The organism is Gordonia sp. Z-3 (assembly GCF_036233855.1).
In the GTDB taxonomy this organism is placed as follows: domain Bacteria; phylum Actinomycetota; class Actinomycetes; order Mycobacteriales; family Mycobacteriaceae; genus Gordonia; species Gordonia tangerina.
Genome location: NZ_JAZARS010000003.1, coordinates 294628 through 336204, shown reverse-complemented (window position 1 = coordinate 336204; position 41577 = coordinate 294628). Strand labels below are relative to the sequence as shown.

Sequence of the window (41577 nt, the reverse complement as noted above, 5' to 3'; positions counted from 1 at the left end):
GCGCCTCGCTTCGTTGGCGTCGTCGCAGGTACATCCAGTACCTGCTCCTCCGCCGCCTCGCGATGCATCCACCTGGACCGCCGAACTCATGTAACGAATTTCTGGCGCGGGACACTAGTCGATCCGGGCGGCTCATCATGACCCGTCGGGGCATCGGACGCGGGTGCGTGCTCACATCGGGTCGCGTTGGATGCGTTCGCGCGTTCGCTCGGCGGTGGCAGTCGCCCACCTCGTGGTCGACACGAACCCGACGGCCACCAGCGCCGCACCACAGAGCGCCATCAACACCCAAGCCGGATGCGCGGCGTCGGCCAGATCATCGACCACCGATCCGGTGACACCGGAGAACGCGACGGCGCCGAACACCGCAACGCCGAGCGAGATACCGACCTGCCGACTCGTCGAGGCGATGGCCGAGGCGACCCCGGCCTGCGCGCGGGGCATACCCGAGACCGCTGCGTTGGTGATCGGGGCGTTGACCAGCCCCATCCCGACGCCCAATGCGAGGTAGGCGCAACCGAGGTACCACATGCTCGTCTCGGTGCCGGCGCGCGTCAACATCACGCCGCTCACCAGCACCATGAGGCCGGCGCCGACCATCGGGAGGCGCGCGCCACGGTCGCCCACCAGCCGCCCCGACAGCGGTGAGAACACCGCGTTGGCCACCGCCATGGGCAAGGTCATCAAACCCGCCTGCAGGGGAGTCAGGCCGCGGACCTGCTGGAGATAGAGCGTGTTCAGGAACAGGAAGCCACCCATCGCACTGAAGGCCACGATCGCGCCGATGACAGAACTGCTGAATGGGACGCTGCGGAAGAATCGCAGGTCCAGCAGTGGTTCGCGCCGTCGCGATTCGACGACGATCAGACCCGCCAGGCCAGTCGCCGCCAGCACGAACGCAGCCGACACCGGCACCGACGACCACCCGAGTGTTCGGCCCTCGATGATGCCGTAGGTCAGCGCAGCCAGAAACACCAGGATGAGGATCTGGCCTGCCGGATCGGGGCGCCGGATGTGCGGCGCCCTGGACTCGGGGACGAGAACGGCGGTCAGGGTGATCGCGACGACACACACCGGCACGTTGAGCCAGAAGATCGCCTCCCAGCCGATCCCGTCGACGAGAATGCCGCCGACCAACGGACCGAGGGCCATGCTCACGCCGATGGCCGCACCCCACAGTCCGATGGCTCGCGCCCGCTCGCGGGGCTCGGTGAAGATGTTGGTGATGATCGACATCGCGACAGGGTTCATCATCGCGCCCCCGATCGCCTGCAGCATCCGGGCGCCGATGAGCATTTCGGGTGTCGCGGCCAGCGAGCACAGCACGGATCCGATGCCGAAAACGCTGAGGCCGACCTGGAACACTCGTTTGCGACCGAGCCGGTCACCCAGGGAGCCGCCGAGCATCAGCAGACTGGCGAGTACCAACGTGTAGGAGTCGATGACCCACTGCAGCTGCGACGACGATGCGCCGAGAGCCGCACCGATGGCCGGAAGCGCGACGTTGACGCCAGAGGTGTCGATCCCGACGATGAACAGACTCAGACAACAGGTGGCGAGGACCGCCAACTGTCGCCGCCGACTCAATTCGCCGGCCTCTGATGCGCCGCGGGTGACGGTTGCCCCGCTCATGCGTCGGCCCGGGCGCGCAGCAGACCGAGCAGGCCGGCGAGTTCGCGACGTTGAGCCTCGTCGAGGGCGTCGAACATGTCCGGGGCGATCGCCGGGTCGCTCACCAAGGAATCCACCACGGCTCGCCCCGCATCGGTGATCGCGACGACTTTGAACCGGCGATCGTCGGCGCGTGGTTCTCGGGACACCAGACCGCGATCGACGAGGTCGTTGACGATCACGCTCGTCGCGGGTGCGTCGATGCCCAGACGCCGGGCCAGCTCGGATTGCGTGAGTTCACGTGTCGCCACCCGGCGCAATGCGCGAAACCTGCTGAACGGCATGTCGATACGGGCATCAATCCGACTTCGCGACTCTGCGGCGTGGTCGCGCACCAGACTGTTCATGGTGAACCACAACTCGGTGGCCGATGGTGCGGTCTCCGGCGCCTCGGCTTCCGCACCGCCGACACCCCGCTCAGTTGTATTCATACAACTATTGTAGATGCACAACTGAGTCGCGCACACCTACCGTCGAGATCGAGCGCAGCTTCCCTCACCCCGCCGGCACCTCGATGACGGCGGAGTGCGGTGAATGTTGCGGATACCGGCACGTTGACCGCACTGCGCGGCGTCACGTACCTCAGGTGTTGAAGTACTTGGCCTCCGGGTGATGCAGCACGAAGGCGTCGGTCGACTGTTCGGGATGCAGTTGCAGTTCCTCGGACAGTTCCACACCGATGCGGCCCGGTTCGAGCAGGTCGATCATCTTGGCCCGATCCTCGAGATCCGGGCACGCACCGTAGCCGAACGAGAAACGCGCACCGCGGTACTCGAGATCGAAGAAGCCCTGCGCGTTCTCCGGGTCCTCGCCCGCGAAGGAGGCTCCCTCGACGGTCAGTTCACCACGTACTCGCTGATGCCAGTACTCGGCGAACGCTTCGGTCAGCTGCACACCGATGCCGTGCACCTCGAGGTAATCGCGGTAGGCGTCGTCAGCGAACAGCTTGTTCGCGAAGTCGGCAATCGGCTGACCCATCGTCACCAGCTGGAACGGCAGCACATCCACCTGCCCGACCCTCTCGCAGTCCTCCCGTGACCGGATGAAGTCGGCCACGCACAGGAATCGGGGACGTTGCTGGCGCGGGAAGGTGAAGCTGTGCCGCACTGGTGCATCGGGGCGTGGCTCGGTGAGCACATGAACCGTGTCGCCGTCGCTGACGGCCGGGAAGTAGCCGTAGACGACAGCGGCGTGCTGCAGGATATTCTCGGTCGACAACCGGTCGATCCAGTACCGCAGTCGCGGCCGTCCCTCGGTGTCGACGAGCTCCTCGTATGACGGGCCCTCACCCCCGCGGACGCCGCGTAACCCCCACTGCCCTAAGAACAGAGCACGTTCGTCGAGCAGTTGCAGGTATTCGGCGACCGGTACCCCCTTGACGATCCGGGTGCCCCAGAAGGGTGGTGTCGGGATCGCGTTGTCGGCGGCCACATCCGAGCGTGCCGGGACCTCGACCGGTGTCTCGGCGGCCTTGCGCTTCTCCGCAATCCGCTTGGAACGCTCATGCCGCGCTTTGCGTTCCTGCGCCTTCTTCTGCGCGGCGAGCGCCTCCGGGCTGTCGGGGTCGGGCCCCTCCCCCCGCTTGGTCGCCATGATCTCGTCCATCAGACGCAGACCCTCGAAGGCGTCCCGCGCATAGTGGACATCACCCTCGTAGATCTCGGCGAGATCGTTTTCGACATAGGTGCGGGTGAGGGCGGCGCCGCCGAGCAGCACCGGATAGCTGTCGGCCACCCCGCGGCCATTGATCTCCTCCAGGTTCTCCTTCATCACCACGGTCGACTTCACCAACAGCCCGGACATCCCGATCACGTCGGCGCGCTTGTCGGCAGCCGCCTCCAGAATCGTGTTGATCGGCTGCTTGATGCCAAGGTTGACCACCTCGTAGCCGTTGTTGGAGAGGATGATGTCGACGAGGTTCTTGCCGATGTCGTGCACATCGCCCTTGACGGTCGCGAGCACGATGCGGCCCTTGCCGTCCTCGCCTGTGGACTCCATATGCGGTTCCAGGTGCGCAACAGCGGTTTTCATGACCTCTGCGGATTGCAACACGAAGGGCAGCTGCATCTGACCGGAACCGAACAGCTCGCCGACGGTCTTCATACCCGACAGCAATGTCTCGTTGATGATCACCAGCGGCGGCTTCTCGGTCATCGCCTCGTCGAGGTCGTCGGTGAGACCATTGCGTTCGCCGTCGACGATGCGGCGCTCGAGCCGCTCGAACAGAGGCAGTTTGGCGAGCTCGGCAGCCCGCGACTCGCGCGCCGATGCCGCCGACACACCCTCGAACAACTCCATGAGCTTCTGCAGCGGGTCGTAACCGTCGCGTCTGCGGTCGTACACCAGATCCAGCGCAACCTCACGCTGCTCCTCCGGGATCCGCGCCATCGGCAGGATCTTCGACGCATGCACGATCGCGGTGTCGAGGCCGGCCTGCACGCACTCGTGCAAGAACACCGAGTTCAACACCTGCCGGGCGGCCGGGTTCAGGCCGAACGAGATGTTCGAGATGCCCAGGGTGAAGTGCACCTCCGGATGGGCCTCGTGCAGACGCCGGATCGCCTCGATGGTCTCGATACCGTCGCGGCGGACTTCTTCCTGTCCGGTGGAGATCGGGAAGGTGAGGGCATCGATGATGATGTCCTCTTCGGCGAGTCCCCAGTTGCTGGTGATGTCGGCGATGAGCCGCTCGGCGACGCGCACCTTCCAGTCGGCGGTGCGGGCCTGACCTTCCTCGTCGATGGTGAGCGCGACGACGGCCGCGCCGTGCTCCACCACCAACTCCATGATGCGGGTGAAACGCGACTCGGGACCGTCGCCGTCCTCGTAGTTCACCGAGTTGACCGCACAACGGCCGCCGAGTGATTCCAGACCCGCCCGGATCACCTCGGGCTCGGTCGAGTCCAGCATGATCGGCAGCGTCGACGAGGTTGCGAACCGACCGGCCAGCGCGGTCATGTCCGCCGCGCCATCGCGACCGACGTAGTCGACGTTCAGGTCGAGCATGTGTGCGCCGTCGCGCGTCTGGTCCTTCGCGATGTCGAGGCACTTCTGATAGTCCTCGGCGATCATCGCCTCACGGAAAGCCTTGGACCCGTTGGTGTTCGTCCGTTCGCCGATCACCAGGAAGCTGGCGTCCTGGTCGAACGGCACCGCGCTGTAGAGCGACGACGTCTCCGAGACGTGATCGGGCGTGCGCTCGGCGGGTGTCACCTCCGCGACCCGCTCGGCGACCTGTCGGATGTGTTCGGGGGTCGTGCCGCAGCATCCGCCGACGAAGGACAACCCGAAATCGCTCACGAAATCGCCGAGGGCGGTGGCCAGCTCATCGGGCTGCAACGGATACTCGGCCCCGTTGGCGCCCAGCACCGGCAGACCTGCGTTGGGCATCACCGACACCGGGATGCGGGCGTGCTTGGACAGATAGCGCAGATGTTCACTCATCTCGGCAGGCCCGGTCGCGCAGTTGAGGCCGATGATGTCCACGCCGAGCGGCTCGATGGCCGCGAGTGCCGCACCGATCTCCGATCCGAGCAGCATCGTCCCGGTGGTCTCCACGGTCACGTGGCTGATGATCGGGATGTGACGGCCCATGTCGCTCATCGCGCGCCGGGCGGCGACAACCGCGGCCTTGACCTGCAGCAGGTCCTGCGAGGTCTCCACCAGGACGGCGTCGGCGCCACCCTCCAGCATGCCGGTGACGCACTCGTAATAGGCATCGCGGATCACGTCGAAAGTGGTGTGTCCGAGGCTGGGCAACTTCGTACCCGGTCCGATCGATCCGAGCACGAACCGCGCAGTGCCGTCGGCCGACGGACCGATCTCATCGGCCACTCCGCGAGCGATGCCGGTGCCCTTGTAGGCGAGCTCCCGGATGCGGTCGGCGATGTCGTAGTCGCCGAGGTTGGACAGGTTGCAGCCGAAGGTGTTGGTCTCGACGGCGTCAGCCCCGGCCTCGAAATAGGCACGATGGATGTCGGCGAGGACGTCGGGGCGGGTGTCGTTGAGAATCTCGTTGCAGCCCTCGAGGCCGTTGAAGTCGTCGAGGGTGAGATCGGCGGCCTGCAACATCGTGCCCATGGCACCGTCGCCGATCAGCACGCGACGCGACATGGCGGTGAGCAACGTCGTGTCGTAATCGGACGGGCGCGGCGAGCGAGCCCGATTGTCCGGGTCGGTGGTGCGGGTCGACATGGATGACAGCGTAGTTCGCCCTCTCTCGGGGTTCGGTCGTAGGCTGGTTCAGTGAACGCTGAGCAGAGGTCGAACCTTCCCCAGCTGCGCAGGCCTGTGTTGTTGGCCGCGTTCGAGGGGTGGAACGACGCCGGGGACGCGGCGAGCAGCGCCATCGAGCATCTGGCGCTGACCTGGGATGCCGTCTCGTTGGCCGACATCGATTCCGACGACTACTACGACTTCCAGGTCAACCGGCCGATCGTCAAGCAGATCGATGGGGTGACCCGCCGGATCGATTGGCCCACCACGTCCGTCTCGTATTGCACCCCCCAGGGTGCGGACCGTGACATCGTACTCGTTCGCGGGATCGAACCGAACATGCGTTGGCGCGGCTTCTGCGCGGAGATCGTCGACCTCGCCCGCGACCTCGAGGTGGAGACGACGGTGATGCTCGGCGCGCTGCTTGCCGACACCCCTCATACGCGTCCGGTACCGGTCACCGGCGCCGCCTACAGCAGTGAATCCGCGGCACGGTTCAACCTCGCCGAAAGCCGCTACGAGGGTCCCACCGGGATCACCGGGGTGCTGCAGGACCTGTTCGTGCAGGCGGGGCTGCCGGCGGTGTCCTTCTGGGCCGCCGTCCCGCACTACGTGTCGACGCCACCCAACCCCAAGGCGACTGTGGCCTTGCTCAACCGTGTCGAGGAGGTCCTCGACATCGAGGTACCGCTGGGTACGCTGCCCGAGCAGGCCGAGGAGTGGGAACAGGCGGTCACCGAGATGACCGAGGACGACGAGGACATCGCCGACTACGTCCGGGGACTCGAGGAGCGCGGGGACGCGGAGATGGACGCCGACGAGGTGATGGCGAAGATCGACGGCGATGCGCTCGCCGCCGAGTTCGAGCGTTACCTCAAGCGCCGTGGCCCGGGCCCGGGTTCGGGGCCTGGCTCGTTCCGGTGATCGGTGCGGGGGCTCGGTGCGGGGGTCTCGATACGCTGCTCGGCTAGCGCCTCGCAGCTACTCGACCAGCAGAAAGAGGGTCCTCAACCAGCAGAAAGAGGGTCCTCAACCTGCAGAAAGAGGGTCCTCGGCCATCAGAAGGAGCCGAGCACGAACCGGCAGAATCCCGTTCAGCCGATGCGCTCGATGGACACCACCGGCGTGGTGATGCGCCAGGTCCGCACGTCCGGATCGTCGGCGGCGCGCACCCAGAATTGGGCGGACTCGCCGATCCGGCACGATTTCACACCCAGCAGCGGGATGTCCTCGGAGTCTCGCCGCAGTCGGCTGACGGCCCATTCCTCGCTGTCAGTGCCGCCGACGCCGGGGGCTCGGAGAAGGGTCATCTCCTCGAAATCCAGCAGATAGGTCGAGGTACGGGTCACCACCGTCCAAACGCCCGTGGTGGTCTCGGGTGCGATCTCCTGCGTGCGTGCCACGGGAGAACCTTACAAGGCAATGCCGGGCAATTCGCCGGGGGTGTTTGCCCAGGCGGGGAGAAAGTGCCGTGAATCCGAGTCGCCTTTCGACCCGAATCCGCGGCACAATGCGCGGCCGGTCGCCTACGTCAGGTCGACGCCGAGGAGTGCGTCGACGGCCCGCGCCATGTCCGCCGGCGCCTGGGCCGAGCTGCCGAGACCGAGGTCGACATCGCTGCACCAGGCATCGATCGCGGCCAGCGCTTTCGGGGTGTCAAGGTCGTCGGCCAGATGCTGACGCACGCGGGCGATGGTCGACGCGGCATCGGGACCGTTCGGAGCGGTCACCGCCGCCCGCCAGCGACGCAGGCGCTCGCGGGCCCCATCCAGAACGCCGTCGGTCCACATCCGATCGCCACGATAGTGCTCCGACAACAACGCCAGCCGCACCGCGGCCGGATCCACCCCGTCACGGCGTAGGTGCGAGACGAACACCAGATTGCCGCGACTCTTCGACATCTTCTCGCCGTCGAGGCCGACCATCCCGGTGTGGACGTAGTGCCGGGCAAACCGCCGGGAATCGGTCAGGGCCTCACCGTGCGCGGCCGAGAACTCATGATGCGGGAAAATCAGATCGTTGCCACCGCCCTGAATGTCGAACTCGACACCGAGCCGGTTCAACGCGATGGCCGAGCACTCGATGTGCCAGCCTGGTCGCCCCGGGCCATGCGGCGAATCCCACGACGGTTCACCGGGCCGCGCCGCGCGCCACAGCAACGCGTCGAGCGGATCGCGCTTTCCGGCTCGGTCGGGATCTCCACCACGCTCGGCGAAGAAGCGGTCCATCGTGGCGCGGTCATATCCGGACTCGTATCCGAACTGCTCGGTGGCATCGACCCGGAAGTACACGTCGGGGTACTCGGCGTCGTCGACGACATACGCCGCGCCGGAGGCGAGCAGTTTGTCAACCACCTCGATCACCTCATCGACGGATTCCACGGCCCCGATGTAGTCACGCGGCGGCAAGACCCGAAGGGCGGACATGTCCTCACGGAACAACTGGGTCTCCCGCGCCCCGAGGTCACGCCAATCAACACCGTCCCGGTCGGCTCGCTCGAACAGCGGGTCGTCGACGTCGGTGACGTTCTGCACGTAGTGCACGTCGTGGCCCAGATCGCGCAACACCCGGTTCACCACGTCGAAGGTCACGTAGGTGGCGGCGTGGCCCAGGTGGGTCGCGTCATACGGGGTGATCCCACACACGTACATGGTCGCGGTGGCGCCGGGGCTGACCGGGCGGACTTGTGCATCGGAGGTGTCATGAAGACGAAGTGCCGGCCCGGTACCCGGGATCACCGGCAGGGCGGGGTCAGGCCAAGACTGCATGGGTCCACTGTATTGGCCCGCCGATTCCGACCGTGAGCCCGGCCTGATCAGCCAGGTGAACAGGACCGTTCAGAACGGCGGCCAGGGAATGGGTCGGTGTCCCGGTGGGTGCGGCATCGTGCCGCGGGTCGCGAGCTCTGTCACTCGCTCGGCCAGCGCGATGATCTCGATCTCGGTGATGTGTTCACCCAGCTCTGTGGTCACCGGGTGATCGGCCGTGGCCAGGTGATCGGCGAGGCCGGCGAGGTCGGCGACCAGGTGCCCGGGAATGGTCTCGCCGGCCCATCCCCACAGGACCGTGCGCAGTTTGTCGTCGGAATGCAGACAGATCCCGTGGTCCACCCCGTACACACCGCCGTCGAGTCCCTCCAGAACGTGCCCGCCCTTGCGGTCGGCGTTGTTGAGGATGACGTCGAGGACCGCCATCCGCTGCAATCGTGGGTCGTCGGCGTGCACCAGCACCACCGGTTCGCCCATCCCGTCCAGCGCCCGCACGATCGGCCGATATCCGACCGGCACCGTATCGGCCGGGCACAGGTCCACGAGGTCGACCTTGGGAGTGGGCAACTCCTGCGCCGGTTCGTGTCGGGTGCCGGGATCGGAGTTGTCTGCGGTGAGCACCCAGCGCTGCACCATCCCCCGGCCCAGCGGGCCGTCGCGATACACGGTGGTCGGGATGACCTGCCAGCCGAGCGCGTCGGAGATCAAGAAGGACGCCACCTCCCGGCCGGCGAGCGTGCCGTCCGGAAAATCCCACAACGGCACCTCGCCACGTTCCGGCTTGTAGACACAGCGCACCTCGGCGCCGTCGAGGACGGCATCGCACACCAGGGTTGCATTGCTCGCGGTGGGGATGCGTCCCAGAATGACCAGCTCGCCGTCGCGCAACGGGTCTGCAGTAGGGGTGGTGGGCGCATCGCCGCGCGGCGTTGCAGTCGAGCGCGCCTCCGCCTGGCCGCCGCCCGCATCTGTCGGTTCGCCGACGGTCACATCAGTCCTGGTTGCCCGAGCCGGGGTCGGCCTCGTCGTCGGGATCGGTCTCCAGATAGTCCGTGTCATCCTGCATCGCCAGGTTCCGGAACACGTCGGGGTCGACGAAGTCCAGCGACTTGGACAGCTCCGCACCTCGCTTGTATCCGTTGGTGCGCACACAGAGATGCCCGTCCGGATCCAGTGGCTCATGACAGAGTGGGCACGGCTGACGCCCCGCCGAAATGACCCTCGAGGACCGAGCAGCGAACTCCCGGGCTGCGTCGGTGGTCAGGAACACACGGACCGCGTCGGGCCCCTCATCGGTGTCGTCCAGAACGACACTCTCGTCGAATTCGCCCTCGGTGATCGCGAGCAACTCCACCACGACGGCTTCGGACTCGGCATCCCATCCGAGTCCCATGGTGCCCACCCGGAACTCGGCGTCGACCGGCATCACCAGCGGGCTCAGGTCACCGACGCGCTCGATCTCCGGCGGCACCGGTGTCCCGAATCGTCGGTGGATCTCCTCGAGCAACGCACCGATACGGTCCGCCAGGATCGCGACCTGTTGCTTCTCCAGCAACACACTGATGATCCGGCTCTCGTGTACGGCCTGGAGGTAGAACGTCCGGTCCCCCGGCTGACCGACGGTGCCGGCGACGAATCGATCCGGACTGCGGAACACGTGAATCGCGCGTGACATCACACCTCCTTGACTGTCTGGTCCATTATCCGCGCGCCAGCGAGGTCTCGTCAGCGTGGGCGTCGCGGTGGTGGCCGTCGACGCCGGTGGCGCCACCCACCACCGCGTCTTCGGCCGCCGCAGCCTCCGCCGTGTGATGCTCCGGCGAGTCCACGGGTCGTTTCGGTGGGGCGGGCACCGACAGTACGGCGGTGGAGTTGACCGTGTGCACATAGGGCCGGGTGGAGCCGTAACGGATGACGCTGATCGATGCGGGTTCGACGACGATGCGCTGGAATGCGTCGAGATGTGTCCCCATGGCGTCGGCGATGACCGACTTGATCACGTCTCCGTGCGAGCATGCGATCCACACACCGCTGCCGTCGTCTCCACCGTAGCGACGGTCGAGGTCACGGATGGCGGCGACAGCACGCGACTGCACCGCCGCGAGGCCCTCGCCGTCGGGGAAGACCGCCGCCGACGGTTGCTGCTGCACGGTCTTCCAGAGGGGTTCGGTGACGAGGTCCTTGAGCGGCCGGTTGGTCCACGCCCCGTAGTCGACCTCGGCGAGATCGGGAACCACCACCTCGGGGACGTCACGCCCGAGTTCGGTCTGCAAGGTCGCGAGCAGCGGAGCCACAGTTTGCGCACAGCGCTCCAGCGGCGACCGGGCGACGGCCGCGATCTCGCCGATACAGACGCCGAGACGATCGACCAGAGCCTGTGCTTGGTCGCGGCCCTTGTCGTCGAGACCCACCCCGGGCGTCCGGCCGGCGAGCACCCCCGAAGTGTTGGCGGTCGAACGTCCGTGTCGCACCAGAATCACGGTCATGTCTCAACCATAGGCGTCACCGGCGACCGGTATCGGTCGTGCCTCAGGTCGCGCTGATCACGCCCGCCGACAGCAGACCCATCACGGTGAGTCCGAGGATCACCCGATAGGCGCCGAACCAGTTCATCGAGTGCGAGCTGACAAACCGCAGCAGCCAGGCGATCGATGCGTAGCCGATCACGAACGCGACCAGTGTCGCGACAAGCAGTTGTGGACCGGTCGCTTCCATACCTTCGCCGCTGGGGTCGAAGGCGTCCGGCAGGCTGAACAGTCCGGACGCGGTGACCGCTGGGATGGCGAGCAAGAACGAAAAGCGGAAAGCAGCCTCGCGTTCCAGGCCGAGGAACAGACCGGCGCTCGCGGTGGCGCCCGAGCGCGACACACCCGGGATCAGCGCGAGACACTGGGCCAGACCCATCACCAGGCCGTCTCGCAGGGTGAGTTGCTGCATGGAACGCTGCTTGGTGCCGTAGCGCTCGGCGAGCCAGATCACGCCGGCGAACACGATCAACACCGTGGCGACGAGCCACAGGTTTCGGCCCACGGTGCGGATCTGGTCCTTCAACAGGAAGCCGAGCACACCGATGGGGATCGTCGCGAAGATCACGTACCACCCGATCCGGTAATCCAGTCCGCGCTCGGCGCGATCGGTGAGCCCACGGAACCAGGCCGCCACGATGCGGATGATGTCGCGCGCGAAGTACACAAGAACCGCGGCCTCGGTGCCCAACTGGCTGACCGCGGTGAACGATGCCCCGGCGTCGTCACCGAACATCAACTCGGAGGCGATCCGTAGGTGTCCCGACGACGAGATCGGCAAGAACTCGGTGACGCCCTGCAGCGCGCCGAGCACGATCGCCTGGGCCCAGGTCATGGTGTCGCTCACGGCCGCAGATGCTACGGGAAACCGTGGCCCACACCGTGCCGCCGACACGACCCGAACCCCGGCATCACCGGCGGATCCGGCGCGGTCTGGTCGCCGACCCCGATCATCGGTCCGAGCGGGCCTCCCGCAAGATGGTGGCATGCGTCTGCCGAGATCCACGACCGTGCCCAGACCATCTCCGCAGGTGCAGCGGTCTCGCCTGCGTCTCGGAGCGCTGTGCGTGATCGCGGCGACCGTAGTACTGACCGGGTGTGGTTCCGGCGACGACTCGTCGACACCCGATGTGCCCACTGTCACACCGGCGAGCGCGTCGCCCGCCCCGGCCGGCGCGGCGGCCTCCCCCGCCGGCACCGTGGTGGCCACCCCGGCCCGAAGTCGCGGTCTCGCCCTGTCCGGTGACCTCGTCGCGGTCCTCGACCCCGCGGGCACCACAGTGCTGCGCTTGCGGGCGAACGACCCCACCGCGGCCCCGCAGCCTGTCCAGACCCCGGCTCTGGCCAGGCTCATCGGCTCCGGCGACGGCGCCTTTCTCGGGGTGGGTCCCGGGGTCGTCGTCGAAGTGGCCGGCGACGGCACGGTCACGACCACCGAGGTCGACACGAACGACCCGACCGCGCTGGCCCGCACCGCGAACGGCGACGTGCTGGTCGGCACCGCCGACGGGCGTGTGTTGGTACTCGACACCGACCTGTCGCCGGTGCGCGAGATCGACGGATTCGTGCGGGTCGACGACATCACGGTGGCCCCGGACAGCGCCGACCTGTCCAGCGAACAGGTCGTCGTCCTCGACCGCGCACAATCGTCGGTGACCCCCATCAACCTCACCGACGGTGATCTCGGGCCTGCCCTGCGCGCCGGCAACGGTGCGACCAACTCGACGGTCGATCACTTCGGTCGGGTGCTGGTGGCCAACACCCGCGACGGTGAGATCATCGGGTTCTTCGGATCCCCGCTGGTCATGCGATTCCGCTATCCGGTCCCGGGCGGGCCCTACGCCGTAGACTACGACGACGAACGCAACCTGATGTGGGTGTCGACGACGGCGAACAACGAGGTGGTGGCCTATGACCTGTCCGGTGGGGAGCCCGCAGAGATGCGACGGCTCCAGGCGGTCGCCCAACCGGACACCATCGCCGTCGACGACGCCACCGGCACCGTCTACGTGCTTTCGCAGCGAGGTGGTCTCCAGATCATCGGAAACGGTGAGTGACGATGTCGCGTGAGGCCAGGTTCGGTTCGCGCCACCCCCAGGGTTGGGAGGTGTCCACCGACGAGCACGAATGCGTGTTGCTCACCCTGCCGCCGGATGTGACCCGGGTGACCGCATCGATGCGCTTGTCGATCGAGGCCGAGTTCGGGGGGTGGGAACTCAAACGCGTTCGCCGATACTCCGACGGGACTCGCAAGGTGCTCCTGCGGCGGCGCAAACCCCCGCGGGCGCGCGGTGACGGCGAGCCAAACGGCCGACAGCGAACGGTTGGCGTCCCCGGTTACCCCGACTCGGACGCAACCGCATGCTGAGCCGGGTCAACCGCGTCCTGTATCCGCTGGTGCTGCGGGCGATGTTCCTGCTGTCACCGGAGCGCATCCACACAATCGCGGCCCGCATCATCGGGATCACCGGGCGCACTCCGGGACTCCGCGACCTCACGGCCAAGGTGTTCGCCACGCACGATCCGGTTCTGCGTCAGCGCGTTTTCGGCGTCGACTTCCCCGCCCCGCTCGGTCTCGCGGCCGGCTTCGACAAGTCGGCATCAGCGGTGAACGCCTGGGGCCAACTGGGATTCGGCTATGCCGAGATCGGCACCATCACCGGTCGACCTCAGCCCGGAAACCCGACGCCCCGATTGTTTCGTCTACCTGCCGACCGCGCGCTGATCAACCGAATGGGCTTCAACAACCCTGGCGCCACGGTTGCGGCCGCACACCTGGCCGGCCCGCGGCCGGGTCCGATCGCCGTGCCAATCGGGGCCAACATCGGCAAGACCAAGGTCGTCCCGGTTGCGGACGCCGTCGACGATTACCGCTTCAGCGCTCGCGCTTTGGGACCACTGGCCGACTTCGTGGTGGTCAACGTGAGCTCTCCCAACACGCCGGGACTGCGTGACCTGCAGGCCGTCGATTCGCTGCGACCGATCCTGCAGGCCGTCCTCGAGGAGGTCACGGTGCCGGTGCTGGTCAAGATCGCCCCCGACCTCGCCGACGAGGACATCGATCAGGTAGCCGATCTGGCCGTTGAACTCGGGCTGTCGGGGATCGTGGCCACCAACACCACGATCTCCCGCGGCGGGCTGACCTCGCCGGCCGACGAGGTCGCCGCGCTGGGCGCCGGCGGGTTGTCCGGGGCGCCGCTGGCCGACCGTTCCCTGGCTGTCCTGCGTCGTCTGTACGCGCGCACGGGCACCGAGGTCGTGCTGATCAGTGTGGGTGGCATCGAGACCGCCGATCAGGCATGGGAGCGTATCTGCGCGGGCGCGAGCCTGCTGCAGGGTTACACCGGATTCATCTATGGCGGACCGTTGTGGGCCAAAGAGATCCACGAGGGGATCGCCCGAAGTGTACGCGCCGGTGGCTTCGCATCCTTGGCCGACGCGGTCGGCAGCGACGCCAGCAACTCCTGACCCCGATCTTGTAGTACGGACCGGACAGAAGACGCCGGTCCGTACTACGAAAACGACGGGGTGTCAGACGTTTTCCGAGGGCTGTTCGTAGGTACCGACCAGCGTGGCCCGGGCGATCGCGTGCGAGAACAGGTTGAACCCGAGATAGGCGGGTGTGGCGGCCTCGGGAAGTCCCAGCGACTCGACGTCGACCGCGTGCACGACGACGTAATAGCGGTGCGGTCCGTGACCGGGAGGCGGTGCAGCACCGACGAAACGCTTCATCGCCGCGTCGTTGGCCAAGGTGACCGCACCCTGCGGCAATCCGCTTGCGTCCTCATCGCCGGCACCCTCGTCCAGCGAGGTCACCGAGACCGGGATGTCGGCGACCGCCCAGTGCCAGAACCCGGAGGCTGTAGGTGCGTCGGGATCGTACACAGTGACGGCGAAACTCTTGGTGCCGGAAGGAAACCCGGACCAACTCAGCTGCGGCGACAAGTCTTCGCCACCGGCCCCCATCAGGCCACTGACCTGCTTGTTCGGCAAGGGTTGGCCGTCGGTGAAGCTCTGCGACGTCAGTGTGAAACCGGGGAGATTCGGAAGGGAATCGTACGGGTTGGACGACATGGATCACCTTTCTCACGTGAGCGCGGGACGCGCCTGGTCAACTGTGCATCAAGAAGTGTTCGAAGACTCTGGTTCCGAAAACGACCGCATCGACCGGTACCCGCTCGTCGACGCCGTGAAACAGCGCGGCGAAGTCGAGTTCGGGCGGAAGTTGCAGTGGGGCGAAACCGAAGCAGCGGATACCCAGCTTGGCGAATGCCTTCGCATCGGTGCCCCCGGAGAGCATGTAGGGCACCGTTCTGCCCTGGGGATCGTGGGCCAGGATCGCATCGTTCATGGCATCGACGAGGTGGCCGTCGAAGGTCGTCTCGTACGAGTCGAGATGAGTTACCCATTCGCGCGTGACGTTGGGCCCGATCAGCTCGTCGATCTCCTTCTCGAAGGCGGCCTGGCGTCCGGGCAGCACCCGACAGTCGACAACGGCCTCCGCCTTCTGGGGGATCACATTCGCCTTGTAGCCGGCCTTGAGCATCGTCGGGTTCGCAGTGTCCCGCAGGGTTGCGCCGATGATGCGGGCGATGTTGCCGATCTTGAACAACGTGGTGTCCAGGTCAGGGGCGTCCGGCCGCAGGTCGAGGCCGGTCTCCTCACTCACCGCCGCGAGGAACTCGCTGACCGATTCGGTCATGACGAGCGGGAAGGTGTGTCGGCCGATCCGTGCCACTGCCTCGGCGATCTCGGTCACCGCGTTGTCGTCGTGCAGGAACGATCCGTGGCCGGCTTTCGCGCTCGCCGTCAGCCGCATCCAGGACAGACCCTTCTCGGCCGTCTCCACGAGGTAGAGCCTGCGCTGCTCGCCGTCGGGCCGGTCGACGGTCAACGAGAAGCCGCCGACCTCACCGACCGCCTCGGTGATGCCCTCGAAGAGATCGGGACGGTTGTCGACGAGCCAGTGGGCACCCCACGTGCCACCGGCCTCCTCGTCGGCGGTGAACAGGAAGACGAGTTCGCGTGGCGGCACCGTCCCGTCTCGCTTGAACTGTCGGGCCAAGGCCAGGGCCATCCCGACCATGTCCTTCATGTCGACGGCGCCGCGACCCCAGATGTAGCCGTCGGAAACCGATCCGGAAAACGGATGCACGCTCCAGTCGGATGGCTCGGCGGGCACCACGTCGAGATGCCCGTGAATCAGAAGAGCGCCGCGCTCGGCGTCCGGCGGGCCGGCCAATCGCGCGAACACGTTGCCGCGTCCGGGACGCCCCGACTCAACGTACTGAGTCGTGTAACCGACCTCTTCGAGTTGTTGCGCGACCCACTTGGCGCACTCTTCCTCACCCCTGGTGGTGTCCGGCTCGCCGGTGTTGGTGGTGTCGAATCGGATGAGTTGACTGACGATGTCGACCACTTCGTCGACTGCGCGGGCACCCGCACGCTGGGAAGTCACACCCCACTCCTACGGGATTTGGGATAGACGGGCAACCTCGGTTAAGGTTGTCCCCGCTGCGAACGCAGGTCCGAGTGGCGGAATGGCAGACGCGCTAGCTTGAGGTGCTAGTGCCCTATTAACGGGCGTGGGGGTTCAAGTCCCCCCTCGGACACCACAAAGAGAACCCCGGTCATCGACCGGGGTTCTCTTGTTCGTCAGGGCGGGCATGTCACGGTGTGCCGTTTCCGTTGCCGAGTAGACCGGCGAGGCGACCCTTCGGGTACGGCAGCTCGATGCCGTGTTCCTCGTAGGCGCGCAGGATGTCCTTGCGGATGCGCCGCTGCAACGCCCACTGCGAGTTCGCCTTGGTCTTGAGCGTCATCCGCAGGGTCACCATGTCCGGCGACACCTCCTGCACGCCAAGCATCTCCGGCTGCCCGAGGACGTCGTCGGCGACCTCCGGCGCGGTGACGGACGCGGTGGCGGCCTCGAGCGCCACCTGCTGTGCGAGGTCGATGTCGGCCGACAACGAGACCGGAACCTCAATGCGTGCCACCGCATACTCCTGACTCATGTTGCCAACGCGCAGGATCTCGCCATTGCGTACGTACCAGAGCGTGCCGTCGATGTCGCGCAGCGTGGTGATCCGCAGACCGACTGTCTCCACCTCGCCGATCGCCTCTCCGAGGTCGACGATGTCACCGACGCCGTACTGATCCTCCAACAGCATGAACACTCCGGAGACGAAATCTCGGACGAGGTTCTGCGCGCCGAAGCCGATCGCCAACCCGACGACCCCGGCGGATGCGATGAACGGTGCGATGTTGACGCCGAGCACACTGAGGATCGACAGCACCACCCACACGAGCAGGATGATGGACACGGTCGACTTGAGTACCGACCCGATGGTCTGAGCACGCTGCGCACGGCGTTCGGCGGCCGCTGCGCCTCCGCGCACGCCGGCCGGAGTCCGATCACGCAGGTGCCGGATCAGGGCCGGTTTGCGCGACTCCACGGAGGTGTCCGGAGCCGCGGGCTTGGGCCGCCGGGTCATCCGGTCGATGACCCGGTGCAACATGTAGCGCACGATCAACGCCACCACGATGTACACGGCGATTCGGATGGGGTTCTCGATCAGCCACTCGCGATTTGTCTCCGTCCATTCGAAAGCGATGAGTTGAGGCGTCATGGCACCGACCGTACGGATGAGACGCCGCATGTCCACCACCGACGGCGCCCGCACCGCCGTGATCTCCTCGTGACCGGACCAGATGAGGTGAATCTCACGATGTCGAGCCCTCGGCGCGCGATAGTAAGGGTGGACGACGACTCGCCACAGGCGACAATGGTGACGTGATCCGCATGTTCTTCGACTGTGACACCGGCATCGACGATTCGGTCGCGCTGCTCTATCTGTTGGCACGCCGCGACGTCGACGTGGTCGGGATCGCTTCGACCGCCGGAAATGTACCCGTCGATGTGGTGACGGCCAACAATCTCGCGTGGCTCGAACTGTGCGGCCGGACCGATGTGGCGGTCCATGTGGGTTCGCCGGTACCGCTGGCGGCCGAACTGATGACGACCGAGGACACCCACGGTCCGCTGGGCGTCGGATACGCCGAACTCCCGGTGGCCACCGTCGGCCCGAGCACCACCGATGCCGCCGATGCATGGATCGAGGCTGCGGCGACACATCCGGGAGAGCTGATCGGCGTGGTGACCGGACCGCTGACGTCGCTGGCGACCGCGATCCGTCGTGACCCGGCGCTGCCCGGCCGCCTCGCCCGGTTGGTGATCATGGGCGGCGCGTTCCACGTGCACGGCAACACGACGCCGACATCGGAATGGAACATCGCGGTCGACCCGGAGGCGGCCGCCGAGGTGTTCGCGGCGTGTGGTTCGGAGGGTGTCGGCGCCCCGATCGTGTGCCCTCTGGATCTGACGGAGTCGGTGGCGCTCACCCCCGATCATCTCGTCCGACTGGCCGCGGCGGCCGGCAGCGAGCCGGTGGAGTGTCCCGACCCCACCGACGAACCAGGGTTGCGATCCGTTGCCGACAACGAGGTGATCCGTCACCTGGTCGACGCCCTGCGCTTCTACCTCGAGTTCCACCATGCCCATGACGAGGGCTACCTCGCACACCTCCACGACCCGTTCGCGGTGATGGTCGCGCTCGCTCCCGACATCGTGGAGACGGTGCCGGCGCGGGTCGACGTCGAGTTGGTCGGAAGGCTCACCCGGGGCATGACCGTCGCCGACGAGCGCTCCATGACCGGTGAGCCCAATGCCCGTATCGCCACGTCGACCGACGTCGAGGCCGTGCTCGACGACCTGATCGAGACGATCGGCGGTTTCGCCAAATCGGTTGCCCAATCAGGCAATCCGGGCATCGTGACCGGAGGGGGCATCGATCCGGTGCACTGAGGTCGGGTGCGGGCGTAGCGTCGAGGTGTGACCAGACTCGGCTATCAGATCCCCAATTTCACCTATCCCGGCGTTGCGCCCGACCAGCTGTTCGGCACTGTCGTCGCCCAGGCGGTCGACGCCGAGAACTCGGGCTTCGACACCGTTCTGGTGATGGACCACTTCTACCAGTTGCCCATCCTGGGCGAACCCGACGAGCCGATGTTCGAGTGCTACACGTTGCTGTCGGCGCTCGCTCAGCACACCTCGACGGTTCGTCTGTCGTCGCTGGTGACCGGGAACACCTACCGTAATCCCGCCTTGCTCGCAAAGACGGTCACCGCACTGGACATCGTGTCGGGTGGCCGCGGCCAGCTCGGCATCGGTGCCGGCTGGTTCGAACTCGAACATGATTCCCTCGGTTTCGAGTTCGGCAGCTTCTCCGATCGGTTCGAGAAGCTCGAGGAGTCCTTGCAGATCGTGCTGGGCATGTTCGACGGCGCTCGGCCGAGTCTCGACGGCAAGTGGTATCGCGCGCACGAGGCCGTCAATGTGCCTGCACCGCTGTCAAAGATCCCGGTCATGATCGGCGGCGGCGGTGAGCGTAAGACGTTGCGGTTGGTCGCCCAGTACGCCGACGAGTCGAACCTGATCTGCGCCGTAGAGGACATCGGTCGCAAACTCGAGGCGTTGGCCGGGCACTGTGCACGCCTCGGCCGCGACCGGTCGGAGATCAGCGTCAGCCTCCAGACCTCGGCATGCATCGCACCCACCCACGACGAGGCCGTCGCGGAGTACGAGGCATATCTGGCCCGCAATCCGGCTGCCGAGGTGCGCCGCGGATCCGCCGTCGTCGGCGATCCGGATGAGGTCGGCGCCCGCTACGCCGAGTTGCTGGCCACCGGCGTGGACGGTTTCACCGTCAACGCTCCGGCCAACGGCCACGTGCCCGGGCGGGTGTCACTTCTCGGCCAGACCCTCGCCCCACTCATCAGCTGACACCGCCCCCGCCGGCCGGGCGCTACATTCCGGTGGTCACTCGTCACGCTGATCGAACGCGTCGACGATCTGTTGGGCTGCCAGCGCCGGCGTCAGATCGCCCGTGCGCACCTGCTGCTCGACGTCGCGCCGGATCGCGCGCACCTGCGGGCTGTCGGCCAGGCGCGTCAGCACGAAATCGTTCACCATCGCCCAGGTCCAGTCGATCTGCTGCTGATTTCGGCGGGCCGCGAACTCGCCTGCGTCCGAGAGGGTCTGGTTGTGTTCGCACACCGCGTCCCAGTACTCGGCGACGCCGGTCTGCTCGAGCGCACTCATCGTCAGCACGGGCGGAACCCACAGCGCGTCGTGCGGATAGATGAGTTTCAGCGCGTTCGTCAACTCTCGCGCAGCACCCTTGGCCTCGTTCAGGTGTTTGCCGTCGGCTTTGTTCACCACCACGACGTCGGCGAGTTCCAGCACGCCTTTCTTGATGCCCTGCAACGAATCCCCGGTACGCGCCAGCGTGAGGAAGGTGAAGGTGTCCACCATGTTGGCGACCGTCACCTCCGACTGTCCCACCCCGACGGTCTCGACGAGCACCACGTCGAAACCGGCGGCCTCGACCAGCACGATGGTCTCGCGCGTGGCCTTGGCGACACCGCCCAGCGTGCCGGAGGTGGGCGACGGTCGAATGTAGGCGTTCGGGTTCGTCGAGAGTCGGCCCATCCGGGTCTTGTCTCCGAGGATCGAACCGCCGGTGCGTGTCGACGACGGATCCACCGCCAGGACCGCCACCTTGTGGCCCTGCTCAATGAGATACATCCCGAGCGCTTCGATTGTGGTGGACTTCCCCACCCCCGGGACCCCGGTGATGCCAACGCGAAAAGAACCGCCCGAATGCGGCGTCAGCCGCAGGAGCAAATCCTGTGCCGCTGCCCGATGATCCGGTCGGGTCGACTCCACCAGCGTGATCGCCCGTGCCAGGTCGGCCCGCCGATCATCGAGAACACCCTTTTCGAGTGCATCGATGTCGATCCGCCGACGTGCGGCCGACCTCGCAAGGTTGTCGTCGGAGGTCACTCGGCGGCGACCCCGGCAAGTTCATGCCCCAGGCCGGTGGCGAGTTTGGTGACCAGTTCCACCGCCGAGTCGGCGATCACGGTGCCCGGCGGGAAGATCGCCGACGCGCCGGCGGCATAGAGATCGTCGAAATCGCCCGGCGGGATCACGCCACCCACCACGATCATGATGTCCGGTCGTCCCACATCTGCGAGGGCCTGCTTGAGCGCCGGCACCAGGGTCAGGTGTCCGGCCGCAAGCGAGGAGACACCGACGACGTGCACATCGTTGTCCGCCGCCTGCGCGGCGACCTCCTCCGGGGTGGCGAACAGCGGGCCCACGTCGACGTCGAAGCCGAGGTCGGCGAACGCGGTGGCGATCACCTTCTGACCGCGATCGTGACCATCCTGTCCCATCTTGGCGACCAGCACACGAGGCCGACGTCCCTCGGCGTCGGCGAACTGCCGGACGACCTCGGTCGCCGCGTCGACGCTCTTCACCTCGCCCGCCTCATGTCGATACACCCCGCTGATGGTCTTGATCTCTGCCTGATGGCGACCATAGACCTTTTCCATCGCCTCGGAGATCTCACCGACGGTCGCCTGGTGGCGAGCGGCCTCGATGGCCAGGGCCATCAAGTTGTTCTCCAACCCACCCTCGTCGGACGCCGCCGCGCGGGTGAGATCGGCCAGGGCGGCCTGCACAGCGGTCTCGTCACGCTCGGCACGCAGCCGCTGCAGCTTCTCCAGCTGTTCGGCACGCACCTTCGAGTTCTCGACCTTGAGGACCTCGATCTCCTCGTCGTCGGCGACCTGGTATTTGTTCACGCCGACGAGCGGCTGACGTCCGGAGTCGATACGAGCCTGGGTGCGGGCAGCCGCCTCCTCGATGCGCAACTTCGGCAGCCCCTCGTTGATGGCCTGCGTCATCCCGCCGGTCTCCTCGACCTCGCGGATGTGCGCGCGGGCCTTCTGCGCCAGCTGGTGGGTCAACCATTCCACGTAGTTGGAGCCGGCCCATGGGTCGATCGAACGGGTGGTCCCGGATTCCTGCTGCAACAGCAGCTGAGTGTTACGCGCGATGCGGGCCGAGAAGTCGGTGGGCAGCGCGATCGCCTCGTCGAGGGCGTTGGTGTGCAACGACTGGGTGTGCCCCTGTGTCGCCGCCATCGCCTCGACGCACGTGCGCGCGACGTTGTTGAACACGTCCTGCGCGGTCAGCGACCAACCGGAGGTCTGTGAATGTGTACGCAGCGACAGCGATTTCGGATTCTTCGGAGAGAACTCGGCGACCAGCTCGCTCCACAGCAGACGTGCCGCACGCAGTTTGGCGACCTCCATGAAGAAGTTCATGCCGATACCCCAGAAGAACGACAGCCGCGGCGCGAACTTGTCGATGTCGAGCCCGGCTTCCAGTCCGGCGCGGATGTACTCGACACCGTCGGCGAGGGTGTACGCCAACTCCAGGTCGGCGGTCGCACCTGCCTCCTGGATGTGGTAGCCGGAGATGGAGATCGAGTTGAACTTCGGCATCTTCTGGCTGGTGTACTCGAAGATGTTCGAGATGATCCGCATCGACGGCTTCGGCGGATAGATATAGGTGTTGCGGACCATGAACTCTTTGAGGATGTCGTTCTGAATGGTCCCGGCGAGCTTCTCCGGCGGCACCCCCTGTTCCTCTGCTGCAACGACATACAGCGCGAGGATCGGCAACACCGCACCGTTCATCGTCATCGACACCGAGACCGAACCCAGGTCGATGCCGTCGAAGAGTTGACGCATGTCGAGGATCGAGTCGATGGCCACGCCGGCCATGCCCACGTCGCCGGCGACCCGAGGATGATCCGAGTCGTAGCCGCGGTGGGTGGCCAGGTCGAAGGCCACCGACAGGCCCTTCTGGCCGGCCGCCAGGTTGCGGCGGTAAAACGCGTTGGACTCCGCGGCGGTGGAGAACCCGGCGTACTGGCGGATGGTCCACGGCTGGTTGACGTACATCGTCGGGTACGGGCCGCGGATGAACGGCGCCTCACCTGGGACAGAGTCCAACGGGTAGGGATGCTCGTCGTCGGCGGTCACCGAATCGCGATCGGACCGGGTGTAGATCGGTGCGACATCGATCTGTTCCGGAGTGCTCCAGGTGATCTCGTCGACGGACTGACCCTGCGCCTGCGCCAGACGCTCCAAGGCGGGTCCCCGCGACAGATCGCCACCGGGGGTGGTCGAGTTGAGGTCGACCCCGGCGAAACTCGGTACGGCACCGAAATCCTCGGCGGCGCGGGTTGGTTCGGTCTGGGTCATGATGTCGCTCCCGCCGATGCGTTGGTCAGCTGATCGAGAAGTCCGCGGAGGGTGGCGACGGCATCGATACCGATGCGCAGTGACCCGTCTGGCCGTTGATCATCCGGCCACTCCTTCTCCGGCCCGGCCATCAGGACCGAGGACAGGTCGGTTGCCCGCGCAGCGGCCAGAGCGGCCGCGCCGTCGTCGGCGTAGCGTTGCTTGCTCGCGCACAGCACCGCGATCGAGGCCTGGTGCTCGCGGACCAGTTCGCCGATTTCGTCCGCGCTGACGGGTCCCGGATTGATCGCCGAGATCCCGCCGGCTGCCAGCAGATTGGCGACGAAGGTCGTCCGCGCATTGTGTTCGGCCACCGACCCGAGGGGCAGCATCAGCACCGACGGACGCGCACCGGTAGCGGCCAGGACGCCGTCGGATCGATCCCGCAACTCCTCGAAGACCCGTCCGACCCGTGCGAGCCGTGGCGTGCCCAGCGGTAGGTCTGCGGTGTCCGCGGTCGGCGCACCCAGTGGTTTCTCGTCGAGGTTCGGGAACTCGTTGACGCCGGTCACCGCGATGGTGCGGTGGGCGACCGACTCGTCACGGCGCGCCAAGGAGGCGCCGACGCGATCGCCGATCCACCCTGACTCGAGAACCCGACGGTAGCCGCCGGCGGCCTCGATCTCACCGAATACCGTCCATGCATTGGCGGCCATCTCGTCGGTGAGGGTCTCGACGAACCAGGAGCCGCCGGCCGGATCGAGCACGCGGCCGATGTTGGACTCCTCCAGCAGCAACAGTTGGGTGTTGCGAGCGATCCGGCGCGAGAAGGTGGCACTGGACGTGCGGTGTTCGGCCGGAATCGCGGCGTCGAAGCCGAGGACGGTGACCTGGTCTGCGCCACCGATTCCGGCTCCGAAGGCCGCGATCGTGGTGCGCAGCATGTTCACCCACGGATCACGCTGAGTCTGCATCGACAGATCCGTGACGGCGTGGGTCGCGGCCGCGCCGGCATCGGGGGCACCGACGACCTCGGCAACGCGCGACCAGATCCTGCGCAGGGCACGGAACTTGGCAATGGTGGCGAACTGGTCGTCACCCGCTGACACGGCGAAGGTGATCTGATTCAGGGCGTCCGCCGCCGACATCCCCGCTGCGGTCAGGTCACGCAGGTGGGTGACCGCAGCGGCGACGATCAGTGCGAGTTCCAGTCCGTGGTCGGCGCCCGCGGTCGCGAAATCGGTGCCGTCCACCCGGAAGGTACGGACGCCCGCGCTCGCTTCGGCAGCGATGGCGGTGGCTTCATCGACGTCCACATCGGGTCGGCCGGAGAATGCCGCGGTGAGCGGGGAGAAACCGAATGAAGTGATGGTGGCGACGGTGGGCGTCGGCGCCTCGGGTGCGGCCGAGGCTCGTTGTTGCTGCTCGAGGAGCGCGCGGGCAGCGGCGATGCCATCGGCTCCGGCGTCCACGGTCACCGGAATGAGGTCGAGGTAGACCCCGTCGAGCACGGCATCGAGATCGGTGACGGTCAGCGCACCACCGATACGCAGCCAGAGACCGCTGGTGCCGTTCTCCAGAGCTTCGAGTATCTGCCGATTCACTTCACCCGGCGGGGTGTCGTCATCACCGAACCGCTCGGTGACGCGCCATCCGAGGGTGACGTCGCGGTCGGGGTCCGCACCGCGGACGAACGGAAACCCACCCGGCAGGCCGGACTCAGCGGTCTCGTCCTTGCGCGTATAGAGCGGACGGATACGCAATCCGTCGATGGTTTCGGTCGACAGAAGCTCCTCGGCCGTGGCGGGCAACTCCTCGACGGTCGTCCGTCGAGACTTCGCCACGACCGCGGCTGCAGCCTGTGACCAGGACTGATAGACCTCATCGAGCGACCGGTCGGGCCGGTCGGATGTCGACGCAGTGGTCTGCGACATGGGGCTTGGCACCTCCGTGATGCTCGGGTCGAGCGCGTACCCGACTTTAGCCGAACGCTCGCTCGGCCCACACGGGTGGGCTGTTGTGACAAGGCACACTGCCCCTGCGCAGCTAGAGTGTTGCGGTGCCATCCGAGCCTGCCACCGCCGCCCACCGGCGCCCGTCCGACGACGCGGCGTCCGGCTCGACGACGCGTCGCCGCATCGATCGGCGGGTGGTGCGCCCCGCGCTCACCCTGACCGCAGTGGTAGCGCTGGTGCTGGTGGGTTCCTACCTGATCCCGATCCCGTCGATCGCCGCAGTCCGGACCTGGGGCGAAGGTCTCGGCCCCGCCTTCGTCTGGGCCTTCTTCGGCGCCTACGCCGCCATCACCGTCTTTCCGATCCCCCGGTCTCCGTTCACCGTCATGTCGGGGATCTTGTTCGGCCCGGTCGTCGGGATCACCGGCGCGATGATCGCCTCGACCGTGTCGGCGATGGTGTCGTTCTGGTTGGTGCGCAGAATCGGCCGCGAGCGGGTACGGCCCTATCTGACCAAGCCGGTGGTGCGCTCGGTGGAATACCGGCTACGCAGGCGGGGCTGGTTGGCCGTGGGGTCACTGCGACTGATCGCCGCCTGCCCGTTCTCCGTGGCCAACTATTGTTCGGCGTTGTCGTCGGTCCGCGCAATTCCCTACCTGTTGGCCACCGTCGTCGGCATGGCTCCCGGGACCGTTGCGGTGGTTCTGCTCGGCGATGCGATGGCCGGGCAACGCAATCCGTTACTGCTCGTGCTCAGCGCGTGTTTCTTCGCGGTCGGCATCACCGGACTGATCCTCGATGCGCGGCTGCCGGTGTCGGCCCCTTCGTGACACTCCGGCTGGCGCCTCGTTCCTCAGGGAGCAATGTGAGGCCACGCTTTACGGAGAGCAATGTAAAGCCACGTTCTCAGCGGCTGGTGGGGCTCTCATCACCGGCGTCGGACAGATCCGCTGCCGGACTCGCGCCCCGCTGCCGGTCGGCTTCGAAAGACAGAGCACGGGTGGCCCGTGCGGTGACCTCAGGCGCCACCGGTTTGCGTGCCACTGCCTCTGCTTCGGCGACCGCCTGGGCCACCTTCGGATCCGACGCGAGCGAGAACCAGTCTTCGGTCTCGGATTCGTCGATCGCCGACGGCTCGTCGGCAGTCGGCTCGTAGCGGAACACACCGTCGTCGCCTTGCACGCCGAACGATTTGGCGAAGCCCTGGAGCGCCGAGCCGAAGTCCGACGGCACCACCCACACCTTGCTGCCCTCGCCCTTCGCCATCTCGGGCAACTGCTGCAGGTACTGGTAGGCCAACAATTCGGGCGTGGGTTTGGCGGCCTTGACCGCCGCAAAAGTCTTCTCGATCGCCTTGGCCTCACCTTGCGCCTTGAGGTACGACGCGGCTCGTTCGCCCTGCGCGCGCAAGATCGTCGACTGCCGATCGGCTTCGGCGCCGAGGATCGCGGCTTGCTTGGCGCCCTCGGCCGCGAGGATCTGACTCTGCTTGTTGCCCTCGGCGGTCTTGATGGCCGACTCACGCTGTCCCTCCGCCGAGAGAATGGTCGCGCGCTTCTCCCGGTCGGCCTTCATCTGCTTCTCCATCGATTCCTGGATCGACGGCGGCGGCATGATGCTCTTCAGCTCGACACGGGCCACACGCAATCCCCAGCGTCCGGTGGCCTCGTCGAGCACACCGCGCAGTTGGCCGTTGATGGAGTCGCGGGAGGTGAGGGTTTCCTCGAGCGTCATACCGCCGACGACATTGCGCAGCGTGGTGATGGTCAATTGCTCCACACCTGCGATGTAGTCGTCGATCTCGTAGACCGCCGACCGTGGATTGGTCACCTGGAAGTAGACGACGGTGTCAATGGACAGCGTGAGGTTGTCCTCGGTGATCACCGGTTGCGGGGGGAACGACACGACGCGTTCGCGGATGTCCACTCGGGCGCGGATGCGGTCGATGAAGGGCAGCAGCAGGGTCAGCTGACCCGAGACGGTACGGGTGTAGCGACCGAGTCGTTCGATGACCGCGGCCTCGGCCTGCGGGATGAGGGCCACCGACTTCGCGAGCACCACCACCACGAGCAGTACCAGCACGGCGACCACGATCAGTCCGATGTACTCCATGAGCTACGTCAACCCTTCCATCCGGTCAGCCCTTCCATACGACTGCGGTTGCACCGTCGATCTGCACCACGGTGACCTCGATACCCGGTTCGATGACCTCGCCGGGACCGAGGGTCCGCGCCGACCACACGTCACCGCCGATCTTGACCCGGCCGTCGTGTTCGTCCACCCGTTCGGTGACAACCGCGTGCCGCCCCTCGAGGGCTTCGGTGTTGGTGAGCACCGAGGGCCGATTGAGCATGTGCCGCCGGGCAACCGGGCGAACCACGCCGAGCAACAGCACCGAGGTGACCGCGAACACGACACCGTCCACCCAGATCGGTGTGTCCAGCGCGAAGCTCACACCCGCCGTCGCCAATGCACCCCCACCGAGCATGAGCAGGACCAGATCGCCGACGAACATCTCGGCGATCACGAGGAGCATCGCGGCCACCAACCACAGCAGTGCGGTCATGTCTCCAGTGTGCCAGAGACCACAGGCGGCGCGTTTCGCCCGAATCGGGCAGCGGTCACTGATCCCCGTCGGCGGCGGTGACGAAGTCGATGAGCTCTTCGACCGAGCGCAGAAGTTCGACCTCCAGATCGCGATAGTCGTTGACACCGGCCAGTACCCGACGCCACCCGTCCTGCGGAGTACCCCACCTCAACTGGCTGCAGATGCCTGTCTTCCAGTCGATTCCGCGCGGGATCTGCGGCCAGGCCTCGATGCGTACCGACGCCGGCTTCACCGCCTCCCACACGTCGATGAAGGGATGCCCACACACCAACACGTGCTCGCCGACGGCACCGGTCAACCGCATCTCCTTGGATCCCGCGACCAGGTGATCGACGAGCACGCCCGCACGGCGATGCGGTGCCGGCCCGAACTCCGCGAGCACTCCGGCGAGATTGTCGAGACCGTCGAGACTCTCCACGACGACACCCTCGGCGCGCAGGTCGTCGCCCCAGACCCGCTCGAGCAGCGTCGCGTCGTGCACCCCCTCGACGAATATCCGACTGGCCCGTGCCGTCCTGGCCCGGGTGCGTGGCACTGACCGTGACCCCGACGCGGTGGTGGACGAGACCTGCGGTCCCCGGGTACGCGGGCGCACCAGGGTCACCGGCCGACCGTCGATCAGGAATGCGGCGGGATGCATGAGGAACACCCGGGTGATGCCATGGCGGTCCTCCAACCGCACGAGATCACCGGAGTAACTCTTCTCCAGGCCGACGACAGCACCACAGAATCCGGTCGCCGCGTCCTCGACGACCAGATCGCGCTCGGCGGCGACCTCCGGTGCACGAGGTTTGGCGCGGCGCGGGTTCGCCAGCACATCACGTCCGTATCGGTCTTCGCTCACGATGAGCCACCGTAGAACCCCGCGCCGCCGATTCGGCGCGGGCACGCCGAGTCGGCTGCCAACCCGTGACTCACCTATCGTGGAGAAGCCATGACCAGTACCGACCTCATCACCTCCGGACCACCCGCGTGGCCCGGCTGTGCGCTGGGAACGTGGGCCGCGGCGTGGTTGGCGGGTCGCTGCGCGCCCGACGACGTGACCGACACCCTGAGCGAGTTCGCCGACCGGCACGACGTCGTCCGCACCGCCGACACCAACGGGCCCGACGAACACGCCCGTCTCGGACTCCTCGCCCTGCTCCGTGCCGGCCAGGGACTGTCGGTGCGGCTGCCGACGGCCGGTGATCCGCAAGGCCTGCCGCCGGGTCCGGCCACCGCCGCGGCGCTGATCGCCGGCGAGATTCTGTTGGTGGAGGAACAATCCGACGGCACCACCCTCGGCCTGGTACCGACCTTGGTCGGCGAGACGTGTCGATGGTCGGCGCACCGGTACGATGGCCCGGTGGCGGTCGCCGCGTCGGACTCGTTGGGCCAGATCGAATACGACCTGCGAGAGGCTGTCCGGGAGACCGCCGACGTCGTGGGCACGCTGGGCAGCAGCGGAATCCGGATGAATCCGTCCGCACTGCGCTCGGCTCTGGCCATGCTCACTGCGCGCCACCAGATCACGCTGCCACCCCACGACGACGCGCGGGCCGGTAGGGTGATCGACTCGGCGGCGCGTGTGGAGGCAATCGTCACCCTCGCCGGCGCGCAGGCACCGACATTCGGGATGACCGCGGGACACGTCGAACTCGCCGACGCCCGCCTACGCCGACTCGGTGCGCTGGCGCGGTCCGCCCGTGCGACGGCGGTCAATCAGGTGATCGCCGAGTATCGCCGGCCGAAGTAGGCTCCACTGCGCCAGGCGCGGCGGACGGTCGTGACACCGGCACGCAGCACTCGGAGCGGCATGTTCGGCCGTTGTCGGCACACCCCAGCGCCGTCAAATCCCCACCGCCGTCGGCGTAGTCGGCCACCAGATCGGCGATCATCTCGATGAAGCGCGGGTCGGTGCCGACAGTGTCGGCACGGACGTAATCCAAGCCCAGCTCCCGCGCCTTCTCGGCAGCCTCGTTGTCGAGATCCCAGACCACCTCCAGGTGATCCGAGACGAAACCCACCGGCTGCACGACGACCTGCCGAACACCTTGGGCCCGAAGACTTTCCAGGTGGTCGCAGATATCCGGTTCGAGCCAGGGCACCTGCGGTGGGCCCGAACGCGACTGCCATACCTGATCGAAGTCACGGTAGCCGGCTCGGGTGGCCACCGCGCGTGCGGCGGCCGCGACCTGACGCGAGTACAGCCCTCCCCCGTCCGCGGCCGGGCCGGCCGCGCGGTCCGCGGACAACGGAATCGAGTGCGCTGTGAACACCAGTCGCGGTGCGACGTCGGCGGCCGACAGCTCGCCACGTGCTCGTCCGATCGCGTCTGCAGCGGCCGCGATCATTGCCTCGGCATCCCAGTATTGCGGGATCTTGCGCAGTAGGATCGGGTCGTCGTCGATACTCGCGGGCACGCGCTGCCCGAGGGCGGCGAGCGCCCGCGCGATGTCCTCGTGATACTGACGGCACCCGGAGTACCCGGCCCATGCCGACGTGGGGAAGACCAGCACCCGGCGATGACCGTCGCGATAGATCTTCTCGACGGTGTCCTCGACCAACGGATGCCAATTGCGATTGCCGAAGTACACGGGCAGGCCAATGCCGCGTGCGGTAAACACCGCGCGCAGGGCGTCGATCATCTCGAGATTGAGCCGATTGATCGGCGACACCCCACCGAAGTGCAGGTAGTGTTCGGCCACCGCCTCGAGACGTTCGGGCGGCACGCCCCGGCCCCGGGTGACGTTCTCCAGGAACGGCATCACGTCCTCGGGTCCGTTCGGTCCCCCGAAACTGAGGAACAGGACGGCGTCGAAAGCCTCTCCGGAATCGCTCACTGTGCCGGAAAGTTCTCCGGGAACCAGGTGTTGTGGCTGGCGCCGCCGTCGACGTAGACGATCGAGCCAGTGGTGGCCGGTAGCCAGTCCGACAGCAGCGCGCACACGGACTTCGCGACCACGGTCGGATCCTCGACGTCCCAGCCGATCGGCGAGGCACCGTCCCAGTAGGTGTTGAGCATGTTGAGCTGTTTCGCGTCGTCGGTGGCAGTGCCCGCGATGGCCTTCGCCGCCAACGTCTTGATCGGCCCGGCCGCAACGAGATTCGATCGGATCCGCTTGGCGGTGCCCACTTCCCGGGCAACATAGCGGTTCACCGATTCCAGTGCGGCCTTGGCCACGCCCATCCAGTTGTAATACGGCAGGGCGGTGCGTGGATCGAAGTCCATACCGACGATGGAGCCGCCCTCGTTCATCACCGGTAGCACGGCGCGGGCCAGCGAGGCGTAGCTCCACGCGGAGATCTCGAATGCCTTGGCGGCGTCAGGTCCCGGACCCTCCAGGAACGGCTTGGCATCCGGCCCCATCAGCGTGCGGGGGGCGAACGCGATGGAGTGCATCACGCCGTCCACACCTTCGGGGGCATGTTCACCGATGCGGTCGGCGAGCGCGGCCAGGTCGTCCTCGCTGGTGATGTCGAGGCCGATGGCCGGCGGCACCTCCTGCGGCAGGCGCTTGGCGATCCGGTCGATCAACCGCAACCGCTCGGGAATACCGGTGATGATGACCTTCGCACCCTGCTCCTGAGCCATCGCGGCAGCGTGGAAGGCGATCGAGGCATCGGTGATGATGCCGGTGATGAGGACGGTCTTGCCGTCGAGAATTCCGGTCACGGTTCGCTCCTGAATCTGAGGTGGTGGGTTCGGCGTGCCATCGATGTCAGTTGCCCATGCCCATGCCGCCGTCGACGGGCAGCACGGCGCCGGTGATGTAACCACCTTCGTCGGAGGCGAGGAAGCTGATCGCGGCGGCGACGTCTTCGGGTTTGCCGGTCCGGCCCAGCGGGATGGCCTGCTTGGCCATCTCCACGTAGCGGTCCTCCATCGCAGCGGTCATGTCGGTGTCGATGAAGCCGGGGGCGACGACGTTGGCGGTGATGTTGCGTGAACCCACCTCGCGGGCGATCGACCGTGCCAGCCCGATCAGTCCGGCTTTCGAGGCAGCGTAATTGGCCTGTCCCGGAATGCCCGAGGTCGCGACGACCGAGCCGAGGAAGATCATCCGGCCCCACTTGGCGCGCTGCATGCCCTTCGTCGCGCGTTTGGCGCAGCGGAATGCACCGGTGAGGTTCGCGTCGACAACCTTTTCGAAGGACTCCTCGGACAATCGCATCAGCAGCATGTTGTCGGTGATCCCTGCGTTGGCGACCAGCACCTCCACCGGACCCTGATGCTCGGCGACCTCGTCGAACGCCCGTTCGACCGATGCGTTGTCGGTGACGTCGCACTGCACTGCGAACAACCCGTCAGGGGCACCGGAGCCGCGATGGGTGACCGCCACCTTGTGTCCGTCGGCGGCCAGGCGCCGCGCCACGGCGAGGCCGATGCCGCGATTGCCACCGGTCACCAGGACCGAGCGAGAGACCTGCTGAGCTTCGTTGCTGTCTGCCATGTGGGCCAACTTATCCGTTCGTGCTCTGCGCCAGAGGCGGTGGGATGGGTTTGGTCGGTCGCGCGACTCAGGGCAGGCGTCGGTTGATGGCCAGCGCGGCGAACGCCGAGAGCAGCGCCAACAACGTACCGGCGATCAGCCATGGCCGGGAGTTGTCCCCACGGCGTTTCTCGTAACCGATCTGCTGCTGCAGGGTCTCGTAGACCTTGTTGAGCTCGTCGAGGCTGGCCGCGGTGAAGAACTGACCACTCGAGAGGTTCGCGATCTTGCGCAGCGAATCGTCGTCGACGGGCACCGGCACCTGATCACCTTCGAGGTCAACCGTTCCGGTCATCGTGCCGAAGGAGATCGTCGAGATCGGAATCTTCTCCTCTTTCGCCTTGCGCGCGGCGGTGAATGCGCCACGCGGATCGTCCGGGTCGTCCGGGACGGTTTCCTTTCCATCCGAGAGCAGCACGATCCGTGCGGGCGGCGCCGCCTCGTCCCCACCGAGCACCGCATTGAGGGTCTTGATCTGCTGGATGGCCGCGAAGATCCCCTCCCCTGTCGCCGTGCGGTCGTCGAGCCGCAGTTTGTCGACCGCAGCCTTGGTGGCGTTGTGGTCAGGCGTCGGCGACACCAGGGTCGACGCGGTACCGGCGTAGGAGATGAGACCGAGGTTGATGCCGTCGGTCAGTTCGTCGGCGAAGGTGCGCGCCGCGTCCTGCGCAGCGCGGATACGCGACGGCGCGACATCGGTCGCGTTCATCGATCGCGACACGTCCATCACCAGGATCACCGTCGCCTTGTTCCGCGGCACGCGTCGGTCGGCCTGGGGCGCGGCCACTGCGACCACGAGCAGGGTGAGCGCCACCAAGAGCAGCGCGATGGGAACGTGGCGCCAGCGGTTGCGCTGCGCCGGCGCGACCTGATTGAGCAGGTCCAGATTGGCGAACTTCAGCGCACGCTTGCGCCGCAGCCGCTGAACGTAGATGTAGGCGGCGGCCAGCCCGGCCACGACGAGCAGCAACAGGAGCCACCACGGGCTCGCGAGAATCGACACCCGCTCACCCGACCCCGGCGGCCAGGCCGCGCCGACGCTGCGCGACGAATTTGACGGTGTCGGTGATCCAGTCCCGGTCGGTCTGCAGACTCAGCACCGGCCCGCCGCAGCTGCGGACCGTTCGATGCACCTTCAGTTGGTGATCGCGGGCCGCGGCAGCGAAGTCACGCCGCACCGCGGGGGTGACCGTGATGTCGCGCACCTCGCCGGACTCCGCGTCGGCCAAACTCACCTCACCGACGTCGGGCAGCGTCAGATCACGCGGGTCGAGGACCTCGACCGCGAGCAGTTCGTGATGGGCACCGATGGCCCGCAACGACCGCTCCCAGTCGATCGGGCCGAGGAAGTCACTGACGACGACCGCGAGACCTCGTCGACGTTGCGGTCGGCGAAGCGCCTCGATACCGGCGTGCAGGTCGCCCCGCACGCCGCTCGACGCCCGCGTGGTGGTCGCGAGCGCCTTGAGCAGATTCTGCGCGTGCGCCCGACCGGCGCGGGCCGGTATCCGCACCACCTGATCGCCGGTCACGACGATTGCACCGTGCCGGTTGCCGCCGCCCGAGGTGAGGTGGACGATGGCTGCCGCCGCGGCGACCGCGAGGTCGCGCTTGGTGCAGTTGACTGTGCCGAAATCGAGGCTCGCCGACGCATCGACCACCAGCCATGTCTCGAGCTCACGGTCGGCGATCATCTGTCGTACGTGTGGCTGGGTGGTCCGCGCGGTCACCGACCATTCCATCCGTCGGATGTCGTCGCCGGGCTGATAGGCCCGCGCCTCGCCGGGTTCAGAACCCGGGCCGGGGATCAGACCGAGGTGTTCGCCCTGCAGGACGCCGTCCAGTTTGCGCCGCACGGTCAGCTCGAGCGTCTTGAGCGCAGCGGTCAGCTGCGGTTCGGACAGCAGGCCGGCACCGAGCGACGGCAGATCGCTATTGGCCGGCATACCGTGGCGTCTGGTTCACCGTCGCGCCGTTCGGGTGACCCGGATGCTGTTGTGGCCCAGGGGTAGTCGGTTGTTGTCCCGGCGCCGGACCGGTGTTGACCGGTTGTGCGCCGACCTGTGGCAGTCCCACTGTCTGCAACACCCGGGTGATCACCTGATCGGCATCGACCTCGTCTGCGAGCGCGTCGTAGCTCAGCACAAGTCGATGCCGGAGCACATCGGGCACGATTTCGACGACGTCCTGCGGGATCACGTAGTCGCGGCCGCGGACCAGGGCCAGCGCGCGGGCGGCGGCGACGATACCCAGAGTCGCGCGCGGCGATGCCCCGTAGGACAGCCACGCCGCGACGTCACTCAGGCCCAACTCGGCGGGACGGCGAGTGGCGTTGATGACCCGGACGACGTAGTCGACGAGGGCGTGATGAACGAAGACGTTCGCGGCCGTGCGCTGCAGCCGGATCATCGCTTCCGGGTCGAGGACCTGCGATGCCGACGGCGGCACGTTGCCCATCCGGTAGACGATCTCGCGCTCTTCCTCGACCGACGGGTAGTCGACGAGCACCTTGAACAGGAAGCGATCGCGTTGTGCCTCGGGCAGCGGGTAGACGCCTTCGTTCTCGATGGGGTTCTGGGTGGCCATCACCAGGAACGGATCCGGCATCGGGTACGTGGTGCCGCCGATGGACACATGCCGTTCGGCCATCACCTCGAGCAGCGCGGACTGCACTTTGGCGGGGGCTCGGTTGATCTCGTCGGCGAGCAGGAAGTTGGCCACCACGGGACCGAGTTCGGTGTCGAACTCCTCTTTGCCCTGCCGGTAGATTCGCGTGCCGATGAGGTCGGTGGGGACCAGGTCCGGCGTGAACTGAACGCGGGAAAAGGTGCCACCCACCACGGTCGCGAACGTTTCCACCGCGAGGGTCTTGGCGACGCCCGGCACACCTTCGAGAAGGATGTGTCCGCGTGCCAGCAAGCCGACGAGGATGCGTTCGACGAGCTGATCCTGCCCGACGATGACCCGTTTCACCTCGTAGATCGCGCGTTCGAGCAGCTTGACGTCACTGTCGGACAACATGACCGATCCGTCGGGGCCGGCTCCGCCCGCGGAATCGGCCGGGGGTTGCAATGAGGTCAACCGGTACTCCTGTTCCATCTGCGTGCGCAATCTCGGGTCACGTGCGCCGTGCCTCAGTAGGACCTGCCCGTCCGGGCGGCCTGTCGGTGCCAGCGTAGTCGCGTTGGCTGAACTGCGGCCAAGAAGGTGCCGCGACCGGCAGCGTCGATTCAGAGCAGGCGGACGACGTTGGGCATCGCTCCCGCGGTGCGCAGCGGCGAGACCTTGACGACACTGCCCGACTGCGGCGCCTCGATCATCTTGTTGTCGCCGAGGTACAACGCGACGTGCTGGCTGGCGTTCGGGCCGTAGAAGATCATGTCGCCGCGTTGCATCTGCGACAGCGGGAACTGTGGACCGGAGGTGTACTGGTAGCCGGTGTAGTGCGGCAGTTCGATGCCCACGCCCGCGAAGGCGTAGATCATCAGTCCCGAGCAGTCGTACCCGATCTTGTTGTAGTCGCCGTAGCTGTCGGCGACACCCCCGTCACGGATGCCCCGGGTGGGACCGTTGGCGTCGCCGCCACCCCACGCATATGGCACGTTGAGCTGCGAGAGCGCCCGATTCACGACGATCTCGATGGCCTGGGGACCGCGGAGACCGGGCCTTACCATGCCGCCGCCGCCACCGGACGAACTGCCGAACAGCGAACCCAGGCTGCCGTTGCCGATCACCGAGCTCAGCGAGTCGGGGCCGCTACCGGTCATGTCGGAACCGCCGATGCCGAGCTCGTCGAGGAGTTCTGAATGCGGCATCTGCTGTTGCCCGACGAGTTCGGCCAGCACCTTCTGACCGACATCGAGAGCGAGTTTGGCCGCAGCCGTGGCCGCCACGGCCAAGGCCTGGTTGTCGCCGCCGGGCTCCGCGGGCGCGCCGGGCGCCGCGGGTGTCTGCGGCGAATCGGGGAAGAGGTTCTGCAAGAGCTCGCCGGCCGTGGGGCCCTCGACCGTACGTCGCGGCGCGAGACCCCGGATCTTGTCGAGCGACTGCTGGACCTTGTCGCGCTTCTGGATGAGGGCGGACCGACGCTGCTGCTCCGAGGCGACCGCCGAACGCGCCTGGCTGACCGCGGCGAGCGCGTCGTCCTTGCGGTTGGCTGCGCTCTGGGTGGCGAATGCTGCCTGGCGTTGCGTCGCCTGGACCGCGGAGACCCGGTTGGCCTGTTGGTTTCGGGCCACCTCGAGCCGCTCGATGGTGTCGCGCTGCTGCTTGCCGAGTCGGTCGATGACGGTCATCCGGTCCAGTACCGCACCGGGGTTGTCCGATGAGACGTACTCGGCCATGGAACTGCGAGCACTCCCCTGCCGGTAGACGTCGCGCGCGAACTCGTCGAAGGCCTTCTGCGCCTCGGCGACCTTGCGCCGCGCGTCGGAAAGGGAACGTTTCGCCGACTTCGCGGCGACACTCGCCAAGTGTTCGGCGGCCACGGAGTTCTGGTAGTCCACCAGTGCGCGATTGACGTTTTCCTGACGGACTGCGACCGCGTTGTCGAGATCGGCCAGATTCTGGTTCGCCTTGGCGATCTGATTGATCAGACCGGAGACCTGCGATTGTGCTCCGGTTTTCGGCGCTGCCTGGGCCTGTCCGGCTCCTACGAACCCGAGCACCGTGATGGCCAGCAATGCGCCGATCCGGGCCGCAATCGCGCGTCGGCGGGACCGTTGCGCTCGCGGCGCCGGTGACCCACCGCGCGCCACGCCGGTAGTAGCTCGCCTCACCAGTTCTCCCTCGTCGTTCGCGGCTTACCCGCCACAGCGGATGCGACCTCGCGGTCCGCGCGCTGTGAAGTGATGGGTGCCTGCCCGATCCCGACCCGCCTCGCGACGTGCACCATGCACCACTCGTGGTGCCCTCCATCACTTGGGCACCACTCGTGACAACAGAACCGTACGTCACATCGAACACATCGGAAAACAGCAGTCACGAATTACATTGGCGTGATTACCAGGCAAAATGCCGTGAACTGCCGAAAGGGCGCCGATCGACAAAGGTCTCGAATCGGCAACGAAGAGCGCATCCGGGCGTGCCGCCTACAACTGATGCGGGCGAAGCGATGTATGGGCTACCTCTCCACCGAAGTGGACGCGCGTCTGCGACGGAGTGGGCCGACGCGGTCGCGTCAGGGTAGGTCGCGCGAGAGGTCGGTGGTGCCGGACGCCTGCGCGGTCGATTCCACCGGTGCCGCACCCTCGCCACCGGCTCCCCGTCGGTCCGCACGGGTCGATCGCAGCCGGGCGATGGCCGCCCCGGCCACCACGATGACGATGAGCAGCAGGCTGATGACCGTCCAGTTCAGAGACGGCTCGTTCATCTGATCCCACATCTGACGCGCGGCGAGTGGCGGATCGGTCAGGGTCAGATTGTCGGTCGCTTCTTCCTGCTGGACGCGACTGAAGTGCGGCGAAGCACTGCCCACCGATTGTGGACCGAGCACGATGACGGTCCCACCGACGTCGGCTTGGAGATCGGTGGCGATATCGCGGTAGTACTCGAACTTCAGGGGCCGATCGATCACCACGAAGCTGACCTCCTGCCCATCGGCCTGAGCCTCGGCCACCACTGCGCGCAGGCCGGCGACCTGGCCAGCCGGCGCGGCGACGCCGTCTTCCTGGATGTCGCGCAGGATCGCGGGCATGTCCACGCTCTCGGGAATGACCGAGGGCGCCATCACGCCCATCGGCGGCAGGGCCAAGACATGCTGCGTCGTCGCATCCGGACTCATCTGGCCATCCTCACATCTCTGGGCACCTGAGGGTCGCACACCGCGACACGCAAGGCATCAGCTCGCCGGCAAGGTTTCGCGAGCATTAAATTCGCACGCACAGCGGTGGCCCACCAAACCTCCTGCAGCACCGTACGACAGAATGGGATGGTCCGGAGAATCCCGGGTCGGCTTCGCGCGCCCCGATCCGACACGAGGCGAGCGAGGCTGTTTGTTAACAGTACGTGCGTACTGTTAACATCGGAACTGTCGCCACCTGCCGACGAACAGCGTCAACGCTGGTCGGACATCGGGCGGTGGCAGCCAACGCAGCGAGGTCACACGTTGCTGTAACCACCGACGCAGCCCGTCGGATGAGCAGGCCGGCGCAGCCCGCCGGCACGTTGAGGAGAGTGGACAAGACGTGAGTATCGATTCCTTTGGCGCCAAGGGCACCCTCGAGGTGGGCGACAATTCATACGAGATCTACCGACTGAATGCCGTCGAGGGCACCGGCAAGCTTCCTTATGCGCTCAAGGTCCTCGCCGAAAACCTGCTACGCACCGAAGACGGCGCCAACATCACCTCCGAACACATCGAGGCGATCGCGAACTGGGATCCGAACGCCGATCCGAGCATCGAGATCCAGTTCACCCCGGCCCGCGTGATCATGCAGGACTTCACCGGCGTGCCGTGCATCGTCGACCTCGCGACCATGCGCGATGCGGTCAAGCAGCTCGGTGGGGATCCGGACAAGGTCAATCCACTCGCCCCCGCCGAGATGGTCATCGACCACTCCGTGATCATCGAGGCCTTCGGCAACGCACAGGCCTTCGAACGCAACGTCGAGATCGAATACCAGCGCAACGAAGAGCGCTACAAGTTCCTGCGGTGGGGCCAGGGCGCCTTCGACGACTTCCGCGTCGTCCCGCCGGGCACCGGCATCGTCCATCAGGTCAACATCGAGCACCTTGCCCGGTCGGTCATGGTGCGCGACGGTGTCGCCTACCCCGACACCTGCATCGGCACCGACTCGCACACCACCATGGAGAACGGGCTCGGCGTGCTCGGCTGGGGCGTCGGCGGCATCGAGGCCGAGGCCGCGATGCTGGGCCAGCCCGTGTCGATGCTGATCCCGCGCGTGGTCGGCTTCAAGCTGACCGGCGCCACCAAGCCGGGTGTCACCGCCACCGACGTGGTGCTCACCATCACCGACATGCTGCGTAAGCACGGCGTGGTCGGCAAGTTCGTCGAGTTCTACGGCAACGGCGTCGCCGAGGTGCCGCTGGCCAACCGCGCCACCATCGGCAACATGAGCCCCGAGTTCGGCTCCACCTGCGCGATGTTCCCGATCGACTCCGAGACCGTCAACTATCTCAAGCTGACCGGTCGCTCGCAGGAGACCCTGGACCTCGTCGAGGCCTATGCCAAGGAACAGGGCATGTGGCTGGAAAAGGACGCGGAAGAGGCCCAGTACTCCGAGTACATGGAGCTCGACCTGTCGACGGTCGTCCCGTCCATCGCCGGCCCGAAGCGCCCACAGGACCGCATCGAGCTCTGGGACGCCAAGAATGCGTTCCGCAAGGACATCCACAACTACGTCGAAGAGGGCAACACCCCTGCCCACAATGGTGTCGACGAGGCCAACGAGGAGAGCTTCCCCGCCTCCGACGCACCGTCGGTGAGCCCCGACGCGGCCAAGCTGTCCTTCGCCGACGACGACGAACCCGCCCACAACGCGTCGAAGGGCGCCGAGGGTCGCCCGTCGAAGCCGGTCAAGGTCTCCTCGCCCGAGCGCGGCGACATGGTTCTCGATCACGGCATCGTCACGATCGCGTCCATCACCAGCTGCACCAACACCTCGAACCCGTCGGTGATGCTGGGCGCCGGACTGCTCGCCAAGAAGGCCGTCGAGAAGGGATTGACCGCCAAGCCGTGGGTCAAGACCTCCATGGCCCCGGGGTCGCAGGTCGTGACCGGGTACTACGACAAGGCCGGCCTCTGGCCCTACCTGGAGAAGCTGGGCTTCTTCCTTGTCGGCTACGGCTGCACCACCTGCATCGGCAACTCCGGTCCGCTGCCCGAAGAGATCAGCAAGGCGATCAACGACAACGACCTGACGGCGACCGCGGTGCTCTCGGGTAACCGCAACTTCGAGGGCCGCATCAACCCCGATGTGAAGATGAACTACTTGGCGTCGCCGCCGCTGGTCATCGCCTACGCGCTGGCCGGCACAATGGACTTCGACTTCGAGACCGACCCGCTGGGCACCGACGCCGACGGCAACGACGTCTTCCTCAAGGACATCTGGCCGTCCAACGAGGAGATCTCGCAGACGATCGCGTCGTCGATCTCGGCCGAGCAGTACGCGGCGGACTACGCCGATGTTTTCAAGGGCGACGAGCGCTGGCAGAACCTGCCGACGCCGGACGGCAAGGTCTTCGAGTGGGACGACGAGTCGACCTACGTCCGTAAGCCTCCGTACTTCGACGGCATGCAGACCGAGCCGGAGCCGGTCGCCGACATCTCCGGCGCGCGCGTGCTGGCGAAGCTGGGCGACTCGGTCACCACCGACCACATCTCCCCCGCGTCGACCATCAAGCCGGGAACGCCTGCTGCGCAGTACCTCGACTCACACGGTGTGGCACGCAAGGACTACAACTCGCTGGGCGCCCGTCGCGGCAACCACGAGGTGATGATCCGCTCGACGTTCGGCAACATCCGGCTGGCCAACCAGCTCGTCGACGTCACCGGTGGCTACACCCGCGACTTCACCCAGGACGGCGGCCCGCAGTCGTTCATCTACGACGCGGCGCAGAACTACGCCGCAGCCGGCACCCCGCTGGTCGTGCTGGGCGGCAAAGAGTACGGCACCGGGTCGTCGCGTGACTGGGCCGCCAAGGGCACGAGGCTGCTGGGCGTCAAGGCGGTCATCACCGAGAGCTTCGAGCGCATCCACCGCTCCAACCTCATCGGTATGGGTGTCATCCCGCTGCAGTTCCCGGAGGGTGAGTCGCACAAGTCGCTGGGACTCGACGGCACCGAGACCTTCGACATCACCGGTATCGAGCAGCTCAACTCCGGTACGACGCCGGAGACCGTGCACGTCACCGCCACCAAGGAGGACGGCGCGAAGGTCGAGTTCGACGCCAAGGTGCGCATCGACACCCCCGGTGAGGCCGACTACTACCGCAACGGAGGCATCCTGCAGTTCGTGCTGCGCAACATGATCAAGAGCTGATCACCTCAGCCCTTGACCACGACAGCATGAACACGACAGGGAGCACGAGAAGTGCCCAAGGTCAGTGATGACCGGCTGGCCGCGGGGGGGGGGGGGGGGGGGGGGGGGCCGCCGCCGGCGGGGGGGGGGGGGCGGGGGGCGGGGGGGCCCGCGCCAACCAACACGAGAGGACCCCCGCGGGGGCCCGGGGCCCGGCGGAGCC

Annotated in this window: 35 protein-coding genes and 1 tRNA gene; 10 read left to right on the top strand and 26 right to left on the bottom strand. The window is 66.8% G+C overall.

Annotation, left to right across the window (positions count from 1 at the left end):
• Window positions 1–171: 171 nt before the first annotated feature.
• From VX037_RS05160 to metH, 3 genes are all read right to left on the bottom strand, one after another.
• Window positions 172–1632, bottom strand: coding sequence for an MFS transporter (locus VX037_RS05160; RefSeq protein ID WP_328713450.1), 1461 nt, complete (start codon window positions 1630–1632; stop codon window positions 172–174).
• The gene (locus tag VX037_RS05155) at window positions 1629–2102 is read right to left on the bottom strand and encodes a MarR family winged helix-turn-helix transcriptional regulator (RefSeq protein ID WP_235724837.1); all 474 of its coding nucleotides are present in this window, start codon (window positions 2100–2102) and stop codon (window positions 1629–1631) included. The genes VX037_RS05160 and VX037_RS05155 overlap by 4 nt, the downstream gene beginning before the upstream one ends.
• Window positions 2103–2253: 151 nt before the next feature.
• Window positions 2254–5865 (bottom strand): methionine synthase, encoded by a 3612-nt coding sequence (gene metH / locus VX037_RS05150; protein ID WP_328713448.1) that lies wholly within the window; start codon window positions 5863–5865, stop codon window positions 2254–2256.
• A 51-nt stretch (window positions 5866–5916) separates the two neighbouring features.
• On the opposite strand from metH, the gene VX037_RS05145 reads away from it, so the two are divergent.
• The gene (locus VX037_RS05145) at window positions 5917–6810 is read left to right on the top strand and encodes a PAC2 family protein (protein ID WP_235724840.1); all 894 of its coding nucleotides are present in this window, start codon (window positions 5917–5919) and stop codon (window positions 6808–6810) included.
• A 170-nt stretch (window positions 6811–6980) separates the two neighbouring features.
• Here VX037_RS05145 and VX037_RS05140 read toward each other — a convergent pair whose 3' ends face one another.
• The 6 genes from VX037_RS05140 to VX037_RS05115 form a co-directional block, all read right to left on the bottom strand.
• Window positions 6981–7289, bottom strand: a complete 309-nt coding sequence (locus VX037_RS05140) for a hypothetical protein (protein ID WP_287016005.1) — start codon at window positions 7287–7289, stop codon at window positions 6981–6983.
• 123 nt (window positions 7290–7412) lie between these two features.
• Window positions 7413–8654 (bottom strand): cysteine--1-D-myo-inosityl 2-amino-2-deoxy-alpha-D-glucopyranoside ligase, encoded by a 1242-nt coding sequence (gene mshC / locus VX037_RS05135; protein ID WP_328713446.1) that lies wholly within the window; start codon window positions 8652–8654, stop codon window positions 7413–7415.
• A 69-nt stretch (window positions 8655–8723) separates the two neighbouring features.
• Window positions 8724–9542: an SCO1664 family protein gene (locus VX037_RS05130; protein WP_328713475.1), complete on the bottom strand. Its 819-nt coding sequence runs from the start codon at window positions 9540–9542 to the stop codon at window positions 8724–8726.
• A 103-nt stretch (window positions 9543–9645) separates the two neighbouring features.
• Window positions 9646–10329 (bottom strand): DUF3090 domain-containing protein, encoded by a 684-nt coding sequence (locus tag VX037_RS05125; protein ID WP_287016003.1) that lies wholly within the window; start codon window positions 10327–10329, stop codon window positions 9646–9648.
• Window positions 10330–10354: 25 nt separating this feature from the next.
• Window positions 10355–11140: an MSMEG_4193 family putative phosphomutase gene (locus VX037_RS05120; RefSeq protein WP_328713444.1), complete on the bottom strand. Its 786-nt coding sequence runs from the start codon at window positions 11138–11140 to the stop codon at window positions 10355–10357.
• Between the two features lie 43 nt (window positions 11141–11183).
• Window positions 11184–12026, bottom strand: coding sequence for an undecaprenyl-diphosphate phosphatase (locus VX037_RS05115; RefSeq protein ID WP_235724847.1), 843 nt, complete (start codon window positions 12024–12026; stop codon window positions 11184–11186).
• Between the two features lie 139 nt (window positions 12027–12165).
• On the opposite strand from VX037_RS05115, the gene VX037_RS05110 reads away from it, so the two are divergent.
• The 3 genes from VX037_RS05110 to VX037_RS05100 are packed head-to-tail and all read left to right on the top strand — an operon-like array spanning window position 12166 to window position 14647.
• Window positions 12166–13236: a YncE family protein gene (locus VX037_RS05110; RefSeq protein ID WP_328713441.1), complete on the top strand. Its 1071-nt coding sequence runs from the start codon at window positions 12166–12168 to the stop codon at window positions 13234–13236.
• 2 nt (window positions 13237–13238) lie between these two features.
• Window positions 13239–13547, top strand: a complete 309-nt coding sequence (locus tag VX037_RS05105) for a DUF5703 family protein (RefSeq protein ID WP_235724850.1) — start codon at window positions 13239–13241, stop codon at window positions 13545–13547.
• Window positions 13541–14647, top strand: coding sequence for a quinone-dependent dihydroorotate dehydrogenase (locus VX037_RS05100; RefSeq protein ID WP_287016000.1), 1107 nt, complete (start codon window positions 13541–13543; stop codon window positions 14645–14647). The genes VX037_RS05105 and VX037_RS05100 overlap by 7 nt, the downstream gene beginning before the upstream one ends.
• A gap of 63 nt (window positions 14648–14710) precedes the next feature.
• Here the strand turns inward: VX037_RS05100 and VX037_RS05095 are convergent, their stop codons facing one another.
• Together VX037_RS05095 and VX037_RS05090 are read right to left on the bottom strand one after the other, a co-directional pair.
• A complete protein-coding gene (locus VX037_RS05095) occupies window positions 14711–15253 on the bottom strand; it encodes a YbhB/YbcL family Raf kinase inhibitor-like protein (RefSeq protein ID WP_235724852.1) in 543 nt (180 codons plus the stop codon).
• A gap of 37 nt (window positions 15254–15290) precedes the next feature.
• Window positions 15291–16637, bottom strand: coding sequence for a M20/M25/M40 family metallo-hydrolase (locus tag VX037_RS05090; RefSeq protein WP_266063733.1), 1347 nt, complete (start codon window positions 16635–16637; stop codon window positions 15291–15293).
• Window positions 16638–16705: 68 nt separating this feature from the next.
• Between VX037_RS05090 and VX037_RS05085 the strand changes: the two genes are divergently transcribed.
• Window positions 16706–16794: transfer RNA gene (locus VX037_RS05085), tRNA-Leu, on the top strand.
• A gap of 54 nt (window positions 16795–16848) precedes the next feature.
• On the opposite strand, the gene VX037_RS05080 is transcribed toward VX037_RS05085, so the two are convergent.
• Complete coding sequence (locus VX037_RS05080) at window positions 16849–17808, bottom strand: mechanosensitive ion channel family protein (RefSeq protein ID WP_287015999.1); 960 nt, start codon at window positions 17806–17808, stop codon at window positions 16849–16851.
• A 173-nt stretch (window positions 17809–17981) separates the two neighbouring features.
• On the opposite strand from VX037_RS05080, the gene VX037_RS05075 reads away from it, so the two are divergent.
• Window positions 17982–19043 carry a nucleoside hydrolase gene (locus VX037_RS05075; protein WP_287016053.1) on the top strand — a complete coding sequence of 354 codons (1062 nt, stop codon included), beginning with the start codon at window positions 17982–17984 and terminating at the stop codon, window positions 19041–19043.
• Between the two features lie 27 nt (window positions 19044–19070).
• Complete coding sequence (locus VX037_RS05070) at window positions 19071–20021, top strand: LLM class F420-dependent oxidoreductase (RefSeq protein ID WP_235724857.1); 951 nt, start codon at window positions 19071–19073, stop codon at window positions 20019–20021.
• A 36-nt stretch (window positions 20022–20057) separates the two neighbouring features.
• Here VX037_RS05070 and meaB read toward each other — a convergent pair whose 3' ends face one another.
• The 3 genes from meaB to VX037_RS05055 are packed head-to-tail and all read right to left on the bottom strand — an operon-like array spanning window position 20058 to window position 25272.
• Complete coding sequence (gene meaB / locus VX037_RS05065) at window positions 20058–21083, bottom strand: methylmalonyl Co-A mutase-associated GTPase MeaB (protein WP_287015998.1); 1026 nt, start codon at window positions 21081–21083, stop codon at window positions 20058–20060.
• Complete coding sequence (scpA, locus tag VX037_RS05060; protein WP_328713439.1) at window positions 21080–23359, bottom strand: methylmalonyl-CoA mutase; 2280 nt, start codon at window positions 23357–23359, stop codon at window positions 21080–21082. The genes meaB and scpA overlap by 4 nt, the downstream gene beginning before the upstream one ends.
• Window positions 23356–25272, bottom strand: coding sequence for a methylmalonyl-CoA mutase family protein (locus VX037_RS05055; protein WP_328713437.1), 1917 nt, complete (start codon window positions 25270–25272; stop codon window positions 23356–23358). The genes scpA and VX037_RS05055 overlap by 4 nt, the downstream gene beginning before the upstream one ends.
• A gap of 125 nt (window positions 25273–25397) precedes the next feature.
• Between VX037_RS05055 and VX037_RS05050 the strand changes: the two genes are divergently transcribed.
• Entirely contained in the window at window positions 25398–26123 is a 726-nt protein-coding gene (locus VX037_RS05050; protein WP_235724863.1) for a TVP38/TMEM64 family protein, read from the top strand.
• Window positions 26124–26199: 76 nt separating this feature from the next.
• Here VX037_RS05050 and VX037_RS05045 read toward each other — a convergent pair whose 3' ends face one another.
• From VX037_RS05045 to VX037_RS05035, 3 genes are read right to left on the bottom strand one after another with little or no spacing between them, the layout of a single operon-like run.
• Window positions 26200–27405 (bottom strand): SPFH domain-containing protein, encoded by a 1206-nt coding sequence (locus VX037_RS05045; RefSeq protein WP_328713435.1) that lies wholly within the window; start codon window positions 27403–27405, stop codon window positions 26200–26202.
• A 25-nt stretch (window positions 27406–27430) separates the two neighbouring features.
• Window positions 27431–27859 (bottom strand): NfeD family protein, encoded by a 429-nt coding sequence (locus VX037_RS05040; RefSeq protein ID WP_328713433.1) that lies wholly within the window; start codon window positions 27857–27859, stop codon window positions 27431–27433.
• 55 nt (window positions 27860–27914) lie between these two features.
• Complete coding sequence (locus VX037_RS05035) at window positions 27915–28745, bottom strand: DUF3097 domain-containing protein (protein WP_328713431.1); 831 nt, start codon at window positions 28743–28745, stop codon at window positions 27915–27917.
• A 90-nt stretch (window positions 28746–28835) separates the two neighbouring features.
• On the opposite strand from VX037_RS05035, the gene VX037_RS05030 reads away from it, so the two are divergent.
• Window positions 28836–29636 (top strand): hypothetical protein, encoded by an 801-nt coding sequence (locus VX037_RS05030; protein WP_328713429.1) that lies wholly within the window; start codon window positions 28836–28838, stop codon window positions 29634–29636.
• On the opposite strand, the gene VX037_RS05025 is transcribed toward VX037_RS05030, so the two are convergent.
• The 8 genes from VX037_RS05025 to VX037_RS04990 all read right to left on the bottom strand — a co-directional run bounded on the left by VX037_RS05025 (window position 29599) and on the right by VX037_RS04990 (window position 38155).
• The gene (locus VX037_RS05025) at window positions 29599–30723 is read right to left on the bottom strand and encodes a ferrochelatase (RefSeq protein ID WP_328713427.1); all 1125 of its coding nucleotides are present in this window, start codon (window positions 30721–30723) and stop codon (window positions 29599–29601) included. The genes VX037_RS05030 and VX037_RS05025 overlap by 38 nt on opposite strands.
• The gene (gene inhA, locus VX037_RS05020) at window positions 30720–31556 is read right to left on the bottom strand and encodes an NADH-dependent enoyl-ACP reductase InhA (RefSeq protein WP_328713426.1); all 837 of its coding nucleotides are present in this window, start codon (window positions 31554–31556) and stop codon (window positions 30720–30722) included. The genes VX037_RS05025 and inhA overlap by 4 nt, the downstream gene beginning before the upstream one ends.
• A gap of 46 nt (window positions 31557–31602) precedes the next feature.
• The gene (gene fabG1 / locus VX037_RS05015) at window positions 31603–32334 is read right to left on the bottom strand and encodes a 3-oxoacyl-ACP reductase FabG1 (RefSeq protein ID WP_235724871.1); all 732 of its coding nucleotides are present in this window, start codon (window positions 32332–32334) and stop codon (window positions 31603–31605) included.
• 67 nt (window positions 32335–32401) lie between these two features.
• On the bottom strand, window positions 32402–33370 hold the full coding sequence (locus tag VX037_RS05010; protein ID WP_235724887.1) for a VWA domain-containing protein: 969 nt from the start codon (window positions 33368–33370) through the stop codon (window positions 32402–32404).
• A 10-nt stretch (window positions 33371–33380) separates the two neighbouring features.
• Window positions 33381–34319, bottom strand: coding sequence for a DUF58 domain-containing protein (locus VX037_RS05005; RefSeq protein ID WP_235724872.1), 939 nt, complete (start codon window positions 34317–34319; stop codon window positions 33381–33383).
• Entirely contained in the window at window positions 34306–35472 is a 1167-nt protein-coding gene (locus VX037_RS05000) for an AAA family ATPase (protein WP_442903636.1), read from the bottom strand. Before VX037_RS05000 ends, VX037_RS05005 begins: the two co-directional genes overlap by 14 nt.
• A gap of 131 nt (window positions 35473–35603) precedes the next feature.
• Window positions 35604–37151 (bottom strand): NlpC/P60 family protein, encoded by a 1548-nt coding sequence (locus tag VX037_RS04995; protein WP_328713424.1) that lies wholly within the window; start codon window positions 37149–37151, stop codon window positions 35604–35606.
• A gap of 401 nt (window positions 37152–37552) precedes the next feature.
• Window positions 37553–38155 (bottom strand): Rv1476 family membrane protein, encoded by a 603-nt coding sequence (locus tag VX037_RS04990; RefSeq protein ID WP_235724874.1) that lies wholly within the window; start codon window positions 38153–38155, stop codon window positions 37553–37555.
• 403 nt (window positions 38156–38558) lie between these two features.
• On the opposite strand from VX037_RS04990, the gene VX037_RS04985 reads away from it, so the two are divergent.
• A complete protein-coding gene (locus VX037_RS04985; RefSeq protein ID WP_235724875.1) occupies window positions 38559–41375 on the top strand; it encodes an aconitate hydratase in 2817 nt (938 codons plus the stop codon).
• The last annotated feature ends 202 nt before the right edge of the window (window positions 41376–41577 follow it).

What these genes read in the sequence shown, in the direction of transcription:
- VX037_RS05160 (WP_328713450.1), bottom strand. Translation starts at nt 1,632, where the DNA reads ATGAGCGGGGCAACCGTCACCCGCGGCGCATCAGAGGCCGGCGAATTG.
- VX037_RS05155 (WP_235724837.1), bottom strand. Translation starts at nt 2,102, where the DNA reads ATGAATACAACTGAGCGGGGTGTCGGCGGTGCGGAAGCCGAGGCGCCG.
- metH (WP_328713448.1), bottom strand. Translation starts at nt 5,865, where the DNA reads ATGTCGACCCGCACCACCGACCCGGACAATCGGGCTCGCTCGCCGCGC.
- mshC (WP_328713446.1), bottom strand. Translation starts at nt 8,654, where the DNA reads ATGCAGTCTTGGCCTGACCCCGCCCTGCCGGTGATCCCGGGTACCGGG.
- VX037_RS05125 (WP_287016003.1), bottom strand. Translation starts at nt 10,329, where the DNA reads ATGTCACGCGCGATTCACGTGTTCCGCAGTCCGGATCGATTCGTCGCC.
- VX037_RS05120 (WP_328713444.1), bottom strand. Translation starts at nt 11,140, where the DNA reads ATGACCGTGATTCTGGTGCGACACGGACGTTCGACCGCCAACACTTCG.
- VX037_RS05110 (WP_328713441.1), top strand. Translation starts at nt 12,166, where the DNA reads ATGCGTCTGCCGAGATCCACGACCGTGCCCAGACCATCTCCGCAGGTG.
- VX037_RS05105 (WP_235724850.1), top strand. Translation starts at nt 13,239, where the DNA reads ATGTCGCGTGAGGCCAGGTTCGGTTCGCGCCACCCCCAGGGTTGGGAG.
- VX037_RS05100 (WP_287016000.1), top strand. Translation starts at nt 13,541, where the DNA reads ATGCTGAGCCGGGTCAACCGCGTCCTGTATCCGCTGGTGCTGCGGGCG.
- VX037_RS05095 (WP_235724852.1), bottom strand. Translation starts at nt 15,253, where the DNA reads ATGTCGTCCAACCCGTACGATTCCCTTCCGAATCTCCCCGGTTTCACA.
- VX037_RS05080 (WP_287015999.1), bottom strand. Translation starts at nt 17,808, where the DNA reads ATGACGCCTCAACTCATCGCTTTCGAATGGACGGAGACAAATCGCGAG.
- VX037_RS05075 (WP_287016053.1), top strand. Translation starts at nt 17,982, where the DNA reads ATGTTCTTCGACTGTGACACCGGCATCGACGATTCGGTCGCGCTGCTC.
- scpA (WP_328713439.1), bottom strand. Translation starts at nt 23,359, where the DNA reads ATGACCCAGACCGAACCAACCCGCGCCGCCGAGGATTTCGGTGCCGTA.
- VX037_RS05055 (WP_328713437.1), bottom strand. Translation starts at nt 25,272, where the DNA reads ATGTCGCAGACCACTGCGTCGACATCCGACCGGCCCGACCGGTCGCTC.
- VX037_RS05045 (WP_328713435.1), bottom strand. Translation starts at nt 27,405, where the DNA reads ATGGAGTACATCGGACTGATCGTGGTCGCCGTGCTGGTACTGCTCGTG.
- VX037_RS05040 (WP_328713433.1), bottom strand. Translation starts at nt 27,859, where the DNA reads ATGACCGCACTGCTGTGGTTGGTGGCCGCGATGCTCCTCGTGATCGCC.
- VX037_RS05030 (WP_328713429.1), top strand. Translation starts at nt 28,836, where the DNA reads ATGACCAGTACCGACCTCATCACCTCCGGACCACCCGCGTGGCCCGGC.
- fabG1 (WP_235724871.1), bottom strand. Translation starts at nt 32,334, where the DNA reads ATGGCAGACAGCAACGAAGCTCAGCAGGTCTCTCGCTCGGTCCTGGTG.
- VX037_RS05005 (WP_235724872.1), bottom strand. Translation starts at nt 34,319, where the DNA reads ATGCCGGCCAATAGCGATCTGCCGTCGCTCGGTGCCGGCCTGCTGTCC.
- VX037_RS05000 (WP_442903636.1), bottom strand. Translation starts at nt 35,472, where the DNA reads ATGGAACAGGAGTACCGGTTGACCTCATTGCAACCCCCGGCCGATTCC.
- VX037_RS04990 (WP_235724874.1), bottom strand. Translation starts at nt 38,155, where the DNA reads ATGAGTCCGGATGCGACGACGCAGCATGTCTTGGCCCTGCCGCCGATG.